Annotated in this window: 56 protein-coding genes (1 of these 56 only partly in view); 33 read left to right on the forward strand and 23 right to left on the reverse strand. The window is 57.1% G+C overall.

The genetic code is table 11. The features are described 5' to 3' along the window. Positions 1-289 precede the first annotated feature (289 nt). A complete protein-coding gene (locus AC2TCY_RS15625) occupies positions 290-4,876 on the forward strand; it encodes a DUF4214 domain-containing protein (RefSeq protein WP_480848726.1) in 4,587 nt (1,528 codons plus the stop codon). A 207-nt stretch (positions 4,877-5,083) separates the two neighbouring features. On the opposite strand, the gene AC2TCY_RS15630 is transcribed toward AC2TCY_RS15625, so the two are convergent. Further along, positions 5,084-5,290, reverse strand: a complete 207-nt coding sequence (locus AC2TCY_RS15630; protein ID WP_480848727.1) for a hypothetical protein — start codon at positions 5,288-5,290, stop codon at positions 5,084-5,086. A 216-nt stretch (positions 5,291-5,506) separates the two neighbouring features. On the opposite strand from AC2TCY_RS15630, the gene AC2TCY_RS15635 reads away from it, so the two are divergent. Both AC2TCY_RS15635 and phnX read left to right on the forward strand, forming a co-directional pair. Next, positions 5,507-5,755, forward strand: a complete 249-nt coding sequence (locus AC2TCY_RS15635) for a hypothetical protein (RefSeq protein ID WP_480848728.1) — start codon at positions 5,507-5,509, stop codon at positions 5,753-5,755. Then, positions 5,752-6,537 carry a phosphonoacetaldehyde hydrolase gene (phnX, locus tag AC2TCY_RS15640; protein ID WP_480848730.1) on the forward strand — a complete coding sequence of 262 codons (786 nt, stop codon included), beginning with the start codon at positions 5,752-5,754 and terminating at the stop codon, positions 6,535-6,537. Before AC2TCY_RS15635 ends, phnX begins: the two co-directional genes overlap by 4 nt. Before the next feature lie 105 nt (positions 6,538-6,642). Here phnX and AC2TCY_RS15645 read toward each other — a convergent pair whose 3' ends face one another. Next, a complete protein-coding gene (locus AC2TCY_RS15645) occupies positions 6,643-7,953 on the reverse strand; it encodes a GH1 family beta-glucosidase (RefSeq protein WP_480848731.1) in 1,311 nt (436 codons plus the stop codon). Between the two features lies 1 nt (position 7,954). Further along, positions 7,955-8,986 carry a LacI family DNA-binding transcriptional regulator gene (locus AC2TCY_RS15650; protein ID WP_480848733.1) on the reverse strand — a complete coding sequence of 344 codons (1,032 nt, stop codon included), beginning with the start codon at positions 8,984-8,986 and terminating at the stop codon, positions 7,955-7,957. A gap of 219 nt (positions 8,987-9,205) precedes the next feature. Between AC2TCY_RS15650 and AC2TCY_RS15655 the strand changes: the two genes are divergently transcribed. The 8 genes from AC2TCY_RS15655 to pheT all read left to right on the forward strand — a co-directional run bounded on the left by AC2TCY_RS15655 (position 9,206) and on the right by pheT (position 19,294). Next, positions 9,206-10,474 carry an ABC transporter substrate-binding protein gene (locus tag AC2TCY_RS15655; RefSeq protein ID WP_480848735.1) on the forward strand — a complete coding sequence of 423 codons (1,269 nt, stop codon included), beginning with the start codon at positions 9,206-9,208 and terminating at the stop codon, positions 10,472-10,474. A 66-nt stretch (positions 10,475-10,540) separates the two neighbouring features. Beyond that, entirely contained in the window at positions 10,541-11,548 is a 1,008-nt protein-coding gene (locus AC2TCY_RS15660; protein WP_480848736.1) for a carbohydrate ABC transporter permease, read from the forward strand. A gap of 10 nt (positions 11,549-11,558) precedes the next feature. Beyond that, the gene (locus AC2TCY_RS15665; RefSeq protein ID WP_480848737.1) at positions 11,559-12,707 is read left to right on the forward strand and encodes a carbohydrate ABC transporter permease; all 1,149 of its coding nucleotides are present in this window, start codon (positions 11,559-11,561) and stop codon (positions 12,705-12,707) included. Between the two features lie 9 nt (positions 12,708-12,716). Beyond that, positions 12,717-14,372 (forward strand): alpha-glucosidase, encoded by a 1,656-nt coding sequence (locus AC2TCY_RS15670; RefSeq protein WP_480848739.1) that lies wholly within the window; start codon positions 12,717-12,719, stop codon positions 14,370-14,372. 3 nt (positions 14,373-14,375) lie between these two features. Continuing rightward, positions 14,376-15,458, forward strand: a complete 1,083-nt coding sequence (locus tag AC2TCY_RS15675) for an ABC transporter ATP-binding protein (protein ID WP_480848740.1) — start codon at positions 14,376-14,378, stop codon at positions 15,456-15,458. A gap of 76 nt (positions 15,459-15,534) precedes the next feature. Next, positions 15,535-16,341 carry a CE1 family esterase gene (locus tag AC2TCY_RS15680; RefSeq protein ID WP_480848741.1) on the forward strand — a complete coding sequence of 269 codons (807 nt, stop codon included), beginning with the start codon at positions 15,535-15,537 and terminating at the stop codon, positions 16,339-16,341. Positions 16,342-16,402: 61 nt separating this feature from the next. Further along, on the forward strand, positions 16,403-16,810 hold the full coding sequence (locus AC2TCY_RS15685; protein WP_480848743.1) for a cupin domain-containing protein: 408 nt from the start codon (positions 16,403-16,405) through the stop codon (positions 16,808-16,810). An 87-nt stretch (positions 16,811-16,897) separates the two neighbouring features. Further along, positions 16,898-19,294 (forward strand): phenylalanine--tRNA ligase subunit beta, encoded by a 2,397-nt coding sequence (pheT, locus tag AC2TCY_RS15690; protein WP_480848745.1) that lies wholly within the window; start codon positions 16,898-16,900, stop codon positions 19,292-19,294. A gap of 43 nt (positions 19,295-19,337) precedes the next feature. Here the strand turns inward: pheT and AC2TCY_RS15695 are convergent, their stop codons facing one another. Continuing rightward, positions 19,338-20,222, reverse strand: coding sequence for a LysR family transcriptional regulator (locus AC2TCY_RS15695; RefSeq protein WP_480848747.1), 885 nt, complete (start codon positions 20,220-20,222; stop codon positions 19,338-19,340). Positions 20,223-20,306: 84 nt separating this feature from the next. Between AC2TCY_RS15695 and AC2TCY_RS15700 the strand changes: the two genes are divergently transcribed. Both AC2TCY_RS15700 and AC2TCY_RS15705 read left to right on the forward strand, forming a co-directional pair. Beyond that, positions 20,307-20,939, forward strand: coding sequence for a class I SAM-dependent methyltransferase (locus tag AC2TCY_RS15700; RefSeq protein ID WP_480848748.1), 633 nt, complete (start codon positions 20,307-20,309; stop codon positions 20,937-20,939). Positions 20,940-21,027: 88 nt separating this feature from the next. Next, positions 21,028-21,477, forward strand: coding sequence for a YtoQ family protein (locus AC2TCY_RS15705; protein ID WP_480848749.1), 450 nt, complete (start codon positions 21,028-21,030; stop codon positions 21,475-21,477). A 48-nt stretch (positions 21,478-21,525) separates the two neighbouring features. On the opposite strand, the gene AC2TCY_RS15710 is transcribed toward AC2TCY_RS15705, so the two are convergent. After that, the gene (locus tag AC2TCY_RS15710; protein WP_480848751.1) at positions 21,526-22,224 is read right to left on the reverse strand and encodes a glutathione S-transferase family protein; all 699 of its coding nucleotides are present in this window, start codon (positions 22,222-22,224) and stop codon (positions 21,526-21,528) included. 219 nt (positions 22,225-22,443) lie between these two features. Here AC2TCY_RS15710 and AC2TCY_RS15715 point away from each other — a divergent pair, with 219 nt between their 5' ends. Continuing rightward, positions 22,444-23,250, forward strand: coding sequence for a mechanosensitive ion channel family protein (locus tag AC2TCY_RS15715; RefSeq protein ID WP_480848752.1), 807 nt, complete (start codon positions 22,444-22,446; stop codon positions 23,248-23,250). Between the two features lie 182 nt (positions 23,251-23,432). Here AC2TCY_RS15715 and ald read toward each other — a convergent pair whose 3' ends face one another. Continuing rightward, on the reverse strand, positions 23,433-24,551 hold the full coding sequence (gene ald / locus AC2TCY_RS15720; RefSeq protein WP_480848754.1) for an alanine dehydrogenase: 1,119 nt from the start codon (positions 24,549-24,551) through the stop codon (positions 23,433-23,435). Between the two features lie 135 nt (positions 24,552-24,686). Between ald and AC2TCY_RS15725 the strand changes: the two genes are divergently transcribed. Next, positions 24,687-25,145: an Lrp/AsnC family transcriptional regulator gene (locus tag AC2TCY_RS15725; protein ID WP_480848755.1), complete on the forward strand. Its 459-nt coding sequence runs from the start codon at positions 24,687-24,689 to the stop codon at positions 25,143-25,145. Between the two features lie 6 nt (positions 25,146-25,151). Here AC2TCY_RS15725 and AC2TCY_RS15730 read toward each other — a convergent pair whose 3' ends face one another. Continuing rightward, positions 25,152-25,991, reverse strand: coding sequence for a CPBP family intramembrane glutamic endopeptidase (locus tag AC2TCY_RS15730; protein WP_480848756.1), 840 nt, complete (start codon positions 25,989-25,991; stop codon positions 25,152-25,154). A 259-nt stretch (positions 25,992-26,250) separates the two neighbouring features. On the opposite strand from AC2TCY_RS15730, the gene ppk2 reads away from it, so the two are divergent. Then, the gene (gene ppk2, locus AC2TCY_RS15735) at positions 26,251-27,168 is read left to right on the forward strand and encodes a polyphosphate kinase 2 (protein WP_480848758.1); all 918 of its coding nucleotides are present in this window, start codon (positions 26,251-26,253) and stop codon (positions 27,166-27,168) included. Between the two features lie 49 nt (positions 27,169-27,217). Here ppk2 and AC2TCY_RS15740 read toward each other — a convergent pair whose 3' ends face one another. Together AC2TCY_RS15740 and rpsU are read right to left on the reverse strand one after the other, a co-directional pair. Continuing rightward, positions 27,218-28,345: a CAP domain-containing protein gene (locus AC2TCY_RS15740; protein WP_480848759.1), complete on the reverse strand. Its 1,128-nt coding sequence runs from the start codon at positions 28,343-28,345 to the stop codon at positions 27,218-27,220. A gap of 296 nt (positions 28,346-28,641) precedes the next feature. Next, positions 28,642-28,848, reverse strand: a complete 207-nt coding sequence (gene rpsU / locus AC2TCY_RS15745; protein WP_005614280.1) for a 30S ribosomal protein S21 — start codon at positions 28,846-28,848, stop codon at positions 28,642-28,644. Positions 28,849-28,959: 111 nt separating this feature from the next. On the opposite strand from rpsU, the gene AC2TCY_RS15750 reads away from it, so the two are divergent. Further along, complete coding sequence (locus tag AC2TCY_RS15750) at positions 28,960-29,652, forward strand: COQ9 family protein (protein WP_480848761.1); 693 nt, start codon at positions 28,960-28,962, stop codon at positions 29,650-29,652. A 64-nt stretch (positions 29,653-29,716) separates the two neighbouring features. Then, positions 29,717-30,703 (forward strand): NAD(P)H-quinone oxidoreductase, encoded by a 987-nt coding sequence (locus tag AC2TCY_RS15755; protein ID WP_480848762.1) that lies wholly within the window; start codon positions 29,717-29,719, stop codon positions 30,701-30,703. 39 nt (positions 30,704-30,742) lie between these two features. On the opposite strand, the gene AC2TCY_RS15760 is transcribed toward AC2TCY_RS15755, so the two are convergent. After that, positions 30,743-31,600: a DUF2189 domain-containing protein gene (locus tag AC2TCY_RS15760; RefSeq protein WP_480848763.1), complete on the reverse strand. Its 858-nt coding sequence runs from the start codon at positions 31,598-31,600 to the stop codon at positions 30,743-30,745. Between the two features lie 197 nt (positions 31,601-31,797). Here AC2TCY_RS15760 and AC2TCY_RS15765 point away from each other — a divergent pair, with 197 nt between their 5' ends. Beyond that, entirely contained in the window at positions 31,798-32,781 is a 984-nt protein-coding gene (locus AC2TCY_RS15765; protein WP_480849065.1) for a quinone oxidoreductase family protein, read from the forward strand. A 43-nt stretch (positions 32,782-32,824) separates the two neighbouring features. Here the strand turns inward: AC2TCY_RS15765 and AC2TCY_RS15770 are convergent, their stop codons facing one another. The 8 genes from AC2TCY_RS15770 to AC2TCY_RS15805 all read right to left on the reverse strand — a co-directional run bounded on the left by AC2TCY_RS15770 (position 32,825) and on the right by AC2TCY_RS15805 (position 38,246). Next, a complete protein-coding gene (locus AC2TCY_RS15770) occupies positions 32,825-33,358 on the reverse strand; it encodes an outer membrane protein (protein ID WP_480848764.1) in 534 nt (177 codons plus the stop codon). A gap of 263 nt (positions 33,359-33,621) precedes the next feature. Further along, the gene (locus tag AC2TCY_RS15775) at positions 33,622-34,098 is read right to left on the reverse strand and encodes a YHS domain-containing (seleno)protein (RefSeq protein WP_480848765.1); all 477 of its coding nucleotides are present in this window, start codon (positions 34,096-34,098) and stop codon (positions 33,622-33,624) included. A gap of 172 nt (positions 34,099-34,270) precedes the next feature. Beyond that, a complete protein-coding gene (locus tag AC2TCY_RS15780) occupies positions 34,271-34,546 on the reverse strand; it encodes a hypothetical protein (RefSeq protein ID WP_480848767.1) in 276 nt (91 codons plus the stop codon). After that, the gene (plsY, locus tag AC2TCY_RS15785) at positions 34,543-35,148 is read right to left on the reverse strand and encodes a glycerol-3-phosphate 1-O-acyltransferase PlsY (protein ID WP_480848769.1); all 606 of its coding nucleotides are present in this window, start codon (positions 35,146-35,148) and stop codon (positions 34,543-34,545) included. Before plsY ends, AC2TCY_RS15780 begins: the two co-directional genes overlap by 4 nt. Further along, positions 35,148-36,428 (reverse strand): dihydroorotase, encoded by a 1,281-nt coding sequence (gene pyrC, locus AC2TCY_RS15790; protein WP_480848770.1) that lies wholly within the window; start codon positions 36,426-36,428, stop codon positions 35,148-35,150. The genes plsY and pyrC overlap by 1 nt, the downstream gene beginning before the upstream one ends. After that, on the reverse strand, positions 36,425-36,811 hold the full coding sequence (locus tag AC2TCY_RS15795; protein ID WP_480848772.1) for a hypothetical protein: 387 nt from the start codon (positions 36,809-36,811) through the stop codon (positions 36,425-36,427). Before AC2TCY_RS15795 ends, pyrC begins: the two co-directional genes overlap by 4 nt. After that, entirely contained in the window at positions 36,796-37,314 is a 519-nt protein-coding gene (locus tag AC2TCY_RS15800; protein ID WP_480848773.1) for a hypothetical protein, read from the reverse strand. Before AC2TCY_RS15800 ends, AC2TCY_RS15795 begins: the two co-directional genes overlap by 16 nt. Next, positions 37,311-38,246 (reverse strand): aspartate carbamoyltransferase catalytic subunit, encoded by a 936-nt coding sequence (locus tag AC2TCY_RS15805; RefSeq protein ID WP_480848775.1) that lies wholly within the window; start codon positions 38,244-38,246, stop codon positions 37,311-37,313. Before AC2TCY_RS15805 ends, AC2TCY_RS15800 begins: the two co-directional genes overlap by 4 nt. A 762-nt stretch (positions 38,247-39,008) precedes the next feature. Between AC2TCY_RS15805 and AC2TCY_RS15810 the strand changes: the two genes are divergently transcribed. The 6 genes from AC2TCY_RS15810 (at position 39,009) to AC2TCY_RS15835 (ending at position 46,506) form a co-directional block, all read left to right on the forward strand. After that, positions 39,009-39,776: a uracil-DNA glycosylase gene (locus AC2TCY_RS15810; RefSeq protein ID WP_480848776.1), complete on the forward strand. Its 768-nt coding sequence runs from the start codon at positions 39,009-39,011 to the stop codon at positions 39,774-39,776. Beyond that, the gene (locus tag AC2TCY_RS15815; RefSeq protein WP_480848778.1) at positions 39,773-40,372 is read left to right on the forward strand and encodes a metallophosphoesterase family protein; all 600 of its coding nucleotides are present in this window, start codon (positions 39,773-39,775) and stop codon (positions 40,370-40,372) included. The genes AC2TCY_RS15810 and AC2TCY_RS15815 overlap by 4 nt, the downstream gene beginning before the upstream one ends. Further along, positions 40,369-40,989, forward strand: a complete 621-nt coding sequence (locus AC2TCY_RS15820; protein WP_480848780.1) for a LysE family translocator — start codon at positions 40,369-40,371, stop codon at positions 40,987-40,989. The genes AC2TCY_RS15815 and AC2TCY_RS15820 overlap by 4 nt, the downstream gene beginning before the upstream one ends. A gap of 6 nt (positions 40,990-40,995) precedes the next feature. Beyond that, a complete protein-coding gene (gene moaB, locus AC2TCY_RS15825) occupies positions 40,996-41,538 on the forward strand; it encodes a molybdenum cofactor biosynthesis protein B (RefSeq protein WP_480848782.1) in 543 nt (180 codons plus the stop codon). Positions 41,539-41,644: 106 nt separating this feature from the next. Continuing rightward, positions 41,645-43,099 carry an efflux RND transporter periplasmic adaptor subunit gene (locus AC2TCY_RS15830; protein WP_480848783.1) on the forward strand — a complete coding sequence of 485 codons (1,455 nt, stop codon included), beginning with the start codon at positions 41,645-41,647 and terminating at the stop codon, positions 43,097-43,099. Between the two features lie 5 nt (positions 43,100-43,104). Next, on the forward strand, positions 43,105-46,506 hold the full coding sequence (locus AC2TCY_RS15835) for an efflux RND transporter permease subunit (protein ID WP_480848784.1): 3,402 nt from the start codon (positions 43,105-43,107) through the stop codon (positions 46,504-46,506). On the opposite strand, the gene AC2TCY_RS15840 is transcribed toward AC2TCY_RS15835, so the two are convergent. Together AC2TCY_RS15840 and AC2TCY_RS15845 are read right to left on the reverse strand one after the other, a co-directional pair. Then, a complete protein-coding gene (locus AC2TCY_RS15840; protein WP_480848786.1) occupies positions 46,473-46,922 on the reverse strand; it encodes an NUDIX hydrolase in 450 nt (149 codons plus the stop codon). The two genes, AC2TCY_RS15835 and AC2TCY_RS15840, sit on opposite strands and share 34 nt — an antisense overlap. A gap of 4 nt (positions 46,923-46,926) precedes the next feature. Continuing rightward, positions 46,927-47,739, reverse strand: coding sequence for a protein-disulfide reductase DsbD domain-containing protein (locus AC2TCY_RS15845; protein WP_480848787.1), 813 nt, complete (start codon positions 47,737-47,739; stop codon positions 46,927-46,929). 147 nt (positions 47,740-47,886) lie between these two features. Between AC2TCY_RS15845 and AC2TCY_RS15850 the strand changes: the two genes are divergently transcribed. Continuing rightward, on the forward strand, positions 47,887-48,441 hold the full coding sequence (locus tag AC2TCY_RS15850; protein ID WP_480848788.1) for a YqgE/AlgH family protein: 555 nt from the start codon (positions 47,887-47,889) through the stop codon (positions 48,439-48,441). Here AC2TCY_RS15850 and AC2TCY_RS15855 read toward each other — a convergent pair. Next, a complete protein-coding gene (locus AC2TCY_RS15855; RefSeq protein ID WP_480848789.1) occupies positions 48,438-49,385 on the reverse strand; it encodes an L-threonylcarbamoyladenylate synthase in 948 nt (315 codons plus the stop codon). The genes AC2TCY_RS15850 and AC2TCY_RS15855 overlap by 4 nt on opposite strands. Before the next feature lie 136 nt (positions 49,386-49,521). Between AC2TCY_RS15855 and AC2TCY_RS15860 the strand changes: the two genes are divergently transcribed. From AC2TCY_RS15860 to AC2TCY_RS15890, 7 genes are all read left to right on the forward strand, one after another. Next, complete coding sequence (locus AC2TCY_RS15860) at positions 49,522-51,225, forward strand: acyl-CoA dehydrogenase (RefSeq protein WP_480848790.1); 1,704 nt, start codon at positions 49,522-49,524, stop codon at positions 51,223-51,225. After that, positions 51,225-52,271, forward strand: a complete 1,047-nt coding sequence (locus AC2TCY_RS15865) for an MBL fold metallo-hydrolase (protein ID WP_480848792.1) — start codon at positions 51,225-51,227, stop codon at positions 52,269-52,271. The genes AC2TCY_RS15860 and AC2TCY_RS15865 overlap by 1 nt, the downstream gene beginning before the upstream one ends. Positions 52,272-52,275: 4 nt before the next feature. After that, complete coding sequence (locus tag AC2TCY_RS15870; RefSeq protein WP_480848794.1) at positions 52,276-52,728, forward strand: DUF6173 family protein; 453 nt, start codon at positions 52,276-52,278, stop codon at positions 52,726-52,728. Positions 52,729-52,792: 64 nt separating this feature from the next. Continuing rightward, the gene (locus AC2TCY_RS15875; RefSeq protein WP_480848795.1) at positions 52,793-54,631 is read left to right on the forward strand and encodes a glycerophosphodiester phosphodiesterase; all 1,839 of its coding nucleotides are present in this window, start codon (positions 52,793-52,795) and stop codon (positions 54,629-54,631) included. Then, positions 54,618-55,172: a hypothetical protein gene (locus AC2TCY_RS15880; protein WP_480848797.1), complete on the forward strand. Its 555-nt coding sequence runs from the start codon at positions 54,618-54,620 to the stop codon at positions 55,170-55,172. Before AC2TCY_RS15875 ends, AC2TCY_RS15880 begins: the two co-directional genes overlap by 14 nt. A 68-nt stretch (positions 55,173-55,240) precedes the next feature. Further along, the gene (locus AC2TCY_RS15885; RefSeq protein WP_480848799.1) at positions 55,241-55,375 is read left to right on the forward strand and encodes an aa3-type cytochrome c oxidase subunit IV; all 135 of its coding nucleotides are present in this window, start codon (positions 55,241-55,243) and stop codon (positions 55,373-55,375) included. 18 nt (positions 55,376-55,393) lie between these two features. Continuing rightward, entirely contained in the window at positions 55,394-56,026 is a 633-nt protein-coding gene (locus tag AC2TCY_RS15890) for a hypothetical protein (protein ID WP_480848801.1), read from the forward strand. Here AC2TCY_RS15890 and AC2TCY_RS15895 read toward each other — a convergent pair. Then, positions 56,015-56,347 carry an AzlD domain-containing protein gene (locus tag AC2TCY_RS15895; protein WP_480848802.1) on the reverse strand — a complete coding sequence of 111 codons (333 nt, stop codon included), beginning with the start codon at positions 56,345-56,347 and terminating at the stop codon, positions 56,015-56,017. The two genes, AC2TCY_RS15890 and AC2TCY_RS15895, sit on opposite strands and share 12 nt — an antisense overlap. Continuing rightward, a protein-coding gene (locus AC2TCY_RS15900; RefSeq protein WP_480848803.1) for an AzlC family ABC transporter permease crosses the window boundary here: on the reverse strand, positions 56,344-56,853 show its 3' portion. 207 nt of this gene lie beyond the right edge of the window; only the last 510 of its 717 coding nucleotides appear in the window; the start codon falls outside the window, past its right edge; it ends in the stop codon at positions 56,344-56,346. Before AC2TCY_RS15900 ends, AC2TCY_RS15895 begins: the two co-directional genes overlap by 4 nt.

The raw sequence follows: 56,853 nt of genomic DNA on the forward strand, positions 1-56,853 counted from the left end.
CCGCACCAGAGATATTTTGACCAAAGCCAGCGGGGCATGGACACAAACAGATCGGGCGTTTGCAGAGAACTCGACACTGATCCATTCGGTTCAGGTGACCGAAACAGCTGACGGAAGAATGCGCTTAACGCGAACTGACACCGATGGTGATGGAAACGCGGATAGAGCTGTCGCCACGTCAATAACAGCTGATCAGTCAATTCTGACGACTTATCGCGATGTAGATGTCAGGGGGATCGAGACCAGTATCGCAACAAAATTTGTATCGGCGAATGGAATGACCAGTTCATTGAGCTTTGATCTGGATGGCGATGCGCAAACAGATATTTCTTATTTTTCGAATACCCATTTTGATGCAGACGGAAACCGAATTACACAGCTACAGGAAAAGCTAGGTGATCCAAATTTAATTAATGAGATCTGGGACCTTCCGGATATCAATGGCTCAACAGGTTATACCTATCTGCAGACCGTGATCGAATCTGCGGACGGGTTAAGCACGAGTGTAACGACAGACATTGACGGCGACGGCGATATAGACAGCCGCAGTTTGACTACGACTGAGTTACATGACGGTGGCCGACAAACTATTCGCACGGACGAAAGCTACGCCGATGGCGAAACCAAAGCAACATTCGTTCGGAGTATCAGCGCTGATGGCCGGACTGTCACAGAGACACGTGATCATGATGGCGATGGGGTTCTGGATGTTTGGGCCAGGTCCGTTACAGGCGTGGATGGAAGTCTGATCAGTATTGAAAAGACCTTTGATGTCGAAGGACAGGTGAACGACATCAGAACCTCGACGGTATCAGCGGATGGGTTGATTTATACAGAAACAACAGATGAATCCAGTTTCACGGTTAACAGCTCGCCTGTAGGCAACGGTACATATTCGACCGCCTATTCCGATCAGGATGGTAGCTTTACCAGCTCACATCAAGTGGACGGGACGGGAATCGAAACCTGGTCCCTAACGCGCACCATAGATCGGGTGACAACCAGCTATGAAGTTCGACTGGACGAACCTTCAAAAGCTCGGGTTCTTGCGGAAGCGGAACGCCTTTATGATACGGTTCTGGATCGTGATCTTAACCGATCTGACTATGAAGAACTTGTTGCATATGTTCAGGACGGCGAACTGAATATCGAAAGCCTCGCCAATGAACTCATGCAATCCGGAGAGTTCGCAGCGCGCTATCCCGATATCACGGATGCTGCATTCATTGACCAAGTTTACACCAATGCATTTGGTCGAGGGGCAAGCATGAGGGAATTTGCCGATGCATTGGCGCAGTTGTCTGGTGGCTCGACTACCCGCGCGGCCTTTGTTGCGAGCCTGTCGGAATCCTCAGAACACATCGTGGTCGGTAATGGCCATATGTCGACAAACAACTTTGATGTTGTACTGAACAGCATCCGCGCTGAACGCTCGCTCGACAAAAGCTATATCAGAGATGTCGCACAAAGCCTTCTGGGTGTGCTCTACGAAAGAAAGTTCAGCGATGGAGTGCTTGACCTCATGGCGCAACATGCGCTCGACGGGCAGGAATCCTTACTAAGCTTCGCTACGCGCCTGACCGAGGAAACTGTGACCCCGGATCCCGATTCAGGACTGGACGTCGCATCCTACAGCGATGACGCTTTTGTGCGCCGCATTCTACAGAACGCCTTTAATGCTGAGCCTTCAGAAGCCGACGTTGCTTTGTGGCTGGGCAACCTCCAATCCGGTCACATGACACGTGGCGAGCTTTTGCTGGTGGTTGCGCGCAGCGTTGAATTCCTGGCTGAAGGCAACATGATGCTTGGAAATGGAACAATTATTACTATCAAACACTCCCCCCAGGCAAATCTGACCATTGGTCAACAGGAGATTGACGGTGTCATTGGAGACGCCCGCGATAACACCATTGATGGATCCGGATCGACACGACGGTTGGAGCTTTCCGGTGAAGGTGGGAACGATGTCATTACCGGGGGTAGTAATGATGACGTTTTGTCAGGCGGCGCTGGAGCAGACACTCTGCTAGGGCGCGGAGGTAATGATATTCTGTTTGTCGATCATGAAGATCTGACCTCTGGTTCAATAGACGGCGGGGGCGGGTACGATACTGTCAAGGTTGAGGGTAGCACTGCTGTCACAATAAATTTGAGCAACCACAACGTGGAAGCGGTTTATGGCGGCAATGGCGACGACAACATTGAGGCTGGCAACAGGTTGGCAGCAGTCTTTATTGCTGGTGGACGAGGTAATGACATCGTTGGTGGTGGGAGCAAAAATGACGCCTTATATGGTGATCAAGGCGACGATGCTCTTGTCGGCTACGGAGGAGATGACTTGCTCTCTGGTGGATCCGGCAACGACACGCTGACAGGGTATATCGGAAGCGATTCACTCTACGGTGGATCGGGTAACGACACACTTTATGGAGGCTACGGCAACGACTGGCTGGACGGTGGATCAGCCGTTGGCTGGGACGGCTTATATGGTGGATCAGGTAACGATACCTATGTGTTCAGTGAACAATCGGGAAACACTTTTATTGACGACATAGATGCGAGTTCCACAGGGGACCGCGTACTGTTCCGGGATGTTTCGATCTGGGATTTGTCCGGACATTGGGGCCAAGATGCCAATGGCACAGACCGATTGGAATTGGCCGACAATGACGGCAATCAAATCCATATCTACAATGCATCAATGATCGAAAAGTTTGAATTCGAAGCCAATGACCTCATTTTCGACAGACTAAGTGTCAGCGGTGGCATTGGCTGGAATGATACCCTCACAGGCAGCAGCGGACGAGACCTGATTATTGCCGGAGAGGGTAACGATGTTCTCTACGGCCATGCCGGAAACGATTTCATGCGTGGCGATGGCGGCAACGACACGCTCCACGGCGGCGATGGGGATGACGACCTCTACGGTGGCCAGGGGGAAGACGCCCTTTACGGAAATAACGGCAACGATACTCTGTGGGGCGGTGGTGGTGCTGACACCCTTTATGGAGGTAATGGGAACGACATTCTTGGAGCTCAGGGCCAAACCGGATGGGATGGCCTTTTTGGTGGAGAAGGTAACGATACTTACATATTGAATCAGGATTCCGGGAAAACCTGGATTGATGAAGAAGGCGCCACTTCGAATTCGGACAAAATACTGTTCAAGGATATACCATTCTGGGACTTGTCTGTGCATTGGTATCACGACCCGGCAGGTTGGAGCCGCCTTGAATTGCTGGATAATCTGGGAAACGTAATTCATATATCTCTCTCAACACTTCAGGAGATCGAAGTATTCGAATTTGAGCAGAATGGCCGAAGCTTCAACAGTTTGTTTGTTGGCGAAAGTGGCGCCACGATCGACATCATCACCGCAAGTGGAGGCAACGATCTAGTATTCGCTGGCGCAGGAGACGATGTTGTTCACGGGCATTCCGGTGACGATCATATCCGCGGCGAAGCTGGAGATGATATCCTTCATGGAGGGGACGGTGACGACGGGCTGTTCGGGCATTCCGGCGATGATCGCTTGTATGGAAACAACGGAAATGATCATTTGAACGGCGGTGGTAGCGACGGTTGGGATGGCCTTTTTGGCGCTAATGGGGATGATACATACGTGTTCGAACGTGGTTCGGGCAATACGTACATCAACGAATGGGACGCAACCTCTGCCAACGACAAAATCCTTTTTAAAGATATCAGTTTCTGGGATCTGACCGGCCAATGGGGGCAAAGTGAGAGTGGCGAAGCACGGATCGAACTGACAGATGCAGATGGAGATCTTCTTCACATCTATGCAAAGTCGAAATTTGAGCACCTTGAATTCGAGCAGAATGGCCGAAGCTTCAGTGGGCTGTATGTTGGCGGGAGCGGAGCCAAGAACGACAACATCACCGCAAGCGCAGGCAATGATCTAATTTATGCTGGTGCGGGAGATGATGTTGTCTACGGGCAGAGCGGCGACGATCACATCCGGGGCGAGACGGGCGATGACATCATCTATGGAGGGGAGGGCGACGATGGTATATTCGGGCACTCCGGCGACGACCGTCTGTACGGCGAAAATGGCAATGATTGGCTGAACGGCGGCGGCAGCGAGGGTTGGGATGGTCTGTTCGGCGGCGACGGTGATGACACTTATGTATTCGAGCGCGGCTCGGGCAATACGTACATCAACGAGTTGGACGCAACATCCGCCAACGACAAAATCCTGTTTAAAGACATCAGCCTCTGGGATCTGACCGGCCAGTGGGGGCAAAGTGAGAGTGGCGGAGCACGGATCGAACTGACAGATATGGATGGAGATGTTCTCCACATCTACCAACAGTCGAAGTTTGAGCATTTTGAGTTTGAACAGAATGGTCGAAGCTTCAATGGTCTGTATGTTGGCGGGAGCGGATCCAAGAACGATAACATCACCGCAAGCGGAGGCAATGATCTGGTTTACGTCGGTGCGGGCGATGATGTTGTTTTTGGTCAAACCGGAAATGATCTGATCCGAGGCGATGACGGTAACGATACACTTTACGGCGATGACGGAAACGACAGTCTCTACGGAGGCGCTGGAAACGATTACCTGGTCGGCGGCGCTGGAAATGACGGTTTGGTAGGCAATAATGGAAACGATACACTGACCGGTGGATTGGGCGCCGACGAATTCGTCTTCGATACGCAATGGGATATGGGTAACAACACCATTACGGATTTCGAGATTGGTATTGATGTTCTGGAAATAAGAGGAAGTACCTACATTGATCTCCACTTTATTGACACGGGCTCTGGAACTGTCGTTGATTGGAGTACCGGCTCCGTTGAACTCACAGGTGTCGATATCGCTTTGCTGACAGAGGACAATTTCTCATTTGCTTGACGAACGTTTCGGTCGTCAGGAGTTTTGTGTACGGCTGGTTCGTTACTCTCGGCAGTTGTTGTTCGACCGCCGATCAAATGCCGTTTCTGAACAGGATTTGAACGATCAGATGACGCCTAGTAACTCTGCCCTTTAGTTTTTCTGGGTTTTCTCAGTACTTCTGTAGTTCGGCAAAGGTCAAATCCTGCTCCCGCAACCAGCGTCAGACTAACTGTCGTCGGAATCAACGCCCGCCTCATCGGCGGGCTTTGCTTTTTTGAGCATGGCGATCAGATTGCTCTGCATGTCCAGGACATGGTTTTTGGCGTCTTGATCATAGGAAACGACAACACGGTCCAGCAGCTCATGCAGCTCGTCGCTCGCTCTGCCCGCTACACCTTCAAGCCGATACTTAACCAGTCGATGTCCGCTCATGACACAAAGCAGACCTTGAAAACCTCACGCCGAACGTCGGCTTCGGCTATTATTGCGTGCGACCTTTCCGCAGCGCATTTAGGAATACCTGCGGTTCGTATCCAGCAAACATCGTAAGCGTTGCATCTGACCCCCTAGATAGCCTCTGACACGATTGTCGATCTTGTTCTGTACTACGACACTGGCGGCCCGGTCCAATCGTACAGCATTGCCAACGTGCTGGACCCCGGCTTGCCGGATCAGGACCAAACGGCCAACCTCATTCTCAATTATCCGGGAAAGCTGAACAAGCCGGACAGCTTCCGCGGCGGCCATATCGGACAGGTGGATGCAGCCGTCATGTGGGCTGTTGTCGATGTTACCCGAGACGTACTAAAGAAAATGGGCGTCGATAGGGCAACCCCATCCCCTCTGACCTCAAAGACAAGCGAGCCGAACCGGCCTGATCCAAGGAGAAGAAGATGAGCAAATTCAAAGCGGCCGTATTCGACTGGGCCGGTACGATTGTTGATTTTGGGTCTTTTGCGCCAATGGGGGTATTTGTGAAAGCCTTTGCTGAATTCGGTATCATTGCGACCATCGAGCAGGCGCGCGCGCCGATGGGTGCTCCGAAATGGGATCACATCCGAAGCATGATGGATATGGAAGAGATCGCTGCTCAGTGGGAGACCAAGTACGGCAACCGGCCTACGGTTGCGGATGTGGACAAGGTCTATGAGGTTTTTGTTCCGATGAATGAAAAGGTCGCCGCTGATTATGCGGATCTTGTTCCGGGCGCCAAAGATGCAGTGGACGAGCTACGTGCGATGGGTCTGAAAATCGGATCGACCACGGGTTACACGCGGTCGATCATGGAAAATGTCGTTCCGGTCGCGGCTAAGCAGGGATATGAGCCGGACAACCTGGTCTGTTCGGACGATCTGCCTGAGGGTCGGCCCGGACCACTTGGCATGTACAAATGCATGGTCGATTTGGTGGCCTATCCGCCTCAGGCAATTATAAAGGTGGACGACACGGAGCCCGGCATCAAGGAAGGCGTCGCAGCGGGATGTCTTACCGTTGGTGTGTCCCTGTCCGGAAATGCCGTCGGCAAAACGCCAGAAGAACTGGCGACACTGCCGGAAGCCGAAGTCGATGCGCTGCGCATCCACGCCATAAAAATCCTAAAGGAGGCGGGCGCGGACTACGTGATTGATACCGTGGCCGATCTTCCGGCACTGGTGAGGCAGTTGGACGCTGCAAGCTGAGTGTTTGGGCACGATACTTGAGGATCAAAATCTACGGTCGCGGAAATACCGCGAGCACCAATGAACCTTTGGATGCCGGCGCACGAGTAACCCGGAATGAGCACTTTATCCCTTGAGCAGAGCATTTTTCAGCGCGTAATAGGAGGCCTTCGGTGTTCTCTTGAGTGTGGCAAAATCCACATCGACAAGCCCGAACCGTTTTTCATATCCCAAGGCCCATTCGTAATTATCCAACAGTGACCAGACAAAATACCCCTTGACCGGAACTCCTTCGTTTAGGGCGTGACGAACTTGGGCCAGATGGCAGTCGAGGTATTCTATGCGGTCTTCATCCTGACTACGTTCGCTGCTCGCCATGCCATTTTCGGTCACATAGATCGGCAAGTCCGCAGTATACTCGCGGGCGGTCCTGATCAAAAAACGTGACAGCGCTGCGGGGTCGATCTCCCATCCCATCTGGGTCTTAGGCAAGGGGCCTGGAACCTCCTTCAGGCTTGGCCATGCGCTGTTGCCAGAGGCGATCAGCTTGCGAGTGTAGTAGTTCAATCCGCACCAATCTACCGGAGTTCCTATTGTGTCGAAGTCATCCTGCCAGCGGTATGGCAGATGCGCTTCGAGCCCATCCAGAACAATTTGGGGGTAGGACTTGTTGAAAACACCACCCAGAAAGAACCGGTTGTAGATCCCGTCATAACGATCCGCCGCGCGCCGTGCAGCGTCGCTGTCATCCGCTGGCTCAGCCCATTCCAGATTGAATACGGCGCCCAGGTTGCCCATCCCCAATCCCCGCATCGTTTCGATGGCCCGACCATGGGCCAGCAGTACGTGGTGCATGGCGCGCGCCGTGGCGCGGACATCCCGCAAGCCGGGCGCGTGCTGTCCTTCGAAATGGCTGAGCCAGCTGACGCACCAGGGCTCGTTGATTGGCGCGACGCTGTACATCCGGTCGCCGATCCGACCCATGATGATTTCGGTGAAATCGGCAAACCACCCGGCGATGTCCCGATTTCGCCACCCCCCTAGATCGGTCAAGGGTGAGGGCAGTTCCCAGTGGTAAAGCGTTGCGCAGGGGCGAATACCGCGTTCGAGCAACGCATCCGTCAAGCGGTCGTAATAATCCAGACCGTCCTGATTAACCTGTCCGCGCCCCTCGGGAAGAACACGCGCCCAGCTTGTGGAAAAGCGATAGCAGTCAAACCCTGCATCCTGGATCAGGTCGAAATCCTGCCTAAAACGATTGTAATGATCGCAGGCCCTATCGCCATTTTCGGACCGAACCACGTTACCCGGTGTCGCAGCAAAGCTGTCCCAATGGGTCGACCCTGCACCACCCTGGGCGTGCCCTTCGATCTGATAGGCCGAGGTTGCGACGCCGAACAGAAAATCGTTCGGAAAATCTTGGCGCGTGTGTTTCATGTCAGGACCTTTGCAGTGCAGGGCCCGTCGAGCTGCCGACGACCAGTTCGGCCTCAAGCAAGCGCTTTTTGGGGGGGTCGTTGGGGGCGTTGATCCGTTCAATCAGCATTTCGGCGGCCAGTTCTCCGGCGTGCCTGACAGAAGACCGCGTGGCGGTGAAGATCGGCACATCCTGTCCGTTCTTCATATAGGATAGATCGTCGTCATGGGCGATGACAGAAATGTCATGGCCCATACGCAGCCCGTTCTCATCCAGCGCCCTGCGAACGCCTACGGCAGAAATGATGGACGAGGCCAGTATTGCCGTGGGTGGATTCTCCATCCGCAACAATTCGCAGGTTGCCTTATGGCCGTAAACTTCGGTCATTTCGGCGCTGCGCAGCAGTTGGGGGTCAAGCGTCAATCCGGAGGCCGCCAGCGCAGCCATGTAACCATTGCGCCGCCGCTGGGCGAAATCCATATCCTCAAGCCCATTGATCAGGGCGATACGCTGGTGGCCAAGATCGATCAGAAACCGAGTTGCGCGTTCGAAGGAACGTTGGTTGTTCACGTCTATCCAGTCGTAGGGCTCGGTCGCGCTGGTCGATCTGCCGTGTACGATGAACGGAACGCCCATTTTTGACAGAACCGGTATCCGCGGCTCATCCACTTTCGGGCCTTGCAGGACGATCCCGTCCACCGCGCCCCGTTTGAACAGACTTTGATATGCCTCTTCGACCGAGGTATCTGCGGCATGGGTGAACATCATGTCATAGCCGAAATCGGCATATTTCTTTGCTGCACCTGCAACGAAATCGCCGAAGATCGGGTTTACCATCTCGTGGCGCGATGAGCTGGGAATCACGTGCCCGATGACCATTGACCTTCCAGTTGCCAACCCCTTAGCGCGACTATTCGGACGGTATCCATGTTTCTCTGCCGCAGCCTGAACCCGAATGCGTGTTTTCTCGTTGACCTCCGGATAGCCGTTCAGGGCGCGGCTGACCGTCGTCTGCGAAAGACCGAGGATTTCCGAGAGCTGTTTAAGGTTCATGGACTTCAAAGCGCCTTCAAATTTCAATTGTGTTTTGTTTTGTGCGTAAATTCGCCTTCCGTCAACCCGTTTTGAATTATTCGATGATAGCGTTAATAATAAGGGGAGTGGAAAACACATCATTGACAGATGCTGAATGTTAGCGGATAAAGTCGTCTATCCAAAGCGCTTTGAAAAGTTGAGTCTCAGGTGCGCAAGTCAACGTTGGGAGGAGAATTCATGAAACACTCGCTTTACGCAGGCGCGGCCACGTTCGCCCTGATGGCGGGCGCGGCTCAGGCTGACAAGGTCACCGTGTTTGGTCCGTGGTTGGGGCCGGATCAGGAAAATGTCGAAAAAGTGCTGGACGGATTTTCCGCCGCTACCGGGCATGAGTACGCCTATGTCGGCTCGGACAGTTTCGAACAGCAGATACGGATCGATGCCGAGGCCGGTTCGGCACCGAACGTTGCAGTGTTTCCTCAGCCCGGTCTGGCCGCAGACATGGCGAAATCCGGTTTCCTGACAGCTTTGGGGGACGGTACCGCAGACTGGATTCGCGACAATTATGCTGCCGGGCAGTCCTGGGTTGATCTGGGCACCTTCCCGGGGGCGGATGGGCAGGACCATCTGTATGGTTTCTTCTACAAGGTCGATGTGAAATCGCTGGTGTGGTTTGTTCCAGAGAATTTTGAAGATGCCGGTTATGAAGTGCCGACAACGATGGAAGAGCTCAAGGCGCTGACCGATCAGATTGTGGCCGACGGCGAAACCCCGTGGTGCATCGGGTTGGGGTCTGGCGGCGCGACTGGCTGGCCCGCGACCGACTGGGTCGAAGATATGATGCTGCGCACCCAGTCACCCGAGGATTATGACGCTTGGGTCGCGAACGAGATGAAGTTCAACGATCCAAAAGTCGTTGCCGCGATCGAAGAATTCGGTGCCTTTGCCCGCAACGACGACTATGTCGCGGGCGGTGCAGGTGCTGTTGCAACCACCGATTTCCGCGACAGCCCCAAAGGCATGTTCAGCTCGCCGCCACAATGTTACCTGCACCGTCAGGCCTCATTCATTCCGGCTTTCTTCCCCGAAGGCACCGTTGTCGGTGAGGATGCGGATTTCTTCTATTTCCCGGCCTATGAAGGCAAGGATCTCGGTAGTCCTGTACTGGGTGCGGGCACTTTGTGGGCGGTCACCAATGACAGCCCCGGCGCGCATGCTCTGATCGAGTACCTTCAAACCCCCGAAGCGCATGAAACCTGGATGGCGTTGACTGGATTTCTGACGCCTCACAAGGGTGTGGATACTTCTGTCTTCTCGGACCCGACGCTGAAGAAGATGAACGATATCCTGTTGGGAGCGACCACCTTCCGGTTTGATGGATCCGACCTGATGCCCGGTGGCGTTGGTGCAGGCACATTCTGGACCGGGATGGTCGACTATACCGGCGGTAAGCCCGCGCAAGAGGTGGCGGACGAAATCCAATCCTCGTGGGATGCGTTGGACTGATCCCATCTGAAACCGGGCAGTCCGCAATGTCGGGGTGCCCCTTTTCCCTTCGCAACGGAGAGCGTCATGCATCCGGCACTTCAAGGCCTGCTGACCATCGCCATCGGCGTGTCGGGCTGTGTGGGCTATTTCTACTTTTCCAACCAGTTTCTGGACAAGATTCTGTTCCCGCCGCGCGGGCCGAATGCGGGCCGCAACATCAATCGCGCGAACATTATCCGCCCCTGGTTGTTTCTTTTTCCCGCTCTGGCCGCACTCAGCCTGTATCTGGCTTATCCGGTGGTTGAAACACTACGCCTGTCGCTTACAGATCGTTTGCCGGGCGGCGGGTATGAATGGGTGGGTCTGGAAAACTACCGGCAAATGGCAGCCGAGCCCAAATTCTGGGAAGCAATGCGCAACAACATGTTGTGGCTGATCGTGGTACCAGCGATGTCGACGGGGTTTGGACTGTTGGTGGCGCAGCTCACGGACCGCATTCGCTGGGGAAATGTCGCCAAGGCGCTGATCTTCATGCCCATGGCGATATCATTTGTCGGCGCTTCCGTGATCTGGAAACTCGTCTATGACACCCGTCCGGCGGAGCAGGATCAGATTGGTATCCTGAACGCGTTGTACATCTTCTTCGGTGGGACAGAGCCGCAGACTTGGCTGACCATACCGTATTGGAACAGCTTTTTCCTGATGATCGTTCTGGTCTGGATTCAGACTGGCTTTGCGATGGTCATTCTGTCCGCGGCCTTGCGGGGCATCCCCGAGGAAACGATCGAGGCCGCCATTCTGGACGGTGCAAACCCGTTCCAGATTTTTTTCAAGATCAAAGTTCCGCAGATCAAGACAACCATTCTGGTCGTCTGGACCACAATCACGATCACCGTTCTCAAGGTCTTTGACATTGTTTTCGCCATGACCAACGGCCAGTGGGAAACGCAGGTCCTCGCCAATTACATGTTCGACAAACTATTCCGCGCCAATGACTGGGGCGTTGGGTCGGCCTCGGCCATGGTGATCATGCTGTTGGTGACACCGATCCTTGTCTGGAACGTGCGCAATGCGCGCAAGGAAATGCAGTGAGGGGACTGGCATGAGCGATATTGCAGGAACCAAACCGGCGCTCAGATGGGTTGTCCACGGCTCGGTGGTCTTACTGGTGGTGCTTTGGGTCTTTCCGACCCTCGGTCTGCTGATCTCATCTTTTCGTACGGCCGATCAGATCGCAACCAGCGGGTGGTGGCGATCCCTGTTCCCGTCCGAGCAGAACCTGACACTGCGCAGTGCCGCGCCAGAAACGCAGGTGCTGGAAAACGGGATGTATGTCATTGAAGGCAACCTGTTTGACGCAGGAACCAAGGCGACAATATCGAAATGGGGGGTCAGCTCGCGTGCCGTGGATGCTTTTGAGCCGGGAGAGACCGCAGAACTGCGGCGCGGCGGGACGATCACTGTGGATGCAAGCGGAAACTACCGGATGGAGAATTCTGAGGAATTCACCGGCAGCAGGGGCGCGCGGGTCTTTGTAACCGCAGAACTGCCGCCCGAATTCACGCTCGACAATTATCACAAGGTGCTGCTGGCCGAAGACAGTACCGACAGCATGGGCAAGGCCTTTTTCAACACACTCACGGTAACGATCCCGGCAACGATCATCCCGATCCTTGTCGCCGCTTTTGCGGCCTATGCGTTGGCATGGATGGATTTTCCGGGCCGTGCTCTGCTGATCGCAGCGGTGGTCGGGCTGCTGGTTGTTCCATTGCAACTGGCGCTGATCCCGCTGCTGAAATTCCACCTGAATATCGGGATTGGCAAAGGGTACTTGGGTGTCTGGATGGCCCATACCGGGTTTGGGATGCCGTTGGCAATTTACCTGTTGCGCAATTACATGGCCGGATTGCCGCGCGATCTGATCGAAAACGCGCGGGTCGATGGGGCGACCGAATTCCAGATCTTCACCAAACTCATCCTGCCGCTCAGCTTTCCGGCCTTGGCCTCTTTCGCGATCTTTCAGTTCCTTTGGACCTGGAATGACCTGCTGGTCGCCAAAGTGTTCCTGATCGATGCGTCCGGCGAAACCACCGTGATGACCAACCGCATTGTCGAGTTGTTGGGTACACGCGGCGGCAATTGGGAAATCCTTGCCACGGCGGCGTTTGTGTCGATCGCCGTACCGCTGGCTGTCTTCTTTGCAATGCAGAAATACCTCGTCCGCGGCCTGCTGGCCGGTTCAGTCAAATAAAGGCGTGTCATGAACGTGCAGAACAACACAAATCATATCAAAGCAACCAAGGCGTCGTCTGAATGGTGGCGGGGTGGGGTGATTTACCAGATCTATCCGCGCAGCTTTCAGGACAGCAATGGCGATGGAATCGGCGACCTGAAGGGGATCACCAGCCGGTTGGGCTATATCGCTTCGTTGGGTGTCGACGCGATCTGGATTTCGCCATTCTTCAAGTCTCCGATGAAAGATTTCGGGTACGACGTCAGCGATTACCGCGATGTTGATCCGATGTTTGGCACGACGGACGATTTCCGCGATTTGCTGGATCAGGCGCATGCACTGGATCTGAAGGTCATGATCGATTTAGTGCTGTCGCATACTTCGGATCAACACCCTTGGTTCAGCGAAAGCCGTACCAGTCGGGATAACGCTAAATCCGACTGGTATGTCTGGGCCGATCCCAAACCTGACGGCACGCCGCCAAATAACTGGCTGTCGATCTTTGGCGGTTCGGGGTGGCAGTGGGATTCGCGCAGGCAGCAGTATTACCTGCACAACTTTCTGGCCTCGCAGCCCGATCTGAATTTCCATTGCGCCGACGTTCAGGATGCCCTGCTTGACGTGGCGCGGTTCTGGCTGGATCTCGGTGTCGATGGCTTTCGTTTGGACACGATCAATTTCTATTTCCACGATGCCCAATTGCGCGACAATCCTGCACTACCCTTGGATCAGCGCAACGCCTCCATTGCGCCGATGGTTAATCCATACAACCATCAGGATCACCTTTTCTCGAAAAGCCAGCCGGAAAACATTGCGTTTCTGGAACGGCTGCGTGCCGTGACTGACGAATACGAAGGTCGGGCGTGTCTGGGTGAGATCGGGGATGCGCAGCGTGGGCTTGAGATTATGGGTCAGTACACGACCGGCGATAAGCGTATGCATATGTGTTATGCCTTTGAGTTTCTGGAAAAGCGTGCGCTGACTGCGACTTATGCCAAGCACGTCTTTGATCAGCTTGAGGAGAAAGCCGGGGATGCCTGGCCTTGCTGGGCGTTTTCGAACCATGACGTTCAACGCCATGCCTCGCGCTGGGAATTGTCTGACGAAGCGATCCGTCAGCATGTTGTCCTGATGATGTGCCTGCGTGGTTCGGCCTGCCTGTATCAGGGTGAAGAGCTTGGACTGCCCGAAGCACAGGTGCCATTCGAGCGGTTGCAGGACCCCTATGGCATAGAATTCTGGCCTGAATTCAAAGGCCGCGACGGGTGCCGTACGCCCATGGTCTGGGCTGCGCAGGACCAGGAGCTCGGGTTCAGCACCGGCGAACCGTGGCTTCCTGTCAGCGCCCAGCAGGCCGAGCGAGCAGTGGATCGGATGGAGCGGGAGCCGAACTCGATGCTGCACCATTACCGCCGCGCTATTGCGTTGCGCCATGCGTATCCGGCGCTGATGTCAGGTGTGCAGACACAAATGGCGCAGAACGGGTCTGTGCTGACTTTCCTGCGTGAAGCTGGCGCCGAAAAGGTGTTCTGCGCATTCAACCTCGGTTCCGAAACGGAAAGCGTCGCTCTGCCAGACGGCAATTGGCGCACCATCGGCGAGGAATTGGGCGGCGTCTCAGGGGCGGGGACTGTGACCCTGGGTGTCGCGCAATTCTGTCTGATGGTCAGGGAAAAGGGGTAAGGCATGTCGGAACTTAATCTAACGGACGTAGCCAAGACCTATGGCCCGGTCGATGTTCTGAAAAACATCAACCTGGATATCGAAACGGGTGAACTGATTGTGTTCGTCGGCCCCTCGGGCTGCGGGAAATCCACCCTGCTGCGGATGATAGCCGGGTTGGAGAATATCTCGGGCGGTACGCTCGAGATCGAGGGCCAGGTCATGAACGACGTGCCGCCGGCGCAGCGTGGCATTGCGATGGTGTTCCAAAGCTATGCGCTTTATCCACATATGACAGTGCGCGAAAATATGGCCTTTGCCTTGAAGATCGCCAAGATGCCGTCGGCCGAGATCGGCGCCGCTGTGGATCGCGCCGCCCGGACCCTGCAACTGGAGCCATTTCTGGATCGTCTTCCCAAGGAGCTGTCCGGCGGCCAGAGGCAACGGGTTGCCATTGGCCGCGCCATCGTGCGGGACCCGAAAGTGTATCTTTTTGACGAGCCGCTCTCGAACCTTGACGCGTCGCTACGTGTCGCCACACGGATCGAAATCGCCCGATTGAAAGAGGCGATGCCAGAAAGCACGATGATTTATGTGACCCACGATCAGGTCGAGGCCATGACGCTGGCCAGCAGGATTGTTGTCTTGGCCAACAAGGGCATCGCCCAGGTCGGCACGCCGTTAGAACTTTATGAAACGCCGGACAACGAATTTGTCGCGCAATTTATCGGCTCACCTGCGATGAACCTGCTGCCTGGCGTTATTTCAGAGACCGGGCAAACCACGACGGTGACGCTTGAGGCCGGGGGAGCCGTCGTTTCGGCGATCTCCACTACCCCGGATCAGCAGGGATTGCAGGTCAATGTAGGCGTACGCCCCGAGGATATGTTGCCGGATGACGCGTCGGGGTTTTTCGAAGGTGAGGTAGATTTCACCGAAGCGCTGGGCGAAGTGACATTGTTGTATTTTGCGGACAAACCCGGCGCCGAGAGTATCATTGCCAAACTCCCGGGAATCGAGCGAAATCTGCGCGGGCAGATGGTCAAACTATCGGCGGATCCGGCGAAAGTGCACCTATTCCACAATGGATTGTCGCTACGGCGATGAACGCAGCCCGCGTGAAGAACAATCTTTGACGCATATGTGACGTGACACTGGCGGCAAGGCGGTTACGCTCCGCGACATGATGTACAGACTGATCTGCTTGTTTTGGATGGCCGCGACACCAGCTTTTGCAATGGGGCCGTGGCGCGCCGATTGTCAGGGTGACACTGCTTGCCAACTGGATGATCGCTCTTATCACGTGCTTGAACCGGACGAGTGGGATGGTGAAACACCCTTGCCGGTGCTGATGCATTTTCACGGTTGGGCGCGCCAAGGAAACGTCGTCGTGAACCACGAACGGATTGCTGGGGCGACCGCGCGCAGGGGCGTTCTACTGGTTGCCCCCAACGGGTTGGGCAAAAGCTGGAATTTCTGGAGTTCCGAGACTGAAGACGTTGGTTTCGCCGACCGCGTTCTTGAGGATGTCGGTCGGCGCTATCCGATCGACCCGACCCGTATCTATGTCTCGGGGTATTCTTTTGGCGGTGCGATGGCTTGGCGCTACGTCTGCCAATCCGGTAACGCGGTCGCGGCGCTGCTTGCTGTAGCGGGCAGCATTCGCCAGACCGAGAGCTGCCCGCAAGCGCCGCGACAGGTTCGCCATGTCCATGGAACCAGCGATGCCGTGATGGATTTCCCATTTGGCCCGGACAACGACACGACCTATCCGGTGGCACTGTGGCGACAGAAGTTCGATTGCGGCACAGCCATCCCGCGCGGAAATTGGAGCGTGGTACCGTTCCTGACGCTCAGTCGCATGGAATGGACTGACTGCGCTCGGGGGCAAGTGGTTCTGGATACACATCCGGGCGGGCATTTCATCCCGCATGGCTGGATCGGGCGGCAATTGGACGAACTTTTGGGGCGTTCGCCCACCTATCCCTGAGCGTTGACTTCATAGCTCAGGCGCGATCATCTGCAGATCGCACAAACAGGAGAACACCGTCGTGAAACCGCTGTTGTTGAGCGCTCTGATCCTTGCCGCCACACCCGTACTTGCCCGTGACACCTATCCACCGGTCGAGGTGTTGTTGCAGACCCAAACCTCGGTCATTGGTGAAGTGCTGGAATATCCCACTGGTACGCCCGAGATTACGATGGCGATCGTTTCCATGCAGCCCGGCCAAAACACCGGACCTCATCGCCACGATGCGCCCTTGATGGCTTATATTCTGGAAGGGGAAATTACGGTCGATTACGGCGAGGCCGGCACGCGTATCTATAAAGAGGGCGATGCCCTTGTCGAGGCTTTTCGGTCAACTCATTTCGGGGTCAATACCGGCGACGGCATTGCTCGCATTCTGGCGGTGTTCGCGGGTTCAGACAGCGTGTCGAACACGGTCGCAGAAGAGTAAACGCCGGGGGACCATGCTGCCTCTTTCCCCTGTGCGCAATATCCGTTACACGCGGGCTGACCCAAGATGACTGGCGGATGACGACCGATGAAATTCACTCTTTCCTGGCTCAAGGATCACCTGGACACCGACGCATCAGTTGACGAAATCACTGATGCACTGACCGACCTCGGCCTCGAGGTCGAAGAGATCGTGAACCCGGTGGACCGGCTGGCGGACTTTACGCTGGGCTACGTGAAACACGCCGAGAAACACCCCGACGCGGACAAGCTGCGCGTCTGCAACGTGCAGACAGACGAGGGTGAGTTGCAGATCATCTGTGGTGCCCCCAATGCGCGTGAAGGCATCACGGTCGTGGTCTGCAAGCCCGGCATGTATATCCCCGGTCTGGATCTGACGATCAGCGTTGGCAAAATCCGTGGTGTCGAAAGTTTTGGTATGATGGCCTCTGAGCGAGAGCTGGAGCTGTCGGACGAGCATGACGGCATCATCGAACTGCCGACGGGCGAAGTGGGCGACCGCTTCGTTGACTGGCTGGCCGAGAACGACCCGTCCAAGATCGACCCGGTGATCGAGATTGCGATCACGCCGAACCGACCAGATGCGCTGGGCGTGGCCGGGATTGCCCGCGATCTGGCAGCGCGCGGATTGGGTACCCTGAAAGTGCGCGACTATGTGCCGGTGCCGGGCGATCTCAAAAGCCCGATTAAAGTGACCATCGACGAGGATACTCTGGACGGCGCGCCACATTTCACCGGTCGTCTGATCAAGGGCGTAAAGAACGGCCCCAGCCCGCAGTGGCTGCAGGATCAGCTGAAGGCGATAGGTCTGCGTCCGATCTCGGCTTTGGTGGATATCACCAACTATATGACCTTCGACCACAACCGTCCGCTGCACGTCTTTGATGCCGACAAGGTGCAGGGCGATCTGCGGGTGCATCGCGCCAAAGGCGGAGAAAAGCTGGTCGCGCTGGACGAGAAAGAATACACCCTTCAGCCCGGCATGATGGTGATTTCGGACGACAACGGTCCCGAGTCCATCGCTGGTATCATGGGCGGTGAGAATACCGGTTGTACCGAGGAAACGGTGAACGTGTTTCTCGAAAGCGCGTTCTGGGATCACGTGCAGATCGCGCTGACAGGGCGCGCGCTTAAGATCAACTCGGACGCGCGGTACCGGTTCGAACGCGGTGTCGATCCGGAATACACGCTGGAAGGGTTGGAACATGCGACGCAGATGATCCTGGATATCTGCGGTGGTGAGGCGTCAAACGTGGTCGAGGTGGGCAAGGCCCCAGTCCACGCGCGGGCCTACAAACTGGATGCAGAACGCGTTCGGTCGCTGGTCGGCATGGACATCCCCGAAAGCGAGCAGCGCCAGACTCTGACCCGTTTGGGCTTCCGTTTGGAAGGCGAGATGGCTCACGTTCCCAGCTGGCGCCCTGACGTCATGGGTGAGGCCGATCTGGTGGAAGAAGTCGCGCGGATTGCCTCGCTGACCAAGCTGCAGGGCAAACCGCTGCCACGCGTCACTGATGGAATCCCCAAGCCAGTGATGACGCCGACGCAACGACGACAGTCGATGGCGCGTCGCACTTGCGCGGCGCTGGGGTACAATGAATGCGTCAGCTACACCTTCATCGATCAGGCCTCGGCGGCGCTGTTTGGTGGTGGGGACGAAGCGACGCAGCTTGAAAACCCAATCTCGTCCGAGATGAGCCACATGCGCCCCGACCTGCTGCCCGGCCTGCTGCAGGCCGCAGCCCGCAATCAGGCGCGCGGCTATGCGGATGTGGCCCTGTTCGAGGTCGGGCCGGTCTTCCATGACGGCGAACCCGGCGATCAGAAAACCCAGATCACCGGCCTGCTTGTCGGTCGCAACGGCCCCAAGGACGTTCACGGTGCCTCGCGACCGATCGACCTGTTCGATGCCAAGGCGGATGCCGAGGCTGTGCTGGCCGCCATTGGCGCGCCTGCGAAAGTGCAGGTCCTGCGAGACGGTGATGCATGGTGGCATCCGGGCCGGCACGGTAAAATCTGTCTGGGTCCGAAGAAGGTGCTAGGTGTCTTTGGCGAGCTGCACCCGCGTGTCTTGCAGGCGATGGACATCAAGGGCCCCGCAATGGCCTTTACCATCTGGCCGGACGAGGTGCCGATGCCGCGCAAATCCGGTGCGACCCGTGCGGCGCTGGAACTGCGTGATCTGCAAGCGGTCGAGCGTGATTTTGCCTTTGTGGTCGACGCAGATGTCGAGGCGCTGACGCTGGTGAACGCCGCCGCCGGTGCCGACAAGGCGTTGATCGAGGACGTCCGCGTGTTTGACGAATTCATCGGCGGCAGTGTGGGTGAGGGCAAGAAGTCACTGGCCATCACCGTACGCTTGCAGCCTTCGGATGCGACCCTGAAGGAAAAAGATATCGAGGCTGTGGCCGAGAAGATCATCGCCAAGGTCTCCAAGGCCACCGGTGGCGTTTTGCGCGGATAATCACACGCAGTATTCGAGTTGAACGCGCCTTTGGGCGCGTTTTTCATTTGGACAGAAACTCGGTCAGCAGATCAAAGACCAACCGGATTCGGCGGCTGGTGTGCAGCTCGCGATGGGTGGTCAGCCAGACCGGGAACATGATGGCCTCCATCCCGGGAAGAACGCGTTCGACGCCGGGTGTCGCGTCACCCACTTCTTGCGACATGGGGGCAACGCCAAATCCTTGCCTGGCGTATTCCCAGGCGACAATTCCGTTTTGCGAGCCGAGTCGGAAGTTGTCTTCGCTCAGATGAATGCCGAGTGGTTTCAGATAAGTGATCATCTGAGCGGTGTCGCCAAAGCTGATGAACTCGTGCTGCGACAGGTCGCGTTTGGATTTGGGGCGACCTGCGCGGTTCAGGTATTCGGTCGTGGCATAGAAATGACCCGACGCTTCCTGAACCAGTTTGGTGATCAGGTCAGGCTGATCCGGGCGGACGTGGCGGATCGCGATATCTGCCTCGCGCCGCATCAGATCTCGGATGTCATTCGAGGCGATCACGTCAATTCGCAGACGCGGGGCCTGCACCCGGACCTCGCGCAGTAGATCGGGCAGAATATACGCCGACATGACGTCGCTTGCGGTGATGCGGACCAGCCCCTCGATAGACTGCGCCTGTCCCGACGCGGTCAGCGCGATGCGGTTGGCGGCCTCGCCCATGGTCCGGGTATGATCCAGTAACTCCACCCCCGCCTGCGTGATTTCCAGAGAGCGGCCAACGCGCTCGAATAGCATCACGCCCAAGTCGGCCTCGAGCGCGGCGATCTGGCGGCTGAGCGTGGGCTGTGTCTGACCCAATTGCCTGGCAGCGGCAGAAAGCGAGCCTGCTTCGGCTGTCGCCAAAAAAGCGCGGATATGGTTCCAGTCGAAATCACCAAGATAAGTCATACGAATATGTATAAGAAACCTGCAAATTTCGGCAATTCCTATTCGATCTACGCATGATTAATTTGGGCCTAAAGGAGATCGCCCATGACGGCTACTGCAAAATTCTGGGACGGTGTGGCTGAGAAGTACGCCCGATCACCCATCAAGGATATGGCATCGTATGAGCATACGCTTGAGCGCTCGGCCTCTTATCTGAAGAAGACGGATGACGTCCTGGAGCTGGGCTGTGGCACCGGCATGACCGCTTTGCGACTGTCGGGTTTTGTCAGGTCGATCACAGCCACTGACGTTTCATCCGGCATGTTGGCAGTGGGTCGGAAACATGCTTCCGAACAGAATATCTCCAGCGTGACATTCGTTCGGGCCGATGCAAACACGCCACCGGCGGGGCCCTTTGACGTCGCCTTGGCATATAATCTGCTGCATCTGGTCGAGGATCTGGAAGGCAGTCTCTTGCGGATAAACTCAGTTCTAAAACCGGGCGGGTTGTTCATCTCAAAGACGTTTTGCCCGCCGTCGCACGGCGCAAGTTGGCGTTTTCGTGCCATTCGGCTGGTTTTGCCGGTCATGCAACTGTTGGGTAAGGCTCCGTTCGTGCGGTTTCTGTCCGAGGCAGATTTGGATAACGCGGTTCAACAGGCTGGGTTTGAACTGGTCGAGCAGGATAGCTTTCCCGCTCGTGATGCCCGTCGCTATCTGGTTGCCCGCAAAATCTGATCAATGCCTGAACAGCAAACGTTCATTTCGCGTTGGGCTTTAACCGATCGCAGTTTAAGTAACCTGTGAAACAATTGCGGAGGTTGCTATGGGCTTGAATGTTTATCTGTCCGGAGAAATTCACACCGATTGGCGCGAACAGATCATCGAAGGATCAAAGGGGTTGGATGTGACGTTCAACAGCCCGGTGACCGATCACGATGCCAGTGATGATTGCGGGGTTGCAATTCTGGGCGCGGAGCCGAACAAATATTGGCACGACCACAAAGGCGCGATGGTCAATGCGATCCGCACCCGCAAGGGCATAGTGGATGCAGACATTGTAGTGGTTCGGTTCGGCGAGAAATACAAACAGTGGAACGCGGCCTTTGACGCAGGATATGCGGCCGCGCTGGGCAAGTCGATCATCGTGCTGCATGGCCCGGATCATCAGCATGCCCTGAAAGAGGTTGATGCAGCAGCCCTCGCCGTCACCGAGGAGCCACGTCAGGTGGTTGAAGTCCTGCGCTACGTTCTGACTGGAAAGCTTCCGGGCTGAATTGACCAGTGGATGCAGGTGCCTGCATCCACCACTTTGCTTTGCCGTTCAATCTCGCGCCGGGATCGAAAGGCCCCTTTGCACGGCAGGGCGCTCGAGAAAACGCTCGAGATACGCTGCGACATGTGGATAGTTGTCCCATCCCAGCAAGTCTTTCGCATCGTAGTAGTCCAGCCCGCGCAGCCAAGGTGCGATTGCGATATCGGCAATCGAGTAATCTCCGATGATCCATTCCTGCCCGTCCAGTTGCGTGTTCAGGACATTCAGCAGACGTTTCGCCTCGGCAACATATCGGTCGCGGGGGCGGGGATCTTCAATTTCGCTGCCGGCGAATTTGTGAAAATAACCCAGCTGACCGAACATCGGACCAACGCCACCCATCTGAAACATCAGCCATTGGGTTACGCGGTATTTGTCAGATTTGGACCGACCGAGAAACTTGCCGGACTTTTCGGCGAGATACAGCAAGATCGCCCCACTTTCGAACAGCGTCAACGGAGCTCCATCAGGGCCATTCGGGTCAATGATCGCCGGGATTTTGTTGTTGGGATTCAGTGACAGAAATTCGGGGCTTTTGACATCTGCATCCGCCAGAGTCACCAGGTGGGGTTCATAGGGCAGGCCGGTTTCTTCCAGCATGATCGAGGCTTTGACGCCGTTGGGTGTGGGATAGGAGTAAAGTTGAATCCGATCAGGTGACTGGGGCGGCCATTTGGCCATGATCGGAAACGAGGTGGTGTCCAGCATGTGGGGCTCCTTGATCGGTCTGATGTTCGCCACTCTGCCAAGTTCGGACCATGTTGTCAGGTCCGGGAGTGTGCATGGCCGGTCAGCTGCTGTTTACTGAAGAACAAGAGGGGGAAAAGTGAGGAAACACGCACCTAGACCCGGTCGAAAATTTGGCTCAAAATACCTTGATCCCCGCGCTACAAGCGCGGGTTTGCTTTTGGTGCAGAGGAGACGTTCGTGGAAGACGTTGTAACGCAGGTGGGTGCGTATAGCCCACTGATTATTAGCGCAGTCAAAGCGTTGATCGTTCTGGTGCTGGGTTGGATTGTGGCCGGTGCGATCAGTGGAATGTTGCGCCGCCGGATTAATGCGACGCCGCATATTGATCCCACTCTGGGCAATTTTGTCGCCAGTTTGGTCAAGTGGGTACTACTGGCGATCGTGTTTGTCGCGGTTCTTGGCATTTTTGGGATCCAGGCAACCAGTATCGTGGCGATCCTTGGTGCGGCTTCGCTGGCCATCGGTCTCGCCCTGCAAGGTACGCTGAGTGATCTGGCTGCCGGTGTCATGCTGGTTGTGTTCCGCCCTTATAAGCTGGGACAATATGTCGATATTGGTGGCACCGCCGGGACGGTCAAAGACCTGAACCTGTTCACAACTGAACTGGTCACTCCGGACAACGTGCAGATCATTGTGCCAAACGGCCAATCTTGGGGATCGATCATCACCAACTATTCGGCGCATGAAACGCGACGGGTCGATCTGGTGTTTGGTATTGATTACGGGGACAGCGCAGATCAGGCGATGCAGATCATCCTGGACGTCGCCAAGGCGGAGGAGCGCATCATGAGTGATCCCGAGCCTTGGGTGAGGGTCACCAATCTGGGTGACAGCTCGGTAGATCTGACGGCTCGTTTGTGGTGCGTCGCAGACGACTATTGGGATTTGAAGTTCGAACTGACAAAGGCAGTGAAAGAAGCCTTTGACGCCAACGGCATATCCATTCCCTATCCCCATTCTGTCGAGATCCAGAGAAAGGGCTGATAGCTCCCGCCCGCCGAGCGGGCAAAGGAAATGCCCTTCTCCGGTTGGGTCTGGCGCCGCGCAAATCGCGCGGCGCCTTTTTTTGAGTCTGAAGGGAAGCCCCGCACCTCGCTATTTGCGCGGCGCGGGGCCCAACTCTGCGCTATACTCGCTTAAAACGGCGCTTTGAGAGCCGAGAAGTTTTAAGACTTGATGACTACGGCCGGCGAAACAACGTCGATTCCCAGGGCCTTTCCAACAGCATAGTAGGTCAATTGGCCTGCGTGGACGTTCAGCCCGGCCAAAAGGTGCGGATCGTCCTGACAAGCCTGTTTCCAGCCCTTATCGGCAAGAGCCAGCAGGAAAGGCATCGTCGCGTTGCCAAGTGCAATGGTCGATGTGCGTGCTACGGCGCCTGGCATATTTGCCACGCAGTAGTGCATGATGCCGTCGACTTCGTAGATCGGATCAGCATGCGTGGTCGCCTTGGAGGTTTCAAAGCAACCGCCCTGATCGATGGCGACGTCTACCAGAACCGCACCGGGTTTCATGGTAGATAGCTGTTCGCGCGTGACCAGCTTGGGTGCAGCCGCACCGGGGATCAGGACCGCGCCGATGACCATGTCCGCGTCACGGATCAGTTCGGCTGTGGCACCTGCGGTCGAGTACTGATTCTTGAACTGTCCGCCAAACACATCATCCAGATAACGCAGTCGGGGCAGTGAACGGTCCAGCACAGTGACGTCTGCACCCATGCCCGCCGCGATCTTCGCCGCATGAGTACCGACAACACCTCCGCCGATCACAACAACTTTGGCTGGTCCAACGCCTGGAACGCCACCCATCAGAACACCGCGCCCGCCGTTGGCCTTTTGAAGTGTCCACGATCCGACCTGTGGTGCCAGACGGCCAGCCACTTCGGACATAGGTGCCAGAAGTGGTAGCCCGCCATTGGCGTCCGTGACGGTTTCGTAAGCAATCGCCGTGCAACCGGATTCCAACAGGTCGTGAGTCTGATCCGGATCGGGCGCCAGGTGCAGATAGGTGAACAGAAGCTGGTCTTCGCGCAGCATCTTACGCTCGACGGCTTGCGGTTCCTTGACCTTGACGATCATGTCTGCCGTAGCAAAAACCTCGTCAGCCGTATCTACGATACGGGCGCCGGCGGCAATATAAGAGTCATTGTCAAAGCCAGACCCCATGCCCGCCCCGGTCTCGATAATGACCTCGTGGCCTCGCGCAACGGCTTCTTGCGCGGCATTCGGCGTCATGCCGACACGGAACTCCTGAGGTTTGATTTCCTTGGGGCAACCGATTTTCATGTGTCTCTCCGTACATAAACTGCCTAAATTATGGGCATTCCGCGGCGCAATTTCTGTGAAACCCTGCTTGCCAAAGCATGATTTAGTGGGAAAATATTCGACAAATTCCAATTCACACGCAACGGATGTGCGCAGATGAGTATTGATGCAACTGATCGAAAGATTCTGGCGGCCCTTCAGCGCAAGGGGCGGTTGTCGAATGCAGAACTGTCCGATCAGGTGAATCTGTCCCCGTCAGCCTGTCACCGGCGCGTGCAACGGCTCGAGGCGGATGGCTATATCAAGGACTATGTCGCCTTGCTGGACGCCCGGAAGATGAACGTTCCGACCACAGTTTTCGTCGAGATCACATTGCAAGGCCAAGCCGAAGAGGTGCTGGATGCCTTTGAAAAGGCCGTGGCTCGCATCCCGGACGTATTGGAATGCCACCTGATGGCGGGCACAGCGGATTACATCCTGAAGGTTGTCGCTGAAAATACCGAGGATTTCGCCCGTATACATCGGCAATACCTGTCGCGCCTGCCGGGCGTGGCACAGATGCAAAGTTCGTTTGCTCTGCGTACCGTATTCAAAACAACGGCTCTTCCGGTTTGAGCCTATTCAGGCCGGGCCGGAATAGGTGAACAGAGTCAGATGCAGGAAATTGAAAGCGAAATGCATCAGGACTGGCACCCACAAGCGACCTGTTGCGAGATACCCCAACCCGCACGCCAACCCAAGCAGAGAGGCAAACCCCATTAGGACAAGGCCACCGCCCATATGGGCTGCGCCGAACAAAACACTGGTCACGACCAATCCGGCCGACAGCCCCAGTCGCCCGCTAATCACAGATTGTAAGTAGCCGCGGAAGAAAGCTTCTTCCGTGAGGCAGGTCAGGAACAAGTTCGATACAGCGAAGACCAACCACCAGTGTGGCAGGCTGAATTCGGGACGCACCGCCCCTGACACCACGCCCAATAGCAACAGGGAGGGCAATAAGATCAAGCCAGCCACAAGCGGCCAAACTCTGACCGGCGCGCTATGGGTCAACATCACGGGCCACGCCAGCAGCACCGCGAAAAAGACCATCGGTTTGTCCAGATTGAAATACAGCGTGAATGGAGCGCTACCCGGTCCTGCCTGAACCTGATCCAGAACCAAAAGATTATGAACCCCTGGCAGCAGGTGCGCACCCAGAATGACGCTCCAGACAATCAGCGCAATATGTCCGATGAACGCTGCAGTGCCATGCAGCCTTGGAAGGTAGGCCGCGCCCAAAAGCCCAAGACCGACGATCAAAACGGCCACGCCGGAGGTCAAGCCTGTGGTCAGCGCCATCATGGCAAAGACACTGACCAACCCTGCGGTGAGGGCGCGGTTTCTGGTCAACGCGGCGACTTGAGCGACGATCAGGATCAGCCACGGCCAAATTGTTGGCAGCAATGAGAAAAAGAATGCCACAATGACCTCCTGTTTGCCCGGGCATAGATGCAGGAGTAGCGAGCGCAATTGCAAGCGCCTGTTTTAGGACGCAAGATGTGGCCTTGCGTCAATTCCGCCGCTTGTATCCCACGCCGGACCGGGTCACATTCAGGTTTTGCAGCATATATATTTGTCAGATGGCAGTCCGGGATTCAGGCACCATCTGCGGGCACGGTGACATCTGCCGGTTACACCGCCCGGATACGGTGCGAGCCCGAAGAAAGATAAGGAGCAGACCTTGGCACACTACGTGAATGACGCCCCGAAAGATTGGCTGGAAGCCGAGCTGGAAGATACGCTGGACGAAGATTTCGAAATCGAATTCAGCGAGCCGATGCTGTCGATGGAGGTCCGCAAGATCTACAAAGATCAGCATCCGAATATGCTGGATCGCAAAGTCTATTTTCGTAATCTGCTGCGTTTGCAAGCCGAATTGATCAAGGTTCAGGATTGGGTTCAGCACACCGGTGCCAAGGTGTGCATCCTGTTTGAAGGGCGCGATAGCGCGGGCAAGGGCGGCGTGATCAAGAGGATCACGCAGCGCTTGAATCCTCGGGTGGCCCGCGTGGTTGCATTGCCAGCACCCAGCCGTCGTGAGCAGAGCCAGTGGTATTTCCAGCGTTATGTTCCGCACCTGCCTGCGGCCGGTGAAATCGTGTTTTTCGACCGTTCCTGGTACAACCGCGCCGGGGTCGAGCGTGTGATGGGCTTCGCCAACGAAGACCAGGTTGAACAGTTCTTTCAGGACGTTCCCGAATTCGAACGGATGCTGGTCCGCTCGGGGATCATTTTGTTGAAGTACTGGTTCTCGATTACGGACGAAGAACAGCAGTTGCGATTCCTCATGCGCATCCATGACCCGATGAAGCAATGGAAACTGTCACCCATGGATCTGGAATCGCGCATCCGCTGGGAAGCTTACACAAAAGCCAAAGAGGATATGTTCTTCCGCACCAACATCCCCGAGGCGCCTTGGTATATCGTCGAGGGAAATGACAAGAAACGCGAGCGTTTGAATTGTATCGAACACCTGTTGACCAAAATCCCCTACGATGACGTTCCCCAGGACAAGGTCAATTTGCCGGATCGTCGTTACAACCCGGAATATGAACGCCGCATTCTGCCCGACGAGTTGTACGTACCTAAGATTTATTGAGGTCCGGAATCGGATGTGCGGGGGCAAACAAGCCCCCGCACAATATTGGTTAGGCGACATCCATCATGCACGTCGTCTGAAAATAGACGAAACCACAGAAATCATCCGGGGTCATATCGACTTCGTCTGAGACGGTGGTGATGTCCTCGTCATCTGCTCCGGTGTCAGTCACCAGTTCAAAATCGTCCGCCTCGGGTTCGGGCTGATAGGGATTGTCCCAATCGAACTGATCAAGGCTGGCCTGCAGGAACTCCACGAACTCCTGAATCTCATTCAGGAAGGCCTGAACATCAAAGCAGTCTGCATCGGGTGTCGCCGTGTCGGGTGTTTCCACTTCGGCCACGTCGTCACCAGGTGTTTCTACATCGACGTCCGGATCGTCGGTTTCCGCGACCGGAGTTTCCACTTCGGGAGTTTCATCGTCGGGTGTTTCCACATCGACAACCTCTTCTCCGGGAGTTTCTTCGTCGACTTCCGGATCATCAGTTTCCGCGACCGGGGTTTCTACTTCAGGATCTTCATCGTCTGGAGTTTCCACTTCGGCAACGGGCTCATCTGTGTCCGTTCCCGGCTCCTCACTATCCGTAACGTCCGGTGCTGGGGTCTCATCCACGGGTGTCACGGGGGCGGTAACGTCCGGATCGGGTACCTCGGTTTCTGGGTCTACGGGCTGTGCCACGTCTTCGTCGGTAGGGGGTTGCGGTGTTTGGGGCGACCCGTTGTCCAACAGAACGGCCGCGTCGGTCTTGGCAAAGTTTTGCGTGACCATCACGGCATCGAATCCCTGCATGTCACCGGTCTCGATACCAATGCCAATATACTTGAATTCGGGGTTCAGAATGTTGGCGCGGTGGCCGGGGCTGTTCATCAGGTTTTGGTGCAATTGCGCGACATCATCGCTGATGCCGGGTGCGCCGCGTTCGGATTGCCAGGCAATATTCTCACCCGACCGCCAATTGCCCGAGAAATCGAACCCGGCCGCTTCCATGCGCTGTGTTGCGGAAGATCCGCCCGATCCGGTGTGGCTGAACCTGTCGGTATCCAGCATCCACATGCTGTGATCTTCGGACGAGTCGTTCAGTTGCGTCTCAAGTTGCAAAGGGTTTAGCCCGCGGGATGTGCGCTCTTGGTTGATCAGCGCGAGCATTTCCTGCTCGACCGTGCTTGCTGTAGACATGTTTTGCCTCCGTATATTGTTATGTCTGAGTGGACGGCATCAGTTACCGAGCAACACCAAACACTGAACAGAGGGGTGGAAGCGCCAGGCGTATTTCGGCGACGGAATGCAACTGGACGGGGATTCGCTGTGCTGTAATACGCCGACCAAACCGGTGGGCCTGCGATCGGCAGGTTGCCGCGTTATATATCCGGATAACCGGCAAATTCTGACTTACCCAGAAACGACAAACCCCCGGGCGATGCCTCGGGGGTCGTCAAATAGTGTCATCCAAAGCTGGACGAGTCAGGCAGCTATTAGAGCAAACCTTCGCGCTGTGCTTTCTTACGTGCCAGTTTACGGGCACGGCGGATCGCTTCAGCTTTCTCGCGCGCTTTTTTCTCGGACGGTTTCTCGAAATGTTGCTTCAGCTTCATTTCACGGAACACGCCTTCGCGCTGCAGCTTTTTCTTCAGGGCACGAAGCGCCTGATCGACGTTATTGTCGCGAACACTAACCTGCATGTGGTTGTCACCACCTTTCTAGATAGAGTTGCAAGGAAATTGCAGGAATTGGCCGTATAGCAAAGCGCTCCTAACTTGTCTAGTACTGGGCCCGAGAACCGGAGAACCGTCATGACCGTGACCTATGAAGATGCGAAACAGCAGTTGTTGAATGCCATGCTGGACCATGTGCCGTTTGACGGCTGGTCCGAAACCAGTTTTCGCGAGGCGATTGCCGACAGTGGTCTGGACGACGGGTTGGCGCGCGCCATCTGCCCGCGTGGTGCTGTAGACTTGGCGCTCGCCTTTCACGCGCGCGGTGACGCGATGATGCTGGAGCGAATCGAATCCGAGGATCTGAGCGGTTTGAAATTCCGCGACAAGATCGCCGCTGCGGTCCGCTTCCGCTTGCAGGCTGTTCAGGACAAAGAGGCCGTGCGCCGCGGCGTGACGCTGTTTGCACTGCCGATATATGCGGCTGATGGGGCAAAAGCAGTCTGGGGAACGTGTGATCTTATCTGGAACGCGCTGGGCGACACGTCGGACGATGTGAACTGGTACACGAAACGTGCCACGCTGTCCGGCGTGTATTCCTCGACCCTGTTGTATTGGCTGGGGGACGACAGCGCTGATCAGCAGGCCACGTGGGAGTTTCTGGACCGGCGCATCGAAGGCGTTATGCAGTTTGAAAAGTTCAAGGCGCAGGTTAACAGCAATCCACTGCTGAAACCGTTTCTTGCCGCTCCCAACTGGCTGGCGGGTCAGGTCAAAGCGCCGGCCAAGACTGGTGCGGGCTTGCCGGGATCGCTCACCCCCAGAAAATGACCTGAAAATGCGGCTGGGCCTTTGAACCGATGCCTGCTAGGCAACGGACAAAGGAGACCTGCCAATGACCCAGATGATGCGCGCCGTTGAAATCACTACGCCGGGTGGTCCGGACGTATTGCAGTTGGCCGAGCGGCCTGTGCCAGAACCCGGAAACGGTCAGGTTGTCCTGAAGGTCGCATATGCCGGTGTGAACCGCCCGGATGCCCTGCAACGCGCCGGGGCTTACAACCCACCTCCGGGTGCGAGCGAATTGCCGGGGCTCGAGGCGTCAGGTGAAGTGGTTGCTGTCGGCTCTGGGGTCGAAGGCATATCGGTTGGCGATCTGGTTTGCGCTTTGCTCCCGGGCGGCGGTTATGCAGAATATGTCGCAACGCCTGCCGCTCACTGTCTGCCGGTTCCTGCCGGAATGGGCATGAAAGGGGCCGCGTGTCTGCCGGAAACCTTTTTCACCGTCTGGTCCAATGTCTTCACCCGTGGTGGTCTGAAAGCGGGCGAGAGGTTTCTTGTCCATGGAGGTTCCAGCGGGATTGGTACCACGGCCATTCAGCTGGCAAGTGCTTTTGGCGCCCGCGTCTTTGCCACTGCCGGATCGGATGAGAAATGCGCGGCCTGTGTTGATCTTGGGGCCGAAAAGGCCATCAACTATCGTGATGAAGATTTTGTGGCCGCCATGCGGGCTGAAGGCGGTGCCAACCTGATCCTGGACATGGTTGGTGGCGACTATATCCCCCGTAACGTCAAAGCCTTGGCTGAAGATGGGCGTCTTGTACAGATTGCCTTTTTGCAAGGCCCGGTGGTCGAGCTGAACTTTGCCCTAATGATGGTCAAACGCCTGACCCTGACCGGCAGCACGCTGCGCCCGCAAAGCGATTTGGCCAAGGCGAAAATTGCGCAGGACCTGCGCGAGGCCGTCTGGCCTCTGCTTGAAGCCGGAAAGGTTGCGCCGGTCATGGATAGCGAGTTTGACCTGGCTGACGCCGCTGCCGCCCATGCGCGTATGGAAAGCTCGGGCCATATCGGAAAGATTGTCCTGAAAGTTGCGGGTTAATGAGATTGCGCGCGAGTTGATCTCGCGCGCCGTCCAAAGTCAGGCGACAGCCCGACGATACAGATGCCAAGTTGCGTGTCCAAGCACAGGCATGACAACGATCAGCCCCAGCAACATCGGGATTGCGCCCAGCGCCAGCAGTGCCGCGACGATGAAACCCCATGTCAGGATGACTCCGGGATTATGCCGCAGAACGCGCACCGAGGTAACCACTGCCACCGGTAGTCCCACCTTTCTGTCCAGAAGCAGGGGAAAACTGACGACGCTGATGGCCAATGCGACCAGGGCAAACAAAAATCCGATAGCCGTTCCGACAATGATCATGGTCCATCCCGCACCGGTGGTGAAGACATCTGCGGCAAATGCGCTGAGCGAGGCCGGAGACTCGGGGCCAAGTGTCATAACATAGACGCCCTGCGCGACCAGCAGCCAGACCAGCAGCAGCATGACAAGGTAGAACCCAAGCGCCAGAATTGCGCCGAAGGACGGAGACTGAAAGACGCCGAACGCGTCCAGCCAATGGACTGCGCCTCCCTGTTCCCGCTTTCGGCTGATTTCATATAGCCCTACGGCGGCGACAGGACCGACCAGGGCAAACCCGGCGATCAGTGGAGCCAGCAAGGGGACCATGTCCATATTCATCCCGATACCGAACATCAACAGACCTGCTATCGGATAGATCAGCACGATGAAAATCGCATCGGCACGGGTCTCGAGGAAATCCTGATACCCGGCCTGCAAACAGGCACGCAAATCCTGCATGCTCAATGTTTGCACCATCGGTAGCTGTTGCGTGTCCGAACTGCCAATAGTGGATACGCTTTCGGCCACATGATCGCTGGTCGCGCCGAGATGGCGTGCGACCCAGCTGATAGGATTACCGATCGTCTTGTCCATCATCATCCCCTTCCCGGATTTGGGTACGAAGCGGGATGCATCCGGCATACGAATTGTCCGTGACCGGATGATCCGGCAACGCCTGAAGCAACTGTAGCACAATTTCCTTTATTTGTCTGCTCATTGATGCGTGACCGAGTGCATTGCTCTGTCGTGCAGGCGTGTTAGCTTTGCCTCGAGCCAGAAGGGAGAGCATGATGCAGCAAACGGCGAGAACCGTAGTTATCCATGAAACCGGCGGTCCTGAGGTCTTGCAGGTCGAAGACCGTATGGTTGGCGATCCAGGACCGGGCGAAGTGCGTATTCGGCATTACGCTTGCGGGCTGAATTTCATTGATGTTTATCAACGCAGCGGCCTGTATGCGATGGGCCTGCCCCATGCGTTGGGGATGGAGGCTGCCGGTGTGATCGAAGCCGTCGGCGAAGGCGTCACGCATCTGGTGCCGGGCCAGCGCGCAGCTTATGCCGCTGCACCGCCGGGCGCTTATTCGCAGGCTCGCGTAATGCCGGCCGCGCAGGTTTGTCCATTGCCTGAAAGCATTTCCTTTCGAACGGCTGCTGCGATGATGCTGAAAGGGATGACCGTCGAATACCTGTTTCACCGCACGACACCCCTGAAGCGCGGCGATACGGTTCTGTTTCACGCTGCGGCAGGTGGCGTGGGCCTAATTGCCTGCCAATGGGCCAAATCCGAAGGCATCACTCTGATCGGCACCGCCGGAACGGACGAAAAGTGCAGTCAGGCCCAATTCAACGGTGCCTCGCATTGCATCAATTACCGAACAGAGAACTTTGTCGAGCGCGTGGCCGAGATTACTGGCGGCAAGGGCGTTGACGCAGTGATGGACTCGGTCGGAGCTGACACGTTTCAGGGCTCGCTGGATTGTCTGAAACCCCTCGGCATGATGATTTCGTTCGGTAATGCCTCGGGTCCGGTGCCGCCGCTGGATATCGGGGTTTTAGCGCAAAAAGGTTCGCTCAGGCTGACGCGGCCGACCCTGTTTACGCATATTTCCGACCCCAGCGTCTGTCAGGCTATGGCCCGGCGCCTGTTCGGCAAGGTGGACGGGCGCGAAGTCAAGATTCATGTCGAACAGACATTCCCGCTGGAACAGGTTGCAGACGCGCATCGCGCTCTTGAGGCACGTCAGACCACTGGCAGCACGATCCTCGAACCATGACTGATACGGCCCCGGCGGCCTGCGCCGGGGCCGTCTATTTCAGTTAGAAACGGTATGCTGCCCGAATCTGGAATGTGGTTGCGTCTACATCCACTCCAGTGGAATTGAAATTGTCGAATTCGTGGTACAGAATCTCCCCGGCGATGCTGACATTTGGTGCTACGAATTGCTCATAGCCAGCACCGATGAACCAGCCATCGTCACTGCCCAGTGTATCAGTATCTGCATCGGCATAGCCGGCCGTTCCGTACAGCAGACCTTGCGGATTGATCTTATAGCCGGCGCGCGCTTTGAGGCGCCATACATTTTCGACAGTAGCCGCGCCAGACAGATCAACATCGGTCCAATCATAGTCGAAGCCACCGCCGACAACCCAATCGCCCAGGTCATAATCGTAACCCAGAATGATACCGCCGATCACATCATCGCCATCAACACCAGAGATGTTGGTGTCGATATCCGCATATCCGATTTGCGCACCGCCGTAAAAGCCGGTCCAATTACCAGACGATTGTGCCATTGCCGAACCGGCCGTCAAAGTTGCGACAACCGTGGCCAGAGCCAATTTTCCTGTCATCTTGTTTTCCTTCCGATCTAAAATCGGCTGCGGCGCCAATCCGGCGACAGCCTTGTGATTAGGCATACGGTCTGGCCCTGAGACCAGATCACTGATTTTTTGTATTCCGACCCGTATGTGCGTGACCCGTTACTTTGGCGACGCTGGCCCACTGCAATTGGATCCTTATCTGGCGGTACAGATAGGTCCCGGGCCTCATGTCTTCAAATGACAGTCGGCGGCGGATACGATCCGCCGCCGACCTACTGGAATTATTCAGCGGATTATTGCTGTTGCAGTTCCGCAGGTGTTTTTTCGGCGATGGTTTCCCAGTTTGTGCTGGCCTGCTCGATAAAGCCCGGGATGTCGCCTTCCCAGCGTTTCTGAATGCCCTCGGACAGGTTCAGATACAGCTTGTTGTCGACGATCTTCCAGTAGTTCGGATCGCCGTCAAACTTAAAGCCCATCGCGGCGCCAAATGCACAGTATCCGCCGTATGCAGGCAGGTAAGCTTCGGGGTTTTCTTCAAACGCGGCTTTGTTTTCCTCGTTGGCAAAACGGTACATTGCGTCGTCGTGGATCGAGGTGATTTGCCAGTCGCCTTTGGTCGGCGAGCCTTCGGTAAAATAGGCAACAGGGTCATAGCCCTGCAACGCCAGACCAGTGGTTGAGGTGTTGAGTTCAACGCCAGCGGCCAGAGCCGAGCTTGCGATTGCGACGGACAGCGCCACGCCACCGAGGATGGATTTGATCTTGTTCATGACTTCACCTTTCGTGAACAGGGCCGCTTGAAAGCAACTGAATTTTGCCCGGGCGGCCCGGATTTGTTTTCTGCGCCGCCGGTAATTGGCGATCACAAATTCCCAATTGGGCAGCGACCCGTTCACGTTCAAAGCAATCAATTGTGAATGTGCGGCAGTGAATATCCGGTGTTCATTTCCGCACGTCGGTCTGTAAGGCCATCACAAAGTCGACAACCTTTTCAGCAGACATTTCACAGGGCCGCAGTAAGGCCCTGCCGCTCTGAGTCAGATACAGATTGAGGCTGATATAGTCCGAACCGCCCAGCTCGTGCGCCACCAGTTTGTGCGACCTGCCGTCCACCTGAGACGTACGCGTTGCGATATATCGCCGAGATCCGGCATGCCCGATGAATGTCCCCTGCGGCAGGGTAAAAAAGGTGCTAAGAAACCGGTCTGATGCCGTCACGAATTGCCGATCTTGGGCTCTGTTCCGGCCTTGATCCGAGCCAGATTTGCGCTGTGCCGCCAATAAACCAAAGCGGTCAGGAGAAGACCAAGAACAAATGTCGATCCGTTCGTCAGCACCATGACCCAGGTTGTCGACAGTGCCGCCGCCGCCAGCGCGCCCACGGACGATATTCGCCAGATTGCAGCTGCAGCCAGCCAGGTCAGGCAGCAGGTAACGCCGACGCGCCAGTCCAATGCCAACCACAGTCCCAAAAAGGTTGCGACTCCTTTGCCGCCCTTGAAACCCAACCAGATCGGAAAGCAATGGCCCAGAAATGCGGTCAACGCAGCGATTTGCGCGGCGTCTTCTCCTGCAAAGGTACGGGCCAGCAGGACCGCCGCCGCGCCCTTGGCTGCGTCACAAATCAGCGTCAGCGCGGCCGCGCCCTTGTTACCCGTACGCAGCACATTCGTCGCACCGATATTGCCGGACCCGATGTTTCTTAGGTTACCCAGCCCCATGATCCGTGCGATGATCATCCCGAATGGGATCGAGCCCATCAGATAGCCGAAAGCGGCCCACAGGATCAGCTGTTCAGTGGTGCTGTCGAGTAAGGGCATCAGGCTCTCCGGTATACTTCTTTGCCAGCGACATAGGTTGCGGTGACCTTACCTTGCATCCGCTGGCCGTCAAACGGCGTATTCTGCGACTTCGATTTCAGCGTGAAACGGTCCAGAACAAAGGGTACGTCAGGATCAAACAACACCAGATCGGCAGGCGCACCCTTGGACAATCGGCCAGTTTCCAGGCCAAGCCGTTTTGCGGGGTTCAGCGCCATTGCGCGGAACAGCGCCGGTAAATCCAGGTGTCCTGCGTGGTAGAGCCGCAAGGCCGCTGGCAACAGCGTCTCAAGTGCTACAGCACCCGAGGCAGCCTCTTCAAATGGCAGGCGTTTGCTTTCTTCGTCCTGCGGTGTGTGCATAGAACTGATCGTGTCGATCAACCCGCTGCGTACTGCTTCGATAACAGCCTGCCGGTCGTCCTCGGACCGCAACGGCGGCTTGACCTTGAAGAAGGTGCGATAGTCCGCAACATCCAGTTCATTTAAAGTCAGATGGTGGATCGATGTGCCCGCGGTAATGTCCAACCCATTCCGCTTGGCCCGTTCCAGGGCGGGTAAGGCGCGGGCAGTGGTGATCTGGTCTGCGTGATAGGCGGCGCCTGTCATCTCCAGCAGTGCGATATCCCGGTCCAGCCCCATCCGCTCGGCCATCGGCGAAACTGCGGTTAATCCGCGCAAGGCGGCGAATTTACCGCTGGTTGCGGCGGCGCCGTTGCTAAGTCCGGGCTCTTGCGGGTGTGCGATGACCAAGGCCCCGCATGAGCGGGCATACGTCAGAGCGCGAAAAAACACCTTGGTGTTGGCAACGACATGATCGCAATCGGTGAAGGCTACCGCTCCTGCGTCCTGCAGGAATCCGATCTCGGTCATCTCGCGCCCCTCACGACCTTTGGTCAACGCGGCCATGGGCAAGACATTGACCGGCGTGTCAGCTTGTGCGCGGCGGGTGACAAATTCCAGGCTTTCCGGCGTGTCGGTTGCCGGGCTGGTGTCCGGCCGCGTGACAATGGTGGTTACACCGCCAGCTGCGGCGGCGAGGCCAGCCGATTTGTAGCTTTCCTTATGCCGCTCACCGGGCTCGCAGACCTTGACACCGATGTCGACAATGCCAGGAGCGAGGCAGTGGCCACCGCAATCGACAACCGGCGCGTCTGTAGCCACATCATTCCCGTCTCCGCACGCCACAATGCGGCCCGCTTCAACTTTAAGCCAACCAATGTTGTCGGTGCCGGTTTCAGGGTCGATCAGGCGGGCGTTGGTGAAGATAAAATTGTTCATGCCATAGCCCTTTCGATTGCGGCTTTGGTGGCGGCCGGGTCCGCCTGATATTTGATCAGGTGTTTGTCGCCCCTTTTGGTGACGATCTGGACAAAGCTGCCCATGATCTTGACCGCCTCGATCTGGTTCAGCGGCACCTTGCGCGCACCGGGGCCGGTGAGGGTGGTGTCGGTCATCTCCCATGTGGCAACAAGCTCTTCGGAGGCCAGATACCAGGCGCGAATACCAATGGCGGCAAGACCTGCGGGCGCACCTGTCCAAACGTAGGGATTTCCGATCAGCCAGAGCACGATCATCGCCCCCGCTATGGCCACAGCGGCGAGCCACGCATTGGTGCGAACATAGGCGCTTTTGTCGGCGGCGAAAATTACAGGATCAGCCACAGGGCGCCTCCTATGGCCAAAAGGATCACAAGGGCCAGAGTGGCCGAACCCAAGCGGCGCGGTTTATTGTTCTCTGGTATGGCCTGCGGCGCCGAAAACGGTTTGGCGCTTTCGGCTTGAATAACGCCGCCGGTCCAATTCGTTGCTTCTTCGGTGTACAGGCCGATCAGGCGCACCCGGCGGTCGGGTATCAACGTGGCCGCGCGCCCGCCAAAGGCCGCGCTGCGCAGGACCAAGATCCACCCTTTGATGGCCTCCAATACAGTGCGATCCAATTGATCCTTGGATACGCCGCAGCCGTCGTTGAGATAGCCGTACAAGCCGAGATCTTCGAGGTCGGAGACCGGGAAAATGTCAATCTGTTCAGGGTCCAGCCCTGCAACGCCCAGCACTTGGTCAACAGCGCCGGGTTCGCGCAGGAATTTTGCTTCTTCCGGACGCATGTCCAGTGCGAACAGGCGCAATACGCCGCGTTCATGGGGGGCGATGGTCAGATCGCTCATGCGGCCTCGCGTTGGTTGCGGGCCAGCAATTCCATTGCGGCCATGCGGACGGCGACGCCCATTTCAACCTGTTCCTGAATGACGGATCGGTTGATGTCATCGGCAAGCGTGCCATCGATCTCGACGCCACGGTTCATCGGGCCGGGGTGCATGACGATGGCATCCGGTTTGGCCAGCGCCAGCTTGGCGGCGTCCAGACCATAGCGGTGGTAGTACTCACGCTCGGAGGGGATAAAGCCGCCATCCATCCGCTCTTTCTGAAGGCGCAGCATCATGACGACGTCGACGTCCTTCAAGCCCTCGTTCATGTCGTCGTAGATCTCGGCCCCGAATTCGGCGAATTGCGATGGCACCAGCGTTGGCGGACCGATCAGGCGGATGCGGTTCTCCATCTTGCCCAACAGGATCAGGTTCGACCGGGCAACGCGGGAATGCGCGACGTCTCCGCATATTGCGATGTTCAGCCGGTGCAAGCGCCCCTTAGCCCGGCGGATGGTCAGCGCGTCCAGCAGCGCCTGCGTTGGGTGCTCGTGGCGCCCGTCGCCGGCATTTAGCACCGCGCAATTCACCTTTTGCGCCAGCAGGTCCACCGCGCCGGAATGGGGGTGCCGGACTACAAGCAGATCGGGATGCATCGCATTCAGCGTCATCGCGGTGTCGATCAGCGTTTCGCCCTTTTTGATTGAACTCGCCTGCATCGCCATGTTCATCACATCTGCGCCAAGCCGCTTGCCTGCAATTTCAAAGCTCGCCTGCGTGCGTGTCGAATTCTCGAAGAACATGTTGATCTGGGTTAAGCCTGCCAGCACATCCGAGTGTTTAGCCGCCTGCCGGTTCAGATCGACGTATTTCTCTGCCAGATCAAGAATGGCGGTAATATCGGATTGCGACAGACGCTCGATGCCAAGAAGGTGACGATGGGCGAAACGCATGGGGCGGGCTCCTGTCTGACAATCGGGCCGCTTATAGAAAGGACAGCGCGTCGAGGCAACCTAAGGTTCGGTTCCCTCGGGCAGTTTCTCGCAACCGCCTTCGGGCAGGCACTGCTCACCGGGTTTGCACCATTTGCCATATCCGCAGTCGATGGCCTTGATCGGAACGCAGCCCTGGTTTCGCGAGCACTTAAACCCCGGGCGGCATTGTGATCCGGTTTTTTCGCAGAAAAACCAGCCGGGGCGCGAACATCCGCCATCCGGCAGGCACGATGATCCCGACGCGCAGATCAGGCCACCCTCGCATCTGGTGGGTGGTGCCGTGTTGAACTCGGGCGTTTGCTGTTCACATTCACCGCGCCCATTGCAGAAACTGCCGCCAGGGCAGTCAAGGCGCGAGGTGCACTTGTTCGCTCCCGCGGGTGCACAACGTGTGCCGCCTGCCACGCAGCGCTCAAACGGTCCGCACGTCCGACCACCGCCACAATAAGTATGACCCAAAGGGATGCATCGGCCGTCAAAGCTGCACCTCTGACCGGCAGGGCAGCAGTTTCTGCCGCATTGCAGCTGACCCGCTGGGCATTGTCCGTTTTTGTCATGGAAATGGGCCACAACTGGCCCGCTGTTTGTCACAGCAAGCAGCAGTCCGATTAAAAGGATTCGCAAGGCCAACAACATGAATATGCTCATCGTCGGTGCGACCGAGCGACATGGCAAGGTCTATTCGCTTCCCCTCAGCCGTCAGGCGAGTAAATTGATCGTATGGAATCGGGTTTGGACTATCACACAGCGCGGGCCCTGCTGGAATGGCAGGTCGAACTGGGCGTGACCGATGCGATCGGAGACGTTCCGATTGATCGATACGCGCTTCCGGACACCGCACCGAAGGTTAAAAAGCCGACGGTCGCAGCCGCGGCGCCTCCCAAACCCAAAAAAGTTGATTCTGCGGCGCTTGCCCAGCAGGTTGCGAAATCAGCGGGATCATTGCCTGAGTTGCGCGATGCACTGGACGCGTTCGATCTCTGCGAGTTGAAACGCGGCGCGCGGCAACTGGTTTTCGCTGACGGCACGCCGGGTGCCCGGGTGATGATCATTGGCGAGGCACCCGGCCGCGACGAGGATCGTGAAGGAAAGCCATTTGTCGGCCGTGCCGGTCAGCTTTTGGACCGGATGCTGGCGGCGATTGATCTGGATCGCGGTCAAAATGTCTATATCACCAATGTCTTGCCGTGGCGGCCCCCTCAGAATCGTGATCCCAAGCCTGAAGAGATCGGGATGATGAAACCGTTTCTGGAACGGCACATTGCGCTGGCAAAGCCCGAAGTTCTGGTGGTGATGGGAAATATCAGCTGTCAGGCTGTTCTTGGCAAACGTGGAATAACGCGTCTGCGCGGGCAATGGGATCAGGCCTTGAACCTGCCAGTGATCCCAATGTTCCACCCTGCCTATCTGCTGCGCCAACCGCAGATGAAGCGGCAGGCGTGGGCCGATCTTCTGGAGCTGAAAGCAAGGTTGGAGACCATCGCATGAGGATTTTGGCTTTTTCAGACCTGCACATGGCACGCAACCGGGCTGCGGATCTGGTCGCCGCAAGTGTCGAAGCGGATCTGGTGATCGGAGCCGGGGATTATTGCAACATGCGTCAGGGTCTGGACGAGGCGATGATCATGCTCTCAGGCATTTCGGCTCCGTTGGTGTTGGTGCCCGGCAATGCCGAAAGCGCTGGTGAGCTGACCGAGGCCGCACCCGAAGGGGTGCATGTCCTGCATGGCTCGGGCATGACAGTGGATGGGCTGCGCCTGTTCGGATTGGGTTACGGTGTACCGGTTACGCCATTCGGAGATTGGTCCTGTGACCTGACCGAGTCAGAGGCTGCTGAGATGTTGGAACGTTGTGATGCTGCAGACATTCTGATCGCCCATTCACCGCCCAAAGGGTATGGCGATACGACATCACAGGGCTTATCCGTAGGTTCCGTCGCGGTGAGGAATGCAGTTGAGCGGATACAGCCGCTTTACGCTTTCTGCGGCCATATTCACGACAGCTGGGGCTACAGCGGTATGATCGGGCGTACACAGGTGGCCAATCTGGGGCCGACAATAAATTGGTTTAAGGTCGACCTATGATCGAAACTGTAACGTTGCTGGCCTTTGTGCCGGCCGCCGTTGTCCTGAACTTAACTCCCGGGGCGGACATGATGTTCTGTGTCGGGCAAGGGCTGAAGTCCGGGGCCAAACCGGCTCTGTTGGCCAGTGCCGGGATAGCAGTTGGTTCACTTGTGCATGTCCTGTTGGCCGGGCTTGGCTTGGGCGCGGCAGTTTCCACAATGCCATGGTTGTTTGATGTGATTCGCTGGTTGGGAGTCGTTTACCTGCTGTATCTGGCGTGGGGCGCAATCCGGAACGGTGCAGTGTCGGCTGATGGCCCGGCCAAGCCAAGCCGGTTCGCCTTCCGCGATGGATTTGTGGTGAACCTGACCAACCCCAAGGTCATCCTGTTTGTTCTGGCCTTCATCCCGCAGTTTGTCGATCCGACACAGGGTTCGATCCTGTTACAGTTTCTGATTTTCGGAGCCGTCATTTCGCTGGGTGGTTTGGTAGTGAACGGGCTGGCCGGTGTCTTTGCCGGGGGTGCGGGTAAAGCGCTGATCTCAAACCCCCGTGCGTCACGTATAATCGGTTGGGTCTCCGGCGGTATTTTCACCGCTTTGGCGATCCGGCTTGCCATCATGGAAAGGGCCTGATGCCACATGTCGCGTATTGATGAAACCATGGACTTCATACCCGTCCGGATTGCCGTTCTGACTGTATCGGACACAAGGTCGATTGAGGATGATCGCTCGGGCCAGACGCTGGCGGACCGGATTGAGCGTGCGGGGCATATGCTGGCGGATCGTCAGATCATTCAGGATGAACGCACGGAAATTGCGGCTCAGCTGCGCCTTTGGATCGCGGACCCGGATATTGACGTGGTGATTTCCACCGGCGGGACCGGTCTGACCGGCCGCGACGTGACGGTAGAAGCGCACAGAGACGTCTATGAAAAAGAAATCGAAGCCTTTGGAACCGTTTTCACCATCGTGTCGATGGAAAAGATCGGTACTTCGGCCGTGCAATCCCGCGCCACGGGCGGCGTGGCCGGAGGGACCTATCTGTTTGCTCTTCCCGGCAGCCCCGGCGCTTGTAAAGACGCGTGGGACGCAATCCTTGAAAAACAGTTCGATTACCGTCATCGCCCCTGCAATTTTGTGGAAATAATGCCCCGATTGGACGAACATCTGCGACGGAAGTAGACTGTTCCAGCGTTTAACGCATCATAACCGCTATGTGGCTTGGCATTTTTTGCCACCCGGCTACCATTTGAGCAAGCCAGCGTTTTGCGACCGGAGTAAGTGATCGATGCGATTTCTGCGACAGAGCCTAGTAGGCGTTTTCCTGGCGTTTATGACACTGGGATTGTTGCTCGTGGCCGCTCAAATGATCGTCGGAGCGGTGCAGGATGTATTAACGCGTGACACTCAGCAACCCGACGCGCGAGAACGAGTTTTTGCTGTCGTGGTTCAAACTGCTGAACCTGAAACGATTACACCCTACCTTGAGGCTTTTGGTCAGATCCAAAGTCGGCGCAGGCTGGAGCTGCGCGCCGCCTTGGGCGGACGCGTCGTGTCTTTGGCCGAGGATTTTGAAGATGGGGGTACGGTCTCGGCCGGCGAATTGCTGGTCGAACTCGATCCGGCGGATATGCAGTCGGCGCTGGATCGCGCCAAGTCTGATTTGCTGGACGCACAATTTGAAGAACGTGACGCCGAACGCTCGTTGCTTTTGGCTCAGGACGAGTTGAAATCTGCTGAAGCACAGGCTGAGCTGCGGGAACGTGCCCTGCAGCGCCAGCGCGACTTGCAATCGCGCGGTGTCGGAGCCGCAGCCAGTGTTGAAGAGGCTGAACTTGCCGCAACCTCTGCTCAGCAAGCTGTATTGTCCAGTCGTATCAATTTGGCGCAGGCGGAGTCGCGCGTTGATCAGGCGACTACACTTCTTGCCCGTGCTCGGATCGCGCTGGACGGGGCCGAGCGCGATCTGGATGACATGACCATTCACGCGCGCTTTGCCGGTACTTTGACCGGTGTAACTCTTGTCGAAGGGCGGCTTGTTTCGGCCAATGAAAAGCTGGCGGAACTGGTCGATCCAAGTGCGCTTGAGGTCGCATTCCGGGTTTCAACCGCGCAGTTCGTGCGATTGTTGGACGATGAGGGCGATCTGATCCCCGCGCCGGTTACCGTTTCGTTGGAAGTGACCGGTACTGATTTGGTTACCAGGGGTCGAATCAGCCGTGACAGTGGTTCGGCGGGCGAAGGGCAGACCGGACGTTTGATCTATGCGCGCCTGGAGGAAGCGCCGGGCTTCAAGCCAGGAGATTTTGTTACCGTTTCAGTGGAAGAGAAGGCGTTGGACAATGTAGTGCGACTGCCGTCGTCGGTGCTGGACGCGTCGAGCAGTGTGCTGGTGCTGGGACCGGATGACCGGCTGGAGCCCCTGCCGGTTCAGCTGATCCGCCGGCAAGGTGACGAGGTTTTGTTGCGAGGGGAGGGGCTGGCCGGTCGCGAAGTCGTGGTTGGCCGCACACCCTTGCTCGGTTCGGGTGTGAGGGTACGCCCGCTGCGGGTTGAAGCCAGTGCTGATCCTGATCCGGACATGGTCGAGCTTTCAGACGAAAAACGCGCTCAGTTGATGGCGCAGGTCGAGGCCAGCGAAGCCATGCCACAGGCCGATAAGGACAGGGTTCTGGGGCAGCTCCGCGAAACCAGCGTTCCTGCAACGCTTGTACGGCGCCTTGAAACCCGGGCCGGGGGATAGCGGCCATGATCCGCGAAATTCCCGGAGCGGCGGGAGGCATACTCAGTTATTTCACCCGCCATCGTACAGTGGCCAACCTGCTATTGCTTGTCATGTTGGTGTTGGGCGCCGCGGCCATTCCGAACATGCGCGCGCAGTTCTTTCCGGATGTGATCCTGGAACGGGTTAACGTGAATATCCAATGGGACGGTGCAGGTCCTGAGGATGTGGACAACGGCATTATTCAATTGTTGGAGCCCGCTCTTCTGGCGGTCGAAGGGGTTTCGAGAACCGAGTCGACCTCGCGCGAAGGCTCAGCTGGTATCGAACTGGAATTCGAACCCAACTGGGATATGGCCCGCGCGGTTGAAGAGGTCCGGACCGCAATCGACAGCGTGACCAACTTGCCCGATGACGTTGAAGAGCCAACCATTCGGCGGGCGGCTTGGCGGGATCGCGTAACAGACGTGATCATCACGGGGCCAATCGAATCGGAACAGTTGGCGAAGTTCACAGATGAGCTGATCAATCGCCTGTTTGAAGCCGGTGTGACACGGACGACTATTCGTGGACTGGCGGCCCCACGTATCGTTGTAGAAGTGCCCACTGTTCAATTGATAGCCAATGACATTACGATGTCCGAGATTTCTTCGGCCATCGCCGCCGAAGTTACGGCTAGCCCAGCCGGGGATGTGACCGGCGCAAACGCACGTATTCGGACCGGCACCGAGAAACGCACACCTGAAGAATTGGAAGGGGTTGCGCTGCGTACATTCCCCGACGGCTCGAAACTTGTTGTGGGTGATGTCGCGCAAATCCGTGTTGAAGGGGTCACCCGCAACAGAAGCTATTTTGTCGGCGACAACCCGGCCATGTCTATTCGTGTGGACAGATCCAATCTGGGGGATGCAATCGGCATTCAGCACACAGTTGAAGACGTTGTTCTGGACATGCAGGCCAGCCTTCCGGAAGGAATAACGGTCGAGCTGATCCGGACCCGGGCGCAGGCCATCACCGATCGACTTGATATTCTGATCGACAATGGCCTGGTTGGTTTGGGGCTGGTTGTCTGCCTTCTGTTTCTGTTTTTAAACGCGCGCATTGCCTTCTGGGTGGCGGCGGGTATTCCAGTGGCCATGTCCGCCGCAATTGCTCTGATGTATCTGGGTGGGCTGTCGATCAACATGGTGTCTTTGTTTGGCCTGATCATCACGTTAGGTATCGTGGTGGACGATGCCATCGTTGTGGGCGAACACGCCGATTTCCGCGCCCGCCGGTTGGGCGAAGCGCCAATGGTTGCCGCTGAACGTGCTGCGCGCCGTATGGCGATGCCAGTTTTCGCCGCAACCCTGACCACCGTAATCGCCTTTTTTGGCCTGACGGCAATTGGCGGGCGGTTTGGGGAACTGATCCGCGATATTCCGTATACAGTGATTGCTGTTCTGATTGCCTCGCTGATCGAATGCTTTCTGATTTTGCCAAACCACATGGCCCATGCCATTGCGCATTCGACCAAGGAACACTGGTACGACCTGCCCAATCGGGTGGTGAACAGGGGTTTTCGCTGGGGGCGCGATAACTTGTTCCGCCCATTGGTCGCCTGGGTTGTCTGGGCACGCTATGTCGTTGTTGCGATTATGTTGGTGATCCTAGCCAGCCAAATTTCTCTGTTCATCAAAGGCGAAGTGAACTGGCGGTTCTTCAATGCGCCCGAACGCGGTTCGGTCACCGGCAATTTCATCATGGTCGAAGGGGCAACGCGCACGGAAACGCTGGAAATGATGCGCATGGTCCAGCGTGCAACCGAAGAACTGGGCCAGATCTACGAAGACCGCCATGGTCGCAATCCCATTGACTATGTCTTGGCTGAAGTTGGCGGATCCGCTGGATGGGGTCTGGCCGCAGCTGATGGAAAGGATGCTGACCTGTTGGGTGGCATCTCGATCGAGCTGATCGACGCCGATCTGCGACCTTATTCCAGCTTTGAATTCGTGGGTGAACTTCAGGATTTTGTGCCTCGCCACCCCAAGGTAGAATTACTCAGCTTCCGGGGCTGGCGCTCGGGTCCGGGTGGCGATGCAATTGATGTTCAGTTCTACGGCGCGGATGTGAACACGCTGAAATCCGCGTCCGAGGATTTGCAAGCCGCGCTATCTAAATACCCCGAGGTTTCTGCACTCGAGGACAATCTGGCCTATGACAAGGAAGAGTTCATTCTGGATCTGACTGCTCAGGGCGAGGCGCTGGGTTTCCGGATAGAAACGCTTGGTCGCGTGTTGCGGGATCGTCTGAACGGAATTGAGGCTGCAACCTTCCCCGACGGACCGCGCAGCACCGAAATCCGGGTGGAACTGCCCGAGGATGAGCTGACCGCCGATTTCCTGGAGCGAACCCTGATGCGCTCGCCCGATGGGGTGTATGTCCCGCTGGCCGATATTGTCGCTGTAGAGCGTAAGTCGGGCTTTTCGTCAGTCCGTCGCGAGAATGGATTGCGGATGATAGGAGTGAACGGCGACATTTCCGAGGATGACCCGGCCAAGGCCGCAGAAATCGCACGGGCTCTGCAGGAGGAAATCCTGCCCAACATTGCGGCAGAGCGACAAGTCGAATGGCGTATGGAGGGGCTGAGCGAGCAGGAGGACGAGTTTCTTTCGGAGGCGCGCACCGGGCTGATACTGTGTTTGACCGGCATATATCTGGTATTGGCCTGGGTATTTGCCAGCTGGACCAGGCCACTGGTGGTGATGGCGATTATCCCCTTTGGCCTGGTAGGGGCGATTTGGGGGCATTACCTGTGGGACGTCCCGCTCAGTATGTTCACCGTTGTGGGCCTACTGGGAATGACAGGTATCGTCATCAACGATTCGATCGTTTTGGTGACAACCATTGACGCATATCAACAGGAGCGCGGGCTGGTGCCTTCGATTATCGAAGGCACTGCGGATCGGTTGCGCCCGGTCATGTTGACCACCCTGACTACGGTCTTGGGCCTGACGCCACTGATGTATGAAAGCTCGCAACAGGCCCAATTTCTCAAACCTACGGTGATCACGCTGGTTTACGGGCTTGGTTTTGGAATGCTCTTGGTGTTGCTTCTGGTTCCCGCGCTGCTGGCCATTCTGAATGATGTCTCGCGGCCGATGACCGCCATGCGCCGCGCAATGCGGGCGCCAGACCAGGTTGTGCGAGGTGCGGTGACAGCCACCGGTTTCGCGTTGGCAATCTGGTTGGGTGTGTCGATGGTTTGGCCCGCATTTACCGGTGTTCCATTCGCTCCGCTCGCAGAGTTTTATCCTGGCGAAGATGGGCTAAACGCGTTGAAGATGGGGTTTGGTGTCTTCGCCGCCGGGGCGGCGGTGATCCTGGTGGTAGGGGTTGTGGCGTCGGGGCTGCTTTACGCGCGCTTGTCCGGGCGAGCCAAAGTCTGATCAAACCGTAGCGCCGTTTCCAGCAGGTCCGGGACACGGGCGCTCATCGGTATACTGTTGCGCAGAATTTGCTCGGTCGGAAACCACCGGGCGTCGCGCGCATCGTCACCTGCCATAGGTGTCCCTGACTGGTACTGACAAGCGACACCAACCAGCAGGTAATGCGTACGCACCGCTCCTTTTTCGTCGTGATGCAGCAGGTCGAGATTGTCGAGATAAGACAAAGGGCGGGCCGCGATGCCAGTTTCCTCACGCAATTCGCGTACCGCCGCCTGTTTCACTGTTTCACCCCATTCGACATGGCCGCCCGGAAAGCCCCAGAGACCTGCGTCAGGTTGCTTTCCACGCTGTACCAGCAATACCTGGTTTTGATGCACAACAACGGCCAATGCACCGATTTTTGGGGTTTGGCTCATATCGTCAGCCGGCACTGCACCCGAGTATGTCTACGGCGTGCTTGGTACCCAATATTGTGATCCGCACTTCTGACCGATCCAATGCAAACGGTGCGCCTGAGGCATTGATGACCTCGGTTCGGGCAATCAGTGTGCTGCCTCGCCGTTCAGCGTCAGATTGCGATGCCCAGAGTGTTGGGTTGCCGGGTTCGATGACGGCAACTTCGGTGCCGCCTGCCGATGGCATCGTAATATGTGCTTCTATCTGCATTCCGTCTTTCGTGGGTGTCAAATGACATGCAGCGCCGGCAACCCCGGCCTCGCGGGCAGAATAGGGCCGTTGCGCCAGAGCAGCGGCAATTGCCGGATTACGGATTGCCTCGGGGTCCAGCGTGTGATCGAATCCCAACCGACCTGGTACACAGACATCCTTGCAGACGCCCAAATCCATTTCTCCGCGCAACCTTACCGGCTTGGCCGGGTTATTTGGTGTGATCTCGACAGGCAGCACCAGTTGGTCTTCATACCCGATGGAGCGCAGCCCATTTTGGTCAAACACATGCGGAGCGGGCCAGGTGATCGCGATATCGCCCACATTGCGGGACCGGCTCCAGTCGAATTGCGGGGGAATGCCCGCATCTCCCGGCGCGCGCCAATACGTCTTCCAGCCGTCCTTCAACGTCAGGCGCAACGCCCCCTGGTAGGTGCCATTGACGGTTTTGCCGCCATCCAGAACCTCAAGCTGCACGAGGTTATCCACGCCCTGACCAAACGAAGGAAAGGCCAGACTCAGGCTGGCGATCAGGGTGGCTGCGGCGGGTTTCCAGAGCGTCATCATAGCTTATAAATGCGCCTTACAGGCCGAATTGCCAAGTCACGTTCGGGTCACTGTAGTGAAATCCAAAGGAATCGCCTCTGATCCCTTGCCAATACCCATCGCACGGGGCCATTGTTGTGGGGTAACAGAGCCAAGAGTTGTCTCCTTATGGACCTGACCGGAAAACTGTTAATTGCGATGCCCGGCATGGGTGATCCACGTTTCGAACACTCGGTGGTTTATGTTTGTAGCCACGAGGATGACGGGGCGATGGGGTTGATTGTCAACAAACCGTCAGATTTGCGAATCAAGACGCTGTTGGAACAGCTCAACATTGCGTGCCGTATTCCGGTTGTTGGCGAAAGGCTGGTCCATTTCGGCGGCCCGGTCGAAATGTCGCGCGGCTTTGTCCTACATTCCGCGGATTACGAAGCCAATCTGCACTCGATGCAGATCAGCGACGATTTCAGCATGACTGCAACCATGGATGTACTTGAAGATCTGGCCTCGGGCCGAGGGCCGCTGAATTCGATGGTGACGCTGGGCTATTCGGGTTGGGGACCCGGTCAGCTTGAGGACGAGATCGCTCTGAACGGCTGGCTCACGACGGAATCTGACCCGAAATTGGTCTTTGACTTGCCCGATGACGAGAAATGGGAGGCGGCTCTGGCAACGCTTGGGGTCGACCCGCTGACACTGTCGGCCAGCGCAGGCCGCGCCTAGTTTCGAGGGGCGGCGGCTCGGCGCAGCCGGTCGTTGATTGCTGCTCCCAAACCTTTAACGGGGATTGGCGTTACGGCGATCGGGCGGCCGGATTTATCCAAATCGTGTAGGGTTGCGAACAGATTGGCCGCAGCTTCGACCAGATCACCTTTGGCAGACAGATTTACGTCACATTCGACTGAACCGAAGCCCAGGACGATCTCATCGCCTTGCCGCGTCTCTGCATTCAAACGCACCGGAGCTTCTGGCGCGTAATGCGATTGCAACTGGCCCGGTGCGGTCAACAGATCGTGCGATTGGTGGTGATGCAGTCGAGTGTTCAGAACTTCCTCAATCTGATCCAATGCCACGCCTCCTGGGCGCAGCAGCGTCGCCTCTCCGGCCAATCCGACAATGGTTGATTCCAAACCCACCCCGCAGGGGCCGTCGTCCAGAACCGCAGCGATCCGTCCGTCCAACCCAGCGCGCACATGTTCTGCTGTAGTGGGGCTGATCCGGCCTGACGGATTGGCGGAAGGTGCCGCGACGGGGCCGTCAACAGCCTGTAACAAGGCGCGCGCCGTTGGGTGCGCAGGAACTCGAATCGCCAGCGTGTCCAGCCCGGCTGTGACCAGAGACGACACTCCATGCCCCTCAAGCAGTGGCAGAACCAGAGTCAGCGGGCCAGGCCAGAAGGTATCGGCCAGTCGCTCTGCCTGGTCGGACCACTTAACGAAACGTCGGGCGGCTTCGACCGAAGCGATATGCGCAATCAGCGGGTTGAAACTGGGTCGTCCTTTGGCGGCGTAGATTGCCGCCACCGCCTCGCCATTGAGGGCATCACCGCCCAGCCCGTAAACGGTCTCGGTCGGGAAGGCGACCAGTTGCCCCTGCCGCAGCAGATCGGCGGCCTGTGCCAGCCCGGCTGGATCGGCGGATAAATACTCGGTACGGTAGGGGATCATTGGTCGTGACGCCGCGTTTTGGTTGCTTGCAACATGAGGAAGGTTAGGTAATCGTTCCAGCCCAGATGATTACCGGTGCGGCTTGCGGATTCCAAGCCCGCACATAAAAACCTTCAGATAACCCTCGAGGGAAGCCATGCCGTATCGCGCTCCAATTTCTGACTATCAGTTCCTGCTGGACCATGTGGTTGGCTTTGACCAAATCGCCGCGACCGAGAAGTTCTCAGAGGCGACCGGCGATGTCGTCGGCGCGATCCTGAACGAGGCGGGCAAGTTGTGTGAGGAGGTCATGGCGCCCCTGCAGGTCCCTGGCGATCAGACCCATCCCCGGCTTGAGAACGGCGTACTGCGCACTTCGCCCGGGTATTCGGAGGGGTGGAAATCCATTGCCGAAGGCGGCTGGATCGGCATGAGCGGTGATCCGGAGTATGGCGGCATGGGACTGCCGATGACAATAACCACCGCCGTGAACGAGATGATGAGCGCGGCGTGCCTGTCATTGCAACTGGCACCGCTGATGTCGCAAGGGCAGATCGAAGCATTGGAGCATCACGCCAGCGACGCGCTAAAGCAGCTTTATCTACCCAAGCTGATGGCGGGTGAATGGTCGGGCACGATGAATCTGACAGAAGCGCAGGCTGGTTCGGATGTGGGTGCTTTGGCTTCTAAGGCTGAACCCAATGGAGATGGAACCTATGCCGTGACCGGGCAGAAGATCTTTATCTCCTGGGGTGACAATGACTTTACCGAGAACGTTTGTCATCTGGTTCTGGCGCGTCTGCCAGACGGTGTGCCGGGGACCAAAGGGATTTCTTTGTTCCTGGTTCCGAAATACCTCCCGGATGAGAATGGTAACGCCGGTGCTGCCAATGACCTGAAGGTTGTCTCGCTGGAACACAAGATGGGCCTGCACGGCTCGCCCACGTGCGTGATGCAGTATGATGGGGCCAAAGGTTGGCTTGTGGGCGAGGAACATGGCGGCATGGCAGCCATGTTCACCATGATGAACAATGCGCGTCTTGGCGTCGGCGGGCAGGGCGTTGGAGCAGCCGAAGGAGCGTATCAACATGCGCTGGCCTATGCGCTGGAGCGTAAACAGGGCAAGACCCCTTCGGGCACGATCATCGATCACGCGGATGTTCGCCGGATGCTGATGGATATGCGGGCCGATGTTTTTGCAGCTCGGGCAATTTTGTTGGCAAACGCGGCAGCGATAGACATGGCGCAGGCCACCGGTGACGTCGAGTGGAGCACACGTGCTGCTCTGCTGACACCGATCTGCAAAGCGTTTGGAACCTATACTGGGATGCGCGTTTCCGAAACCGGCGTTCAGGTGCATGGCGGCATGGGGTTCATCGAAGAAACCGGCGCGGCCCAATATTATCGCGATGTACGCGTTACGGCGATCTATGAAGGCACCAACGGCATTCAGGCCATGGATCTTGTGGGGCGCAAGATGATGGACGGCGGCGATGCCGCCTCCCGCCTATTGGATGAAATCGAGGATCAGGCCGAACAGGCTCGTGCGACGTTGCCTGACTTGGCAGGGCCGGTCTGGGAAGCCACCGAGACCTTGCGTGAAGCAACTGAATGGCTGGTGTCGCAGAGCGACATGAACACTCGCTTTGCCGGCGCGACCGCCTATCTGACCGCGTTCGCACGTGTTCTGGGCGCGCATTACCACCTGTCTGCGGCTCTGGCTGAACCGGAAGGGCCGCGCGCCAAGCTGGCTCGGTACTATATCAATGCCTTGCTGCCCGAGCACACGGGCCTGTTGGTACAGGCGCAGAAAGGGGCGGATGACCTTTATGCGTTCACTGTTGAGGAGTTGGCAGTCTGATGGACGGTGATATGGGGCAGACCATCCGGTATCCGTGGAACGAACCTCCGGCACCGGGCGATGCAACCGAGATTGCCGAGGGTGTATTGTGGATGCGCCTGCCGCTGCCAATGGCGCTGGACCATGTGAATGTATATGCGTTGGATGACGGAGGCGGCTGGACGGTGATCGACAGCGGGCTGTCGTCGAAAAAGACACGAGCCATCTGGGATAGCCTGATGGTCGGGCCGCTATCTGGCAAACCGATCAAGCGGGTCGTGGTGACGCATCACCACCCCGATCACGTTGGCAATGCAGGCTGGTTCCAGACCGAGCATGGGGCCGAGCTGGTGACGACCCGCACCGCCTGGTTGTTCGCGCGGATGCTGACGTTGGACGTGCAGGAAAACTGGCCGCAGGAAACGCTGAATTTTTACCGTAGCGCCGGTATGGCCGGGGATGTCCTGGCCAAACGAATGGCCGAGCGCCCCTTTAACTTTGCCGATGTCGTTTATCCGATGCCACTGGGCTTTACCCGGGTCAAGCAGGGCGACGTAATCCGTATGGGCGGACGCAACTGGGATGTGCATATGGGCAACGGCCACGCCCCCGAGCATGCAACCTTCTGGAGCCGCGACGACAATCTGGTGCTGACCGGCGATCAGATTCTCAGTTCGATCAGTTCAAATCTCGGAGTCTATGCGACCGAACCCATGGCCGATCCGGTTGCTGACTGGCTGGAAGCCTGCGAACGACTGCGACCACTGGCACGTCCCGATCATCTGGTGCTGGGCGGGCACAAGCTGCCCTTTACCGGTCTGCCGATGCGGATGCGCCAACTGATCGACAACCACCATGGCGCGTTGGATCGTCTGATAAACGAACTGAACCAACCGATGACTGCCGCCGAATGCTTCACGGCTTTGTTCAAACGTTCGATCAAGGAAAGCGAATATGGCCTTGCATTGGTCGAGGCGGTTGCACACCTGAACCATCTCTACCACATTGATACTGTAACCCGGACGCGGCGCGCGGACGGAGCGTGGCAATATCAACGCAAAGGGTAGCGAGATGCAGGATCAGATCGAAACTACAGCCGAAGCCGCCGAAGCAGCAGCTTTGCCTCGTTGCTATGAGGTGCATTCCAATCCCGAAGCGGAATCCGGCACGAAGAAACTGCCGGAGCCCTTGCAAAAGCCGGTTGCCACCAAAAGCCCTGCTCAATGGGCCTATGAGCGGCTGATCCTCTATATCCAGAATTTCGAAAAGACACTGGACGGCGATCACGAGGTCGCCATGGGTTTTACCGGTGGTGATGCTGGTGTGATGCGGATCGAAGGGATGGGATATTTCGACCCGGATATGATCACGTTCTATGGCTCCGACGGAAGCGGGGCGCGGACTCAGCTGGTGCAACATGTGAGCCAACTGAACGTAATGCTACGCGCATTACCCAAATCGATCGAAGACAAGCCTGCCAACCGCATCGGTTTTCGTCTGGCGGCGGATCTCGAGGAAAGCTGACGCTCTGACTTGCAATTCACGTCTTCGCAGCCTTGAATGAGCGGATCATTCAGGAGGCCGCCGCGTGACTCATTTCTCAGCCGTTACAGATGCCTACGCAGGTGCCTGGGCGCGGCGTCGTGTCTTTGTCCCAATCTATTTTGCGGTTAGGCTTTTGCTGATCGCGCTGATTGCACCTGGTGTCGCCGTGGTGGTGAACCTGGCTGTTTCGTTGTCGAACCAAACAGCCCTGACAGATCAGGACATCGCCATGTTCCTTCTGTCGCCGGCCGGTTTCATCGCCGGTGTTGTGATCCTGAGCCTTTTCATTCTGGCCGAAGTCTTCGTCTTTTCCGTCATGGCCGGATCGCTGCGCATGGGTGAAAGCGATCCGTGGCGCGCGGGTAGCGCTGCGATTGGGGCGATCCTGTCGCGCTTGCCCGCCTTGTTCGGCTTCGCCGTGCGACTGGTTCTTCGTGTCCTTTTGTTGGCATTGCCGTTCGTCGCCGTTGCGGCCTTGATCGCGTGGTGGACTTTGACGGAGTACGACATCAACTATTACCTGACCTTTCACCCTCCGGCCTTTTGGGTTGCGGTTGTCCTGATCGGTTTGGTCGTTCTGGCCATGGCGTGGGTTCTGATCCGCAGGTTATCCGGGTGGGCACTTGGTTTGCATCTTGTGCTGTTCGAAGGTGTCGCGCCGTCCGCAGCCTTCGCTGAAAGCGACAGCCGGATGGAGGGCAAGCGTGGACGGCTCAAAATCGAATTGGTCCTGTGGCTGGCTGCGCGCGTTGCGATTGCGGCAGCCATAGCATTTGTGGCCGGGCTGTTGTTTGCGATCGTTCCTTTGCAGGAGGGGGGCAACCTGAAATTTGCCCTGATGATCAGCCTGATTGTTGCCGGTCTTTGGTCACTGGCTGGCCTCGTGTTGGCAGCGTTGACTTTGGGTGCGTTGGCCGTCCTGTTGGATGGTTTTTTTGAACCCAGGACCAAGGCGGTGCCCCATCCTGAACCCGGTAACCTGCGTGCTCCGGTCCTTGTGACGGTTGGAGTTGCCGTGGCAGCATTATTGATCGGTCTGTGGTTCGGACAGGGATTGCTGGAGCGAGTTCAGGCACCCGACCATGCGGATGTCATTGGGCATCGCGGCGCGGCGGCGCTGCGACCGGAAAACACGATGGCATCTGTGCTCAAGGCCATAGAAGACGGCGCCGATTGGGTCGAGATCGATGTGCAGGAAACAGCGGACGGTGTCGTGATCGTCGCCCATGACAGTGACTTCATGAAGCTGGCAGGTGTGAACCTGAAGGTTTGGGATGCCACGATGGAGGATGTTGCCGAGATTGATATCGGCAGCTGGTTCGACTCTGAATATGCCTCGGAACGGACCCCAACCCTGCATGACGTCCTGAGTGCGGCCAAAGGCAAGGCCAAGGTCATTATCGAGCTGAAATATTACGGGCACGACGTCGATCTCGAAAACCGTGTCGCAGCGGTTGTCGAAGAGCTGGAGATGCAGGATGACATTGCCACCATGTCTCTGAAATACCCGGCGGTGCAAAAAATGAAGGCCCTGCGCCCTGATTGGCGTGCCGGAGTTCTGGCGGCAACTGCTGTGGGAAACCTGTCGGGACTCGATGGCGATTTTCTTGCCGTAAACGCAAATATGGTCACGCCCGGCCTGATCCGTTCGGTTCATGAGGCGGGCAAGGACATCTACGTCTGGACGGTGAATGATCCGCTGCAAATGTCGGCCATGGCGTCGATGGGGGTGGATGGGTTGATCACGGACCGCCCGGCCATCGCCCAAGAGGTTTTGCGCGTACGCGCCGAAATGGGACCGGGAGAGAGGTTGCTTCTGTGGCTGGCAACCACGTTTGGGATGTCAGTCGATACGTCGGATATGCGCGATGAGAGTCCTTAAGATCGCGGCCATACTGGCTGGTGTTACGATGCCTGCTTTTGCGCAAGACCTGATGCGCAACGTCGAGATGCCCGCACATCGCGCCTTGATGGGGAGCCGCGGAGTTGCCGAGCCGATCCCGTTCGAAACGGATGGCTGTTCCGGCGGACTTTCTTCAAGTTGGCGGCTGGTGGCGGATACGTTTCCCAAGTTTGGTGCGCTTTACGAGGTGCATCCACCCTGGGAATACTGTTGTGTCACACATGACAAGACCTACCATAATGCCGGCGGCGCGCTTGACGCCGAGGCCAGCTTTGACGCGCGCCTGTCTGCGGATGACGCGCTGCGCGCCTGCGTGAAAGAACACGGCGAAACCCATTCGGACGAATATGCCGCGCGCTATGAAATGACGCCGGATCAGATTCTTTCGGTTCATTCGATAACGGCCGAGGCGATGTATATGGCCGTGCGGTTTGGGGGCGGGCCCTGCAGCGGGCTGCCGTGGCGTTGGGGTTTTGGCTATCCCGGATGCTCGGTCTTTGCTTCACCTGTGCGCGAATGACGTCGTGACAGGGCCGCAGTTTTGCATTATCCACCATCTTAAACACGCGAATTGGGATTCTTAGACACATGGCTGAATATAAACACGGCGAGATGGACATCACCGTTCAGACCAAAACCTTTGACGGGTTCATCAAATTCACCACATGGTGTGTGGTGGCGATCGCACTCCTCTGTCTTTTCCTGGCGGTCTTCGCTGCGTAATCTGGGCCGGAGGGTTCCGTGTTCAGGATTCTGATTGCCTGCCTGCTGGCAGCAACTGTGGCTGGCTGTGCCGGGTCAAATCGTCCCCAGGCTGATCAGACACAGATCATTTCCCGATCCTACCGTGATCCGGGACCATCGACACTGACGCTCTACACGATGATCAACACGCGCACCGGCTCCGGGGCGCACACCTCGCTGATGATAAGCGCCAGCGAGCGGGTTATCTTTGATCCGGCGGGTTCGTTCCGGGCAGACGTGGTGCCGATCAAGGACGATGTTCTGTACGGCATCACGCCGGCGGTTGAGCGCGCCTATCGCAGCTCGCACGCGCGCGAAACGCATTATGCGCTGGTTCAGAGGGTTGAGGTTACTCCGCAGCAGGCCGAGATTGCGTATCAGCTGGCCAAGCAGTCAGGTCCGGTACCAGGGGCGTACTGCGCCAACTCGACCGCCCGGATATTGCAGCAGGTGCCCGGGTTCGAGCAGACTGACGTCACTTTTTATCCAGTCAAACTGGCAGAGCAATTCGGGCAAATTCCTGGCGTTGTGACCTCGGAATACCGCGAGAACGATGATGCGGATCTGCAAAAGGGGCTTGCTGCGAACAACGCGCAGCTCAACCAGTTGGATGCGGTCTCAGCCAATTAAATACAAAAGGCCATAGAGCGTAGCGGCCCCTGTAAAGATGGCCGCCAACACGTTCTTTGTGACCAACCCGACAGTCAGTGCAACCGCAGCGGCCGCCATGCGCGGTACATCTGGCTGCCCTTCGGTGGCCGAAGGCCACACGACCAGCGGTGCGATCAATGCAGGCAGGATGGCCACTGCCGTGTATCGCAGGTGGCGCAGCAACCATGGTGGCATGGGGCGATCCCCAACAAAACCGATAAACACGAAACGCAAGGTAAAGCTGCCAACAGCCAGCCCCACAATGATGGTCCACATGGTGGTCGGATCGACTGGGGTCATAGTTTGGCCTTTCTGCGTTCCATAAACAGTTCCGCCTGGGCACCTGCCATCATTCCGGCACAACCGGCGATCAGTAGACCCAAATTGTAGGGAATGGCGACCATAAGAAGTGATACGATGATCGCAACCAATGCTGCCGCTACATGGGCCAAGGTCCGCATCATCGGCCCAATCATCGCCAGAAACGTGATCGGCAACGCAAAGTCCAGCGCCCAACTTTCAGGGATTTGCGTGCCCAGAACCGCTCCCAAATAAGTGGCCAGGATCCAGAGCGGCGTAATTGGCGTTACCGAGCCAAAAAAGTATGCCATGCGCTGCGGTATTGTCAGGTCAGGCTCTTTCTCAAATTGGACAATCGAACAGGCGTAGGACTGATCCACGGTCAGATAGGCAGCTATGGCGCGTTGCCACATCGGTGCGGCGCCCAGATACGGCGTCAGCGAGGCCGAATACATGGCCATCCGCAAATTTACCGCCAAGGCCGAAACCAGAATGATGGCTGTGGG

The organism is Ruegeria sp. HKCCD7181 (assembly GCF_057221055.1).

Excerpts from the sequence above, each read along its gene's own strand:
- AC2TCY_RS15630 (WP_480848727.1), bottom strand. The coding sequence starts at position 5,290 with ATGAGCGGACATCGACTGGTTAAGTATCGGCTTGAAGGTGTAGCGGGC.
- phnX (WP_480848730.1), top strand. The coding sequence starts at position 5,752 with ATGAGCAAATTCAAAGCGGCCGTATTCGACTGGGCCGGTACGATTGTT.
- AC2TCY_RS15645 (WP_480848731.1), bottom strand. The coding sequence starts at position 7,953 with ATGAAACACACGCGCCAAGATTTTCCGAACGATTTTCTGTTCGGCGTC.
- AC2TCY_RS15650 (WP_480848733.1), bottom strand. The coding sequence starts at position 8,986 with ATGAACCTTAAACAGCTCTCGGAAATCCTCGGTCTTTCGCAGACGACG.
- AC2TCY_RS15655 (WP_480848735.1), top strand. The coding sequence starts at position 9,206 with ATGAAACACTCGCTTTACGCAGGCGCGGCCACGTTCGCCCTGATGGCG.
- AC2TCY_RS15660 (WP_480848736.1), top strand. The coding sequence starts at position 10,541 with ATGCATCCGGCACTTCAAGGCCTGCTGACCATCGCCATCGGCGTGTCG.
- AC2TCY_RS15665 (WP_480848737.1), top strand. The coding sequence starts at position 11,559 with ATGAGCGATATTGCAGGAACCAAACCGGCGCTCAGATGGGTTGTCCAC.
- AC2TCY_RS15670 (WP_480848739.1), top strand. The coding sequence starts at position 12,717 with ATGAACGTGCAGAACAACACAAATCATATCAAAGCAACCAAGGCGTCG.
- AC2TCY_RS15675 (WP_480848740.1), top strand. The coding sequence starts at position 14,376 with ATGTCGGAACTTAATCTAACGGACGTAGCCAAGACCTATGGCCCGGTC.
- AC2TCY_RS15680 (WP_480848741.1), top strand. The coding sequence starts at position 15,535 with ATGATGTACAGACTGATCTGCTTGTTTTGGATGGCCGCGACACCAGCT.
- pheT (WP_480848745.1), top strand. The coding sequence starts at position 16,898 with ATGAAATTCACTCTTTCCTGGCTCAAGGATCACCTGGACACCGACGCA.
- AC2TCY_RS15695 (WP_480848747.1), bottom strand. The coding sequence starts at position 20,222 with ATGACTTATCTTGGTGATTTCGACTGGAACCATATCCGCGCTTTTTTG.
- AC2TCY_RS15700 (WP_480848748.1), top strand. The coding sequence starts at position 20,307 with ATGACGGCTACTGCAAAATTCTGGGACGGTGTGGCTGAGAAGTACGCC.
- AC2TCY_RS15705 (WP_480848749.1), top strand. The coding sequence starts at position 21,028 with ATGGGCTTGAATGTTTATCTGTCCGGAGAAATTCACACCGATTGGCGC.
- AC2TCY_RS15710 (WP_480848751.1), bottom strand. The coding sequence starts at position 22,224 with ATGCTGGACACCACCTCGTTTCCGATCATGGCCAAATGGCCGCCCCAG.
- ald (WP_480848754.1), bottom strand. The coding sequence starts at position 24,551 with ATGAAAATCGGTTGCCCCAAGGAAATCAAACCTCAGGAGTTCCGTGTC.
- AC2TCY_RS15725 (WP_480848755.1), top strand. The coding sequence starts at position 24,687 with ATGAGTATTGATGCAACTGATCGAAAGATTCTGGCGGCCCTTCAGCGC.
- AC2TCY_RS15740 (WP_480848759.1), bottom strand. The coding sequence starts at position 28,345 with ATGTCTACAGCAAGCACGGTCGAGCAGGAAATGCTCGCGCTGATCAAC.
- rpsU (WP_005614280.1), bottom strand. The coding sequence starts at position 28,848 with ATGCAGGTTAGTGTTCGCGACAATAACGTCGATCAGGCGCTTCGTGCC.
- AC2TCY_RS15750 (WP_480848761.1), top strand. The coding sequence starts at position 28,960 with ATGACCGTGACCTATGAAGATGCGAAACAGCAGTTGTTGAATGCCATG.
- AC2TCY_RS15755 (WP_480848762.1), top strand. The coding sequence starts at position 29,717 with ATGACCCAGATGATGCGCGCCGTTGAAATCACTACGCCGGGTGGTCCG.
- AC2TCY_RS15760 (WP_480848763.1), bottom strand. The coding sequence starts at position 31,600 with ATGGACAAGACGATCGGTAATCCTATCAGCTGGGTCGCACGCCATCTC.
- AC2TCY_RS15765 (WP_480849065.1), top strand. The coding sequence starts at position 31,798 with ATGCAGCAAACGGCGAGAACCGTAGTTATCCATGAAACCGGCGGTCCT.
- AC2TCY_RS15770 (WP_480848764.1), bottom strand. The coding sequence starts at position 33,358 with ATGACAGGAAAATTGGCTCTGGCCACGGTTGTCGCAACTTTGACGGCC.
- AC2TCY_RS15775 (WP_480848765.1), bottom strand. The coding sequence starts at position 34,098 with ATGAACAAGATCAAATCCATCCTCGGTGGCGTGGCGCTGTCCGTCGCA.
- plsY (WP_480848769.1), bottom strand. The coding sequence starts at position 35,148 with ATGCCCTTACTCGACAGCACCACTGAACAGCTGATCCTGTGGGCCGCT.
- pyrC (WP_480848770.1), bottom strand. The coding sequence starts at position 36,428 with ATGAACAATTTTATCTTCACCAACGCCCGCCTGATCGACCCTGAAACC.
- AC2TCY_RS15800 (WP_480848773.1), bottom strand. The coding sequence starts at position 37,314 with ATGAGCGATCTGACCATCGCCCCCCATGAACGCGGCGTATTGCGCCTG.
- AC2TCY_RS15805 (WP_480848775.1), bottom strand. The coding sequence starts at position 38,246 with ATGCGTTTCGCCCATCGTCACCTTCTTGGCATCGAGCGTCTGTCGCAA.
- AC2TCY_RS15810 (WP_480848776.1), top strand. The coding sequence starts at position 39,009 with ATGGAATCGGGTTTGGACTATCACACAGCGCGGGCCCTGCTGGAATGG.
- AC2TCY_RS15815 (WP_480848778.1), top strand. The coding sequence starts at position 39,773 with ATGAGGATTTTGGCTTTTTCAGACCTGCACATGGCACGCAACCGGGCT.
- AC2TCY_RS15820 (WP_480848780.1), top strand. The coding sequence starts at position 40,369 with ATGATCGAAACTGTAACGTTGCTGGCCTTTGTGCCGGCCGCCGTTGTC.
- moaB (WP_480848782.1), top strand. The coding sequence starts at position 40,996 with ATGTCGCGTATTGATGAAACCATGGACTTCATACCCGTCCGGATTGCC.
- AC2TCY_RS15830 (WP_480848783.1), top strand. The coding sequence starts at position 41,645 with ATGCGATTTCTGCGACAGAGCCTAGTAGGCGTTTTCCTGGCGTTTATG.
- AC2TCY_RS15835 (WP_480848784.1), top strand. The coding sequence starts at position 43,105 with ATGATCCGCGAAATTCCCGGAGCGGCGGGAGGCATACTCAGTTATTTC.
- AC2TCY_RS15840 (WP_480848786.1), bottom strand. The coding sequence starts at position 46,922 with ATGAGCCAAACCCCAAAAATCGGTGCATTGGCCGTTGTTGTGCATCAA.
- AC2TCY_RS15845 (WP_480848787.1), bottom strand. The coding sequence starts at position 47,739 with ATGATGACGCTCTGGAAACCCGCCGCAGCCACCCTGATCGCCAGCCTG.
- AC2TCY_RS15850 (WP_480848788.1), top strand. The coding sequence starts at position 47,887 with ATGGACCTGACCGGAAAACTGTTAATTGCGATGCCCGGCATGGGTGAT.
- AC2TCY_RS15855 (WP_480848789.1), bottom strand. The coding sequence starts at position 49,385 with ATGATCCCCTACCGTACCGAGTATTTATCCGCCGATCCAGCCGGGCTG.
- AC2TCY_RS15860 (WP_480848790.1), top strand. The coding sequence starts at position 49,522 with ATGCCGTATCGCGCTCCAATTTCTGACTATCAGTTCCTGCTGGACCAT.
- AC2TCY_RS15865 (WP_480848792.1), top strand. The coding sequence starts at position 51,225 with ATGGACGGTGATATGGGGCAGACCATCCGGTATCCGTGGAACGAACCT.
- AC2TCY_RS15870 (WP_480848794.1), top strand. The coding sequence starts at position 52,276 with ATGCAGGATCAGATCGAAACTACAGCCGAAGCCGCCGAAGCAGCAGCT.
- AC2TCY_RS15880 (WP_480848797.1), top strand. The coding sequence starts at position 54,618 with ATGAGAGTCCTTAAGATCGCGGCCATACTGGCTGGTGTTACGATGCCT.
- AC2TCY_RS15885 (WP_480848799.1), top strand. The coding sequence starts at position 55,241 with ATGGCTGAATATAAACACGGCGAGATGGACATCACCGTTCAGACCAAA.
- AC2TCY_RS15895 (WP_480848802.1), bottom strand. The coding sequence starts at position 56,347 with ATGACCCCAGTCGATCCGACCACCATGTGGACCATCATTGTGGGGCTG.